General features: G+C 65.1%; 47 protein-coding genes and 4 pseudogenes (1 of these 51 cut by a window edge). 29 read left to right on the top strand and 22 right to left on the bottom strand.

Annotated features, from left to right (window positions below):
* Positions 1-133 (top strand): annotated as a pseudogene (locus AR540_RS24695) (IS5/IS1182 family transposase); the annotation flags it as partial.
* Between the two features lie 198 nt (positions 134-331).
* Here AR540_RS24695 and AR540_RS08605 read toward each other — a convergent pair.
* Positions 332-1,456, bottom strand: a complete 1,125-nt coding sequence (locus tag AR540_RS08605; RefSeq protein WP_059227868.1) for an MFS transporter — start codon at positions 1,454-1,456, stop codon at positions 332-334.
* Positions 1,457-1,645: 189 nt separating this feature from the next.
* Here AR540_RS08605 and AR540_RS08600 point away from each other — a divergent pair, with 189 nt between their 5' ends.
* Together AR540_RS08600 and AR540_RS08595 are read left to right on the top strand one after the other, a co-directional pair.
* Positions 1,646-2,074 carry a DUF2231 domain-containing protein gene (locus AR540_RS08600; RefSeq protein ID WP_059227866.1) on the top strand — a complete coding sequence of 143 codons (429 nt, stop codon included), beginning with the start codon at positions 1,646-1,648 and terminating at the stop codon, positions 2,072-2,074.
* Entirely contained in the window at positions 2,071-3,366 is a 1,296-nt protein-coding gene (locus AR540_RS08595) for a PQQ-dependent sugar dehydrogenase (protein ID WP_059227864.1), read from the top strand. Before AR540_RS08600 ends, AR540_RS08595 begins: the two co-directional genes overlap by 4 nt.
* Positions 3,367-3,553: 187 nt before the next feature.
* Here the strand turns inward: AR540_RS08595 and AR540_RS08590 are convergent, their stop codons facing one another.
* From AR540_RS08590 to AR540_RS08570, 5 genes are all read right to left on the bottom strand, one after another.
* The gene (locus tag AR540_RS08590; protein WP_059227862.1) at positions 3,554-3,862 is read right to left on the bottom strand and encodes a cytochrome o ubiquinol oxidase subunit IV; all 309 of its coding nucleotides are present in this window, start codon (positions 3,860-3,862) and stop codon (positions 3,554-3,556) included.
* Entirely contained in the window at positions 3,859-4,488 is a 630-nt protein-coding gene (locus AR540_RS08585; protein WP_059227861.1) for a cytochrome c oxidase subunit 3, read from the bottom strand. The genes AR540_RS08590 and AR540_RS08585 overlap by 4 nt, the downstream gene beginning before the upstream one ends.
* Positions 4,485-6,548 carry a cbb3-type cytochrome c oxidase subunit I gene (locus tag AR540_RS08580; RefSeq protein ID WP_065242513.1) on the bottom strand — a complete coding sequence of 688 codons (2,064 nt, stop codon included), beginning with the start codon at positions 6,546-6,548 and terminating at the stop codon, positions 4,485-4,487. The genes AR540_RS08585 and AR540_RS08580 overlap by 4 nt, the downstream gene beginning before the upstream one ends.
* On the bottom strand, positions 6,541-7,482 hold the full coding sequence (locus AR540_RS08575; RefSeq protein ID WP_059227859.1) for a hypothetical protein: 942 nt from the start codon (positions 7,480-7,482) through the stop codon (positions 6,541-6,543). Before AR540_RS08575 ends, AR540_RS08580 begins: the two co-directional genes overlap by 8 nt.
* Positions 7,483-7,601: 119 nt before the next feature.
* Positions 7,602-8,501: a LysR family transcriptional regulator gene (locus AR540_RS08570; RefSeq protein WP_059227857.1), complete on the bottom strand. Its 900-nt coding sequence runs from the start codon at positions 8,499-8,501 to the stop codon at positions 7,602-7,604.
* A 145-nt stretch (positions 8,502-8,646) separates the two neighbouring features.
* Between AR540_RS08570 and AR540_RS08565 the strand changes: the two genes are divergently transcribed.
* From AR540_RS08565 to AR540_RS08550, 4 genes are all read left to right on the top strand, one after another.
* Positions 8,647-9,726 carry a 4-oxalomesaconate tautomerase gene (locus AR540_RS08565; RefSeq protein WP_082706940.1) on the top strand — a complete coding sequence of 360 codons (1,080 nt, stop codon included), beginning with the start codon at positions 8,647-8,649 and terminating at the stop codon, positions 9,724-9,726.
* Positions 9,727-9,912: 186 nt separating this feature from the next.
* Complete coding sequence (dctA, locus tag AR540_RS08560; RefSeq protein ID WP_059227852.1) at positions 9,913-11,226, top strand: C4-dicarboxylate transporter DctA; 1,314 nt, start codon at positions 9,913-9,915, stop codon at positions 11,224-11,226.
* Positions 11,227-11,358: 132 nt separating this feature from the next.
* A complete protein-coding gene (locus AR540_RS08555) occupies positions 11,359-12,672 on the top strand; it encodes a CitMHS family transporter (RefSeq protein ID WP_059227850.1) in 1,314 nt (437 codons plus the stop codon).
* Positions 12,673-12,747: 75 nt separating this feature from the next.
* Positions 12,748-14,001, top strand: coding sequence for an OprD family porin (locus AR540_RS08550; RefSeq protein ID WP_059227848.1), 1,254 nt, complete (start codon positions 12,748-12,750; stop codon positions 13,999-14,001).
* A gap of 43 nt (positions 14,002-14,044) precedes the next feature.
* Here AR540_RS08550 and AR540_RS08545 read toward each other — a convergent pair whose 3' ends face one another.
* Positions 14,045-14,830, bottom strand: a complete 786-nt coding sequence (locus tag AR540_RS08545) for a substrate-binding domain-containing protein (protein ID WP_082706939.1) — start codon at positions 14,828-14,830, stop codon at positions 14,045-14,047.
* 151 nt (positions 14,831-14,981) lie between these two features.
* On the opposite strand from AR540_RS08545, the gene AR540_RS08540 reads away from it, so the two are divergent.
* From AR540_RS08540 to AR540_RS08530, 3 genes are all read left to right on the top strand, one after another.
* Positions 14,982-15,659 carry a response regulator transcription factor gene (locus AR540_RS08540; protein ID WP_059227846.1) on the top strand — a complete coding sequence of 226 codons (678 nt, stop codon included), beginning with the start codon at positions 14,982-14,984 and terminating at the stop codon, positions 15,657-15,659.
* Positions 15,637-17,022 carry a sensor histidine kinase gene (locus tag AR540_RS08535; RefSeq protein ID WP_059227844.1) on the top strand — a complete coding sequence of 462 codons (1,386 nt, stop codon included), beginning with the start codon at positions 15,637-15,639 and terminating at the stop codon, positions 17,020-17,022. The genes AR540_RS08540 and AR540_RS08535 overlap by 23 nt, the downstream gene beginning before the upstream one ends.
* Before the next feature lie 101 nt (positions 17,023-17,123).
* Positions 17,124-18,293, top strand: coding sequence for a D-alanyl-D-alanine carboxypeptidase family protein (locus AR540_RS08530; protein ID WP_059227842.1), 1,170 nt, complete (start codon positions 17,124-17,126; stop codon positions 18,291-18,293).
* A gap of 205 nt (positions 18,294-18,498) precedes the next feature.
* Here AR540_RS08530 and AR540_RS08525 read toward each other — a convergent pair whose 3' ends face one another.
* Positions 18,499-18,867, bottom strand: a complete 369-nt coding sequence (locus tag AR540_RS08525; RefSeq protein WP_160328336.1) for a malic enzyme-like NAD(P)-binding protein — start codon at positions 18,865-18,867, stop codon at positions 18,499-18,501.
* Between the two features lie 1,080 nt (positions 18,868-19,947).
* On the opposite strand from AR540_RS08525, the gene AR540_RS08515 reads away from it, so the two are divergent.
* The 5 genes and pseudogenes from AR540_RS08515 to AR540_RS25290 all read left to right on the top strand — a co-directional run bounded on the left by AR540_RS08515 (position 19,948) and on the right by AR540_RS25290 (position 23,668).
* The gene (locus AR540_RS08515; RefSeq protein ID WP_059227837.1) at positions 19,948-20,910 is read left to right on the top strand and encodes a helix-turn-helix transcriptional regulator; all 963 of its coding nucleotides are present in this window, start codon (positions 19,948-19,950) and stop codon (positions 20,908-20,910) included.
* A 556-nt stretch (positions 20,911-21,466) separates the two neighbouring features.
* Positions 21,467-21,688, top strand: a complete 222-nt coding sequence (locus AR540_RS25295; RefSeq protein WP_160328335.1) for a hypothetical protein — start codon at positions 21,467-21,469, stop codon at positions 21,686-21,688.
* Between the two features lie 219 nt (positions 21,689-21,907).
* A pseudogene (locus tag AR540_RS26435) lies at positions 21,908-22,678 on the top strand (PAS domain-containing protein); the annotation flags it as partial.
* 75 nt (positions 22,679-22,753) lie between these two features.
* Positions 22,754-23,272: a methyl-accepting chemotaxis protein gene (locus AR540_RS26430; RefSeq protein WP_442963774.1), complete on the top strand. Its 519-nt coding sequence runs from the start codon at positions 22,754-22,756 to the stop codon at positions 23,270-23,272.
* Between the two features lie 168 nt (positions 23,273-23,440).
* Positions 23,441-23,668, top strand: a complete 228-nt coding sequence (locus AR540_RS25290; RefSeq protein WP_153014190.1) for a hypothetical protein — start codon at positions 23,441-23,443, stop codon at positions 23,666-23,668.
* Between the two features lie 677 nt (positions 23,669-24,345).
* On the opposite strand, the pseudogene AR540_RS25285 reads toward AR540_RS25290, so the two are convergent.
* Positions 24,346-24,489: pseudogene (locus AR540_RS25285) on the bottom strand (IS5/IS1182 family transposase); the annotation flags it as partial.
* Here AR540_RS25285 and AR540_RS26010 point away from each other — a divergent pair.
* Positions 24,483-24,587: pseudogene (locus AR540_RS26010) on the top strand (IS110 family transposase); the annotation flags it as partial. The pseudogenes AR540_RS25285 and AR540_RS26010 overlap by 7 nt on opposite strands.
* A gap of 248 nt (positions 24,588-24,835) precedes the next feature.
* Here AR540_RS26010 and AR540_RS08495 read toward each other — a convergent pair.
* Both AR540_RS08495 and AR540_RS08490 read right to left on the bottom strand, forming a co-directional pair.
* Positions 24,836-25,240 (bottom strand): hypothetical protein, encoded by a 405-nt coding sequence (locus AR540_RS08495; protein ID WP_059227829.1) that lies wholly within the window; start codon positions 25,238-25,240, stop codon positions 24,836-24,838.
* Between the two features lie 34 nt (positions 25,241-25,274).
* The gene (locus tag AR540_RS08490; protein WP_059227827.1) at positions 25,275-26,288 is read right to left on the bottom strand and encodes a 1-aminocyclopropane-1-carboxylate deaminase; all 1,014 of its coding nucleotides are present in this window, start codon (positions 26,286-26,288) and stop codon (positions 25,275-25,277) included.
* Between the two features lie 159 nt (positions 26,289-26,447).
* On the opposite strand from AR540_RS08490, the gene AR540_RS08485 reads away from it, so the two are divergent.
* Together AR540_RS08485 and AR540_RS25275 are read left to right on the top strand one after the other, a co-directional pair.
* Positions 26,448-26,918 (top strand): Lrp/AsnC family transcriptional regulator, encoded by a 471-nt coding sequence (locus tag AR540_RS08485; protein ID WP_059227825.1) that lies wholly within the window; start codon positions 26,448-26,450, stop codon positions 26,916-26,918.
* A gap of 429 nt (positions 26,919-27,347) precedes the next feature.
* Positions 27,348-28,175 (top strand): hypothetical protein, encoded by an 828-nt coding sequence (locus AR540_RS25275; RefSeq protein ID WP_153014189.1) that lies wholly within the window; start codon positions 27,348-27,350, stop codon positions 28,173-28,175.
* 421 nt (positions 28,176-28,596) lie between these two features.
* Here AR540_RS25275 and AR540_RS08480 read toward each other — a convergent pair whose 3' ends face one another.
* The 7 genes from AR540_RS08480 to AR540_RS08450 are packed head-to-tail and all read right to left on the bottom strand — an operon-like array spanning position 28,597 to position 36,526.
* Entirely contained in the window at positions 28,597-29,751 is a 1,155-nt protein-coding gene (locus AR540_RS08480) for a M20 family metallopeptidase (protein ID WP_059227823.1), read from the bottom strand.
* Positions 29,751-31,145, bottom strand: a complete 1,395-nt coding sequence (locus tag AR540_RS08475; RefSeq protein ID WP_059227821.1) for a M20 family metallopeptidase — start codon at positions 31,143-31,145, stop codon at positions 29,751-29,753. Before AR540_RS08475 ends, AR540_RS08480 begins: the two co-directional genes overlap by 1 nt.
* A gap of 14 nt (positions 31,146-31,159) precedes the next feature.
* On the bottom strand, positions 31,160-32,122 hold the full coding sequence (locus tag AR540_RS08470; RefSeq protein WP_059227819.1) for an ABC transporter ATP-binding protein: 963 nt from the start codon (positions 32,120-32,122) through the stop codon (positions 31,160-31,162).
* Complete coding sequence (locus AR540_RS08465) at positions 32,119-33,114, bottom strand: ABC transporter ATP-binding protein (RefSeq protein WP_059227818.1); 996 nt, start codon at positions 33,112-33,114, stop codon at positions 32,119-32,121. The genes AR540_RS08470 and AR540_RS08465 overlap by 4 nt, the downstream gene beginning before the upstream one ends.
* A 13-nt stretch (positions 33,115-33,127) precedes the next feature.
* Complete coding sequence (locus tag AR540_RS08460) at positions 33,128-34,030, bottom strand: ABC transporter permease (protein WP_059227816.1); 903 nt, start codon at positions 34,028-34,030, stop codon at positions 33,128-33,130.
* Positions 34,031-34,038: 8 nt separating this feature from the next.
* A complete protein-coding gene (locus tag AR540_RS08455) occupies positions 34,039-34,956 on the bottom strand; it encodes an ABC transporter permease (RefSeq protein ID WP_059227813.1) in 918 nt (305 codons plus the stop codon).
* Between the two features lie 49 nt (positions 34,957-35,005).
* Positions 35,006-36,526, bottom strand: coding sequence for an ABC transporter substrate-binding protein (locus tag AR540_RS08450; RefSeq protein ID WP_059227810.1), 1,521 nt, complete (start codon positions 36,524-36,526; stop codon positions 35,006-35,008).
* Positions 36,527-36,697: 171 nt separating this feature from the next.
* Here AR540_RS08450 and AR540_RS08445 point away from each other — a divergent pair, with 171 nt between their 5' ends.
* Entirely contained in the window at positions 36,698-37,621 is a 924-nt protein-coding gene (locus AR540_RS08445; protein ID WP_059227809.1) for a LysR family transcriptional regulator, read from the top strand.
* Here the strand turns inward: AR540_RS08445 and AR540_RS08440 are convergent.
* The 3 genes from AR540_RS08440 to AR540_RS08430 all read right to left on the bottom strand — a co-directional run bounded on the left by AR540_RS08440 (position 37,618) and on the right by AR540_RS08430 (position 40,214).
* Positions 37,618-38,142, bottom strand: coding sequence for a chromate transporter (locus tag AR540_RS08440; protein WP_059227807.1), 525 nt, complete (start codon positions 38,140-38,142; stop codon positions 37,618-37,620). The two genes, AR540_RS08445 and AR540_RS08440, sit on opposite strands and share 4 nt — an antisense overlap.
* Complete coding sequence (locus AR540_RS08435; RefSeq protein WP_059227805.1) at positions 38,139-38,690, bottom strand: chromate transporter; 552 nt, start codon at positions 38,688-38,690, stop codon at positions 38,139-38,141. The genes AR540_RS08440 and AR540_RS08435 overlap by 4 nt, the downstream gene beginning before the upstream one ends.
* A gap of 156 nt (positions 38,691-38,846) precedes the next feature.
* Positions 38,847-40,214, bottom strand: a complete 1,368-nt coding sequence (locus AR540_RS08430; protein ID WP_059227803.1) for a GntT/GntP/DsdX family permease — start codon at positions 40,212-40,214, stop codon at positions 38,847-38,849.
* A 196-nt stretch (positions 40,215-40,410) separates the two neighbouring features.
* On the opposite strand from AR540_RS08430, the gene AR540_RS08425 reads away from it, so the two are divergent.
* From AR540_RS08425 to hutG, 7 genes are all read left to right on the top strand, one after another.
* On the top strand, positions 40,411-41,043 hold the full coding sequence (locus AR540_RS08425; RefSeq protein WP_059227801.1) for a cyclodeaminase/cyclohydrolase family protein: 633 nt from the start codon (positions 40,411-40,413) through the stop codon (positions 41,041-41,043).
* 7 nt (positions 41,044-41,050) lie between these two features.
* Positions 41,051-42,328 (top strand): DUF2254 domain-containing protein, encoded by a 1,278-nt coding sequence (locus tag AR540_RS08420; protein ID WP_059227799.1) that lies wholly within the window; start codon positions 41,051-41,053, stop codon positions 42,326-42,328.
* 92 nt (positions 42,329-42,420) lie between these two features.
* Positions 42,421-44,127 (top strand): amidase, encoded by a 1,707-nt coding sequence (locus AR540_RS08415; RefSeq protein ID WP_059227798.1) that lies wholly within the window; start codon positions 42,421-42,423, stop codon positions 44,125-44,127.
* Between the two features lie 330 nt (positions 44,128-44,457).
* Entirely contained in the window at positions 44,458-46,140 is a 1,683-nt protein-coding gene (gene hutU / locus AR540_RS08410; protein WP_059227796.1) for a urocanate hydratase, read from the top strand.
* A 111-nt stretch (positions 46,141-46,251) separates the two neighbouring features.
* Positions 46,252-47,658: a purine-cytosine permease family protein gene (locus AR540_RS08405; RefSeq protein WP_059227794.1), complete on the top strand. Its 1,407-nt coding sequence runs from the start codon at positions 46,252-46,254 to the stop codon at positions 47,656-47,658.
* The gene (hutI, locus tag AR540_RS08400; protein WP_059227792.1) at positions 47,655-48,860 is read left to right on the top strand and encodes an imidazolonepropionase; all 1,206 of its coding nucleotides are present in this window, start codon (positions 47,655-47,657) and stop codon (positions 48,858-48,860) included. The genes AR540_RS08405 and hutI overlap by 4 nt, the downstream gene beginning before the upstream one ends.
* Positions 48,853-49,656 carry an N-formylglutamate deformylase gene (gene hutG, locus AR540_RS08395; protein ID WP_059227790.1) on the top strand — a complete coding sequence of 268 codons (804 nt, stop codon included), beginning with the start codon at positions 48,853-48,855 and terminating at the stop codon, positions 49,654-49,656. Before hutI ends, hutG begins: the two co-directional genes overlap by 8 nt.
* Positions 49,657-49,695: 39 nt before the next feature.
* Here the strand turns inward: hutG and AR540_RS08390 are convergent, their stop codons facing one another.
* Positions 49,696-51,054 carry a formimidoylglutamate deiminase gene (locus AR540_RS08390; protein WP_059227789.1) on the bottom strand — a complete coding sequence of 453 codons (1,359 nt, stop codon included), beginning with the start codon at positions 51,052-51,054 and terminating at the stop codon, positions 49,696-49,698.
* Positions 51,055-51,339: 285 nt separating this feature from the next.
* Here AR540_RS08390 and hutC point away from each other — a divergent pair, with 285 nt between their 5' ends.
* From hutC to AR540_RS08375, 3 genes are all read left to right on the top strand, one after another.
* On the top strand, positions 51,340-52,080 hold the full coding sequence (gene hutC / locus AR540_RS08385) for a histidine utilization repressor (protein ID WP_059227786.1): 741 nt from the start codon (positions 51,340-51,342) through the stop codon (positions 52,078-52,080).
* A 38-nt stretch (positions 52,081-52,118) separates the two neighbouring features.
* A complete protein-coding gene (locus AR540_RS08380; protein ID WP_059227783.1) occupies positions 52,119-52,667 on the top strand; it encodes a HutD/Ves family protein in 549 nt (182 codons plus the stop codon).
* A 282-nt stretch (positions 52,668-52,949) separates the two neighbouring features.
* Positions 52,950-53,350: the beginning of a transporter substrate-binding domain-containing protein gene (locus AR540_RS08375; RefSeq protein ID WP_082706952.1), read on the top strand. Its footprint extends 439 nt past the window's final position; only the first 401 of its 840 coding nucleotides appear in the window; it begins with the start codon at positions 52,950-52,952; the stop codon falls past the right edge of the window.

Genomic DNA, 53,350 nt, shown 5'->3' with positions numbered 1-53,350 from the left:
GATGTTCGGCTGGCTGAAGGAGAGTCGCAGGATCGGCACTCGCTACGACAAGCTGGCAAAAAGTTTCGCGGCGATGGTCACGCTCGCTTGCACGCTGCGCTGTCTGCGCCAGTATTTTTCGTACAGAGCCTAGGTTCTGTACGACAAGTCGCCGAGCGACGGTTAGGCGAGGCGAAAAAGGCTGAGGAAGCGGATCGGACCCGCGCTCGGGTTTACGAGTGGTAAATGAGCATTCCGACCGGGCTGGCGACCCAGGCCTTTTTCAACGAAGCATCACCGAGGGCAGGCATTTTTCGTACAGACCCTAGTCCGGAACGCGCGGCGCTGGTATCTACGCCGGCGTCCGCGCGATCTGCCGACAGGCCAGGGCACTGGCCAGGATGGCGAGACCGGCGAGCGGATAGACCCAGGCGGGTGACAGCAGCGGCAGCAGGACACCGGCCAGCAACGGACCGAGGCCCGCTCCCACGTCGCGCCAGACGGCATTGGCGGCCAGCGCCTGCACCCGTGCCTGGCCAGGATGACGCGCCGCTACGAGGGTCACCACCAGCGGCAGCTGCAGTGCCCGCAGGATCAGCACGCTGCCGCCCCCTAGCACCAACCAGTGCCAGCCGAAGGCGCTCAGTGCCAGGGCCGTGAGAGCAGAAAAGGCCACCAGCATGGCCGCCGCACCGTAGCGCTCGGCGGCCCAGCCACCCAGGGGACTCAGGCTCATCTCCGAGGCGTAGCGCAGGGCCATCAGCAGCCCGGCGATCAGCACCGCGTTGCCACCGAGGGCGGCCTGGGCGAAGACCGAGAGACCGAAGATGAACAGGCCATCCAGGGCAACGCCCTCGATGAAGGACCAGATGGCGATACGGTCGGGCCATCGGAAACGCCGACCCGTGCTGGCGAGTCGATGGGGCTGCGTCGGCAGCCGGCTGGCCACCAGCAGGCCCATCAGGCAGAAGCCGGCGAGCAGGAGGAAGATCAACCGCGGACCGAAGTGCAGGGTGATCCAGGCGCCTAGGGGCAGCGCCAGCATGGGGCCGATGGCGATCAGGGCGCGAGAGGTACCCGAGCGGCGTGCGGCGCCGCCTGGCTCGGCGGTGGCCAGTACCTGGGTGGAGAGGTTGAGCACCGCGAAGCACAGGCCCCAGGCCAGCCGCAGCAGGATCAGCCACCAGAAGCCCGAGAGTGTCGCGTTGCCCAGGGCGCACAGCGCTGCCACCCCGGCGGCGAGCATGAGGCTGTGGCGGTCGCCGAAGCGGGCATAGCCCTGTACCACGTAGCGGTAGCCGAAGATGCGCACCAGGCGATTGGCGGCGAGCAGTATGCCGGCTTCGGTCAGGCCGATGCCGAAGGCCTCGGCATTCATCGGCAGGATGAGATAGAGCAGGACGTCGCTGGGCAAGCAGAGCGCGAGAACGATCGCCGCCCGCCGGGAGTCGCGGTCGACGGGATGGATGCTGACCATGGGCAAGCTGTCTTGTAATAAAACTGACTTTTATCACGAATGGCCCGACCGCCAGCCAGTCTTTTGCAAGAGGTGTCCGCCAGGCGAAACGGCTGAACTAACCCGGCGCGTGGGCAATCCCTTTCAGTGCGTCCTTCTCGCCGCGCTGGCTGTATGGCCCGCGGCGCCCGTCATGAAAAGGAGTCGTCCGTGACCGTAGCTGCTCATCGTTCCTATCCCGTTCGGCCCGGCCCGCTGCATGCGCTGTTGCTGGCCGGTTCCATCCCGCTGTTCATCGGTGCGCTGATCAGCGACATCGCCTACTACCAGACCTACCAGATCCAGTGGGCCAACTTCGCCGCCTGGCTGATCGCCGGGGCGCTGTTGCTCTCCGGCCTGGCGTTGCTGTTCGCCCTGGGCAATCTGTTCGGCGCGCGTTTCCGCGGTCGCCGGCCGGCGGCCTATTTTCTCCTGCTGCTGCTGGCCTGGGTGCTGGGGCTGGTCAACGCCTTCGAACACGCCAAGGATGCCTGGGCGGTAATGCCTGCTGGGCTGATCCTCTCGGTAGTGGTCTCGGTGCTGAGCCTGGTGGCTGCCTGGATCGGTCTGTCCAACCTGCGTTCGGAGGTAGTCCGATGAGCACTCCAAGAGCCTTGAGCATCCTCGGTCTGGCCGTGCTGCTGGCCGCCTGCGGCAACGAGGGTGGCGCCGACACCCAGGCCCGCGGCCCCGATCCCAAGCTGCCCGAACCCCAGCGCGGCCTCTTGCCGAGCATGAAAATCGCCGAACCGGCCCCCTGGGGCGATCGCACGCCCACCGTGCCCCAGGGCTACACCATCACCGCCATCGCTACCGACCTGCGCATTCCGCGGCAGATGCTGGTGCTGCCCAATGGCGACATCCTGGTGGCCGAGGGCCGTGGTGGGAACGCGCCCAAGCTGAAGCCCAAGGACGTCATCGCCGGCTACATCAAGGCCCAGGGCAACACCCAGGTGAAGGGCGGCAATCGCCTGACCCTGCTGCGCGACGCCGACGGCGACGGCAAATACGAACTCAAGACGGTGTTCGCCGAGAATCTCAACGCGCCCTATGGCCTGGCCTTCGCCAATGGCCGCATCTACGTGGCCAACCAGGATGCCCTGGTGAGTTTCCCCTACCAGGATGGTCAGACCCAGGCCAGCGCCGCGCCCGACAAGCTGGTGGACCTGCCGGCGGCGATCAACCACCACTGGACCAAGGCGCTCACCGTCAGCCCCGATGGCCGTTATCTGTACGTGGGCATCGGCTCCAACAGCAACGTCGGCGAGCGCGGCATGGAGGTGGAGGTGGATCGCGCGGTGATCTGGCAGATCGATGCCCAGAGCGGCGCCCACAAGACCTACGCCACCGGGGTGCGCAACCCCACGGCCCTGGCCATGCAGCCCGGTAGCGGCCAGCTGTGGGCGGTGGCCAACGAGCGCGACGAAATCGGCCCGGACCTGGTGCCGGATTACCTGACCTCCATCCGCGAAGGGGGCTTCTACGGCTGGCCCTACAGCTACTGGGGGCAGAACGTCGATACCCGCGCCCAGCCGCAGGACCCGGCCAAGGTGGCCGCGGCCATCAAGCCCGACTACAGCCTGGGCTCCCATGTCGCTGCCCTGGGCGTGGCCTTTTCCACCGCGGCGGTGGGCGGGCAATTCACCGATGGGGTCTTCGTCGGTGAACACGGCAGCTGGAACCGCGACAAGCCGGTAGGCTACCGGGTGGTCTTCGTGCCCTTCCAGCAGGGACGTCCGGCCGGCGAGCCCATCGACTTCGCCACCGGATTCTTCGGCGACGATGGCAAGACCCGCGGCCGACCGGTCGGGGTGGCGGTGGATCAGCGCGGCGGCGTCATCATCGCCGACGACCTGGCCAATACCGTCTGGCGGGTGACGCGCACCCAGTAAGAACCTTTTCACGATCTGCTGCGCGTCGGCCAAACGGCGTTGAAAATGCCTTCGGAATGCTCATTTACCACTCGTAAACTCCGCTTCCTCAGGCATTTTCGCCTTGTTTGTCTCTAGCTCGCGAGATCGTGAACAGGTTCTAAGGTGCAAAGAGATCGGCTTGCCGCGCACCTGGGCGGCAAGCCGATCAATGCATGCGGTGCTGCAGATCACCCAGCACCACCAGGCTGCCCACCACCATCAGCACCAGGATCAGGCTGGTGAACAGCAGCAGATAGAGGTCGTGGCGGTGCGAGCGGCCCAGGCTGACGTGCAGGAAGCAGCGCAGGTGTACCAGGATCTGCAGCAGGCCCAGGCCGAAGACGATGGCCAGGGTCGTCCCCCGTGGCCAGGTCGGGAAAAGCACCAGGCCGATGGGGACCAGGCTCAGCGTCACGGCCAATCCCAGGCCGATCACATAGCTCGTCAGCTCCCGACGATAGTCATCCCGCTTCATGGCAGCAGCCCCTGCAGGTAGACCACCGAGAGGATGGCCACCCAGACGATATCGAGAAAATGCCAGAACAGGCCCAGGCGCATCAGCCGGGTCTTCACCGACGTATCCAGGCCGAACACCTTGAGCTGCACCAGCATCACCACCAGCCACAGACAGCCACTGGCGACGTGGACGCCGTGCATGCACACCAGGGCGAAGAAGGCCGAGAGAAAGGCGCTGCGCTGGGGCAGGGCGCCCTGGTCCGCCATGCCGAGGAAGTCGTGCAGTTCCAGGCCGAGAAAGACCAGGCCCAGGGCCAGGGTCACCAGCAGCCAGATCACCAGGGGCCGCAGGCGACCCTCGTGGTACTTCATCGCCAGTGACGCCAGGCCGTAGGTGAAGCTGCTGGCCAGCAGCGCCAGGGTCTGCAGGGTCACGCTACCGATCTCGAAGACGTCCCGGGCGACCGGTCCCCCGGCAGTGGCGTGCTGCAGCGTCGCGTAGATCGCGAACAGCAGCGCGAACACCAGGGCGTCACTCATCAGGAAGATCCAGAAGCCGAACAGCGAGTACTCGGCCTCGGCGTGGGTGGCGTGGTCGGTGGCGCCGACGTTGAGGCCGGCGTGGTTCATATCGCGCGGACTCATGGCCCCAGCTCCGCCAGGCCGCGATTGCTCGGCCCGGTTTCCTCGTCACGGTTGACCGCCCGCGTCGCGGCGACCTCATCCAGCCAGGCCTCGTGTTCGCGCCGGATGTCCGCCGCCGAGATCAGTCGCTCGGTATCGCGCTGGAAACTGCGGGCGATCACTGCGCCCCAGGCTACCAGCAGGCCCAGTACCGCCATCCAGCCGATATGCCAGACCAGGCCGAAGGCGCAGGCGAAGCCCGCCGCGCCGACGATGGCCGGGACGGCACTGTTCTTCGGCAGGACGATGTCGGCATAGGTGCGCGGCCGGTCGTAGGCCAGGCCGTGTTCCTTGAGCCAGGTGAAGGGATCGCGGTCGTTGATCGGCAGCGGCACGGCGAAGTTGTACTCCGGCGGCGGCGCGGCGACCGCCCATTCCAGAGTGCGGCCGTTCCAGGGGTCGCCCGCCGGTACCCGCGCACCGTCGCGGCGGCGGATGCTCACCACCAGCTGGATCACCAGGCTGGCCGTGGCGGCCAGCAGCACCATAGCGCCGAGTTCGGCGACCCACAGCAGCGGGGCGAAATCGGGGTTGTGGATGGCCTGGCTGCGCCGCGGCAGGCCGGAGACACCCAGCACGTACAACGGCATGAAGGCGAGGATGAAGCCCAGGCCGAAATTCAGGGCAGCGATGCGGCCCCAGCGCTCGTCGAGGCGAAAGCCGAAGGCCTTGGGAAACCAGAAGTGATAGCCCGCCAGCATGCCGAACAGCATTCCGGGGATCAGCATGTTGTGGAAGTGGGCGACCAGGTAGACGGTGTTGTGCACCTGGTAGTCCACCGGCGGCGTGGCCAGGGTGATGCCGGTGAGGCCGCCGATGACGAACAGCATGATGAACATCACCGCATAGATCAGCGGCGTGGTCAGGCGGATGCGGCCGCGGAACATGGTCGCCATCCAGTCGTAGATCTTCACCCCGGTGGGGATGCCGATGAGCATGGTGGCGATGCCGAAGGCGGCATTGATCTTCGGGCTCTGGCCCATGGTGAAGAAGTGGTGCAGCCAGACGGTAAAGGACAGCACGGCGATCACCAGGGTGGCCCAGACCAGCGAGTGATAGCCATAGAGCCGCTTGGTGGAGAAGGTGGCGAAGACCTCGGAGAACACCCCGAAGGCCGGCAGGATCAGGATGTACACCTCCGGGTGGCCGAACAGCCAGAAGAGGTTGATGTAGTTCATCAGGTTGCCGCCCTGGGTATTGGTGAAGAAATGGAAGTCCAGGTAGCGGTCCAGGGCCAGCAGCAGGGTGGCCACGGTCAGCGGCGGCATGGCGAAGATCATCAGGATGCTGGTGCACAGCGCTGTCCAGCTGAACAGCGACATCTGGAACAGGCGCATCCCCGGCGCTCTTTCCTTGTAGAGGGTGACCGCGAAGTTGAGGCCGGTGAGGGTGCTGCCCAGGGAGCTCAGGGTCAGCGCCCAGATCCAGTAGTCCGGGCCGACGCCGGGCTGGTATTGGACGCCGGTATAGGGCGGGTAGCCGCTCCAGCCACCGGTGGAAAAACGCCCCAGCACCAGCGAGACCATCACCAGGGCGGCACCGGCCACGGTCAGCCAGAGGCTGATGGCGTTGAGCAGCGGAAAGCGCACGTCGCGAGCGCCGATCTGCAGCGGCATGACGAAGTTGATCAGCCCGGTGAGAAAGGGCATGGCGACGAAGAACACCATGATGGTGCCGTGGGTGCTGAACAGCTGGCCGAAGTGCTCCGGTGGCAGATAGCCCGGCGCATCGATGGCCAGGGCCTGCTGGGTGCGCATCATCACGCCTTCCACTACGCCGCGGCTGAACATGACCAGGGCCAGCACCACATACAGGATGCCGATGCGCTTGTGGTCCAGGCTGGTGAACCATTCCCGCCAGAGATAGCGCCACTTGCCGAGCCAGGTGATCGCCCCGGCGGCGGCGAGGGCGCCGAGGATCACCACGCTGGCGCCGCAGGTGGCGATCAGGCTGTAGAAGGGCAGGGCGTCATAACCCAGGCGGCCGAACAGGAACTGCCAGAGGGCCGAGGATTCAGTCATGGGTGGCTCTCTGGAAGGTGTCGCAGGCGGGTACCGGATGCTGGCGATAGCGGGCCAGCACCCAGGCGAAGAGGGCGGGTTGGGTCAGGCGCAACCGGGCGGCCTGCTCCAGGGTGCCGGGGCGCGCCAGCACCTGGTAATGGGCGCAGTCCAGGGCTTCGCGGGCCTGAGTGCCGTTCTCGGTCCAGGCCTGGAAGTCCTTCGCATCCAGCACCCGGATCGGGAAATGCTGGTCCTGGAAGCCCTCGCCGCTGTACTGGGCGTTGCGGCCCTCGAATTGGCCGGGCGCCGGAATCTGCAGATAGCGCTGGGTCTGCATGCCGGCCATGGCGTAGATCTGGCCGCCCAGGCGCGGCAACAGCAGGGATTGCATCACCGTATCGCTGGTGAGCCTGAGCTGTACCGGCCGCCCCGCCGGCAAGACCAGCTCATTGACCGTGGCGATGCGCTGGTCGGGATAGAGAAACAGCCACTTCCAGTCCAGGCCGATCACCTGGACCTCCAGCGGCGCCACGTTGGGCGTTGGCGAGCGATAGGGATCGAGGCTGTGGGTGCGGGTCCAGACCAGTACCGCCAGGACCGCGACGATCAGCGCCGGCACGCCCCAGGCGAAGAGGTCCAGCAGCCAGGAGAATTCCCTGCGCGGCCGGTAGGCGGCGCGGTCATTGCCGTGGCGATAGCGCCAGACGATCAGCGGGGTGAGCAGGATTACCGGCAGGACCACCACCAGCGCCAGGCCGACGATCCACAGCAGCAGGTCGCGTTCGCCACTGGCGGCGAGACCGGCCGGGGCGAGAAAGCCGTGCTGCAGCGGCGAACATCCGCTGAGCGAAGCGGCCAGCAGCAGGCCAGCGATGGACCCGGCCGCCAGTCGGTGCCTCGAGGTACTCCCCGGACAGGAAGAAGAACGACGCGACTTTCGCGCAAAGGACATAAGCGGACCCGACCGTAACCAGTTGTTGCAGCCAACAGACCGCCCGACCGGGCGCGACGTTCACTGGATACTGGCGCTTGGCCGCCCCGGCGCAAGCCGTGCCGGGGCGCAGGCCCGGGCTAGGGCCGTTCGGTCTGCCACTGGCCGAGCAGGATGGCGACGAATTTTTCCGCGGCGGGCGACAGCGAGGCGCCACGGCGCGAGACCAGGCCGAGGGTCCGCGTCACTTCCGGATCGCTGAGGGGCACGCTGACCAGGGTCGGGTGGTCGGCATCCGGCATGGCCAGGCTGGGCATGGCCGAGACGCCGAGGCCGGCTTCCACCATGCCCAGGGAGGTGGACAGGTGCTGCACCTCATAGAACCACTTGGGGCGGATGCCCCGTGCGGAGAGGGCATGGTCGAGCAGCACCCGGTTACCGCTCAGGCGCCCCACGCCGATCAGGCGGTGCTCGACCAGCTCGGCCCAACTGATCGACGGGCGTCCGGCCAGTTCGTGGTCACGCCGACAGGCCAGTACGAATTGCTCCTGCACCAGAGGCACGAATTCGATGTCCGGGTGCTGGCCGCTGAGCATGTTGATGCCGAAGTCGGCCTCGCCGCGCAACACGGCTTCCAGGCCGTCGTTGGCACTGAGGTCCAGCAGCCGGATGCGGATCTTGGGGTATTGCTCGTTGTACTGGCGGATCACCGAGGGCAGGAAGTAGAAGGCCGCGGTGGGAATGCAGGCCAGGGTGACCTGGCCGGTCTGGCGCTCGGCCAGTTCGCGGATGCTGAGGATGGAATCCTCGAAATCGTCCAGCAGCCGGCGCGCCTTGGGCAGGAAATCGCGCCCGACGCTGGTGAGGCCGACGCGACGAGTGGTGCGTTCGAGCAGGGGCGTGCCCAGGCCGTCTTCCAGCTTCTTGATGCGCCGACTCAAGGCCGGCTGCGACAGGTGCAGAGCATCGGCCGCCTCATGGAAGCTGCCCAGTTCGGCGATTTTCACGAAAGATCGAATGTCTTGCAGCTCGTAGTCCATGAACGCCCTGTCCCGGAAACCCAGTTTATTGATTATCCAAGTGGAATAATAGCGCTGATATTTGCATTGGATAGATTTATCTCTGGCTGCCAATCTTGCTCCTAGAACATCAATAACCGCTATTGATCAACAAGAGTCAGAAGTCATGCAACGTATTCCCTGCGTTCTCATGCGAGGCGGCACCTCCAAGGGCCCCTTCTTTCACGCCAGCGACCTGCCCAGTGATCCCGTCCAGCGCGACGAGATGCTGATCGATCTCATGGGTGCCGGCCACGAGCTGGAAATCGACGGCATCGGTGGCGGCAGTCCCCAGACCAGCAAGGTCGCCATCATCAGCCCGTCCAGTCATCCCGATGCCGACGTCGACTATCTCTTCGTCCAGGTGATGGTCGCCGAGCGGCGCGTCGATACCGCACCCAACTGCGGCAACATGCTCTGCGCCGTGGGTCCCTTCGCCGTGGAGCAGGGGCTGGTCGCCGCCAGAGACGGCAAGACCCTGGTGCGCATCCGTAACCTCAACACCGACAGCTTCGTCGATTCCCTGGTGCACACGCCCGGCGGCGTGGTGCGCTATGAGGGCGACACCGCCATCGACGGCGTGCCCGGCACCGCCGCGCCGGTGCAGCTGACCTTTCTCGACGCCGTGGGCAGCAAGACCGGCAAGCTGTTTCCCACCGGCCGGGCCACCGATGTCTTCGACGGCGTGCCAGTGACCTGCATCGACATGGCCATGCCGATGATGATCGTCGACGCCCGCCACCTGGGCGTGACCGGCAGCGAGCGGCCGGCCGAGCTGGACGCCAACGCGACGTTGCTGGCGCGGCTCGAAGCCCTGCGTCTGCAGGCGGGTCGGGCCATGGGCCTGGGCGATGTCAGCGGCAAGGTGATCCCCAAGCCGGTGCTGATCTCCCCGCCGCAGCAGGGTGGCACCCTACAGGTGCGCTACTTCATGCCGCACAGCTGTCACCGGGCGCTGGCCATCACCGGCTCCATCGGCCTGGCCACCGCCTGCGTCACCCCGGAGACCGTGGTGATGGCGTTGCTCGGCGAGTCGGCGCGTGATCTGACCAATGTCCGTCTGGAGCATCCCAGCGGTGGTATCGACGTGGTGCTGTCGCGCGGCGGCGCGGACGGCACTACCATCCAGGCCTCGGTCGTCCGGACCGCGCGCCGACTGTTCGCCGGCCACGTGTACGCGCCCATCGCACGAAGGCTCGCCGGCTGACGCAAGAGCCTGTTCAAGATCTGCTGCGCGTCGGCCAAACCGCGTTGAAAATGGCCTGGGTCGCCAGCCCGGTCCGCTTCCTCAGCCATTTTCGCCTTGTTTGGCTCTAGCTCGCGAGATTGTGAACAGGCTCCAAGACCCCACCCACCAGCGCATCCACACAACTTCAATAAAGGGTGATGCCTCATGAAACTCGCCAAATCGCTGTACTTCCAGATCCTCTGCGCCGTGGTCCTCGGGGTGCTGGTCGGTCACTTCTGGGCGCAACAGGCCGTTGCGCTCAAGCCCCTGGGTGACGCCTTCATCAAGCTGATCAAGATGATGATCGCCCCAGTGGTGTTCTGCACCATCGTCACCGGCATCGCCGGCATGACCGACAAGAGCACCCTGGGTCGCCTGATGGGCAAGACCCTGCTGCTGTTCCTGGTGCTGACCGTCATCAGCCTGTTCATCGGCCTCGGCGCCGTGTATCTGTTCCAGCCGGGCGTGGGCATGAACATCGACCCGGCGACCCTCAGCACCGCCGGCATCGCCCAGTACACGGCATCGGCGGCCAAGCTCAGCGTGGTCGACTTCTTCATGCACATCATCCCGGACACCTTCATGGGGGCGTTCAACAAGGGTGAGGTGCTGCCGGTGCTGTTCATCGCCGTGCTCTGCGGTTTCGCGCTGTCCGCCATGGGCGAGCGTGGCCGACCGGTGCTGGAGGTGCTGGAGTCGGCATCGCAGATGGTCTTTCGCATCTTCGGCTACCTGATGCGCTTCGCGCCGGTGGGCGCCTTCGGCGCCCTGGCCTTCACCGTGGGCCAGTACGGCATCACCTCGCTGGGCTCCCTGGCCAAGCTGATCGCCACCCTCTACATCGCCTGCGCCTTCTTCGTCTTCGTGGTACTGGGCGCGCTGTGCCGCTCGCGTGGCTTCAGCCTGTGGAAGCTGTTGCGCTACTTCCGCGAGGAATTCCTGGTGGTACTGGGCACCTCGTCCACCGAGCCGGTGCTGCCGCGCATGCTGCAGAAGCTCGAAGGCCTGGGCTGCAAGAAGGGCGTGGTCGGCCTGGTGCTGCCCACCGGCTACTCCTTCAACCTGGACGGCACCGCCATCTACCTGTCGCTGGCCGCGGTGTTCATCGCCCAGGCCTGTAACATCGACCTCACCGTCGGCCAGACCCTGACCATGCTGGCGATCATGCTGCTGTCCTCCAAGGGCGCGGCCGGGGTCACCGGCAGCGGCTTCGTCGCCCTGGCCTCGACCCTCACCGTGATCCACGACATCCCGCTGGCGGGGCTGGCACTGCTGATCGGCATCGACCGCTTCATGTCCGAAGCCCGCGCCCTCACCAGCCTGGCCAGCAACGCCGTGGCCACCGTGGTGATCTCCCTGGCCGAAGACGCCTGCGACCGCGAGAAACTGATGCGCGCCCTGGAAACCGGCAAGGCCCAACCCCTGGCCGTGACCGAAGCGCCCGAGTGGCCCGCGCCGGAAGCCCGTCCCCACGCCTGATCGCTATTCGCTAACGAGTTGCACCGCTGTAGCCCCACCTCCGCGCCGTCAGCTGGCCGGGGGGCGGGGTCGGCTGCGCCGCGTGCAGCCGCTCTTCCGATAAGAACACAACAAGAATCAAGGGATACGCTCATGCTCGCACTCCTCGGTTTGATCATGGTGGTGACCTTCACCTACCTGATCATGAGTAAACGTCTGTCGCCCATCGTGGCGCTCACCGTGGTGCCCATCGTCTTCGCCCTCATCGGTGGCTTCGCCCCGACCACGGGCAAGATGATGCTCGACGGCCTGAAGATGGTGGCCCCCTCGGCGGCGCTGCTGCTGTTCGCCATCCTCTTCTTCGGCCTGATGATCGACGCCGGGCTGTTCGATCCCCTGATCCGCAAGATCCTCAAGAGAGTCAACGGCGATCCGGTGAAGATCGCCATCGGCACCGCGCTGCTGTCGCTGCTGGTGGCCCTGGACGGCGACGGCACCACCACCTACATGATCACCTGCGCGGCCATGCTGCCGTTGTACAGGCGCATCGGCATGGACCCCATGGTGCTGGCGACCGTCTCCATGCTCTCGCTGAGCATCATGAGCGGCATGAGTCCCTGGGGCGGCCCGGCCACCCGCGCCATCGCGGCGCTGGGGCTGGATGCCACCGCCTACTTCATCCCCATGCTGCCCACGGTGATCGGCGGCGCGGCCTGGGTGGTGTTCACCGCCTTCCTGCTGGGCCGCCGTGAACGCGCGCGCATCGGCAATGTCGCCCTGGAAAGCGGCGGGGCTGCGGGCGGCAAGTGCTACATCGAGGAGATCCTCGGCGATTCGCCGACCAAGCGGCCGCGCCTGGCCTACGTCAACCTGGTGCTGGTGATCGCGGTGATGACCGCCCTGGTCATGGGCGTGATGCACGCGGCCATCCTGTTCATGATCGGCTTCGTGCTGGCGCTGATGATCAACTATCCGCAGCTGGAGCTGCAGAAGGAGCGCATCCTGGCGCATTCCGGCAATGCCATGACCGTGGTGCTGCTGGTGTTCGCCGCCGGCATCTTCGCCGGCATCTTCTCCGGCACCAAGATGGTCGATGCCCTGGCCCAGACCCTGGTCGACTGGATTCCGCCGGCCTGGGGCCACTGGTTCCCGCTGGTGGTGGCCATTACCAGCATGCCGCTGACCTTCGTGCTGTCCAACGATGCCTACTACTTCGGCGTGGTGCCCATCCTGGCCAACGCCGCCGCGGCCTACGGCATCGATCCGGTGGAGATCGCCCGCGCCTCGGTGCTGGGGCAGCCGGTGCACCTGATGAGCCCGCTGGTGGCGTCCACCCTGTTGCTGGTGGGCATGGTCGACCGCGACATCGGCGACTTCCAGAAGGCCACCGTCAAATGGGCGGTGCTGACTTCCCTGGTCATCACCGCGCTCGCGCTGCTCACCGGCGCCATCTCCTTCTTCGTCTGATCGCCCGGGGAGCCGGTCCGCGCCTGCGTGCCGGCTCCCCAGCGCCCTCGCTTCGCCAACAACAAGAGAACGCCAATGTCCCAACTTCTCAAGAGGGGCGCGGGTTGTGCCGCCCTGTGCGCCTGCGTGCCCTTCGCCGATGCCGCCGGCTTCCTCGAAGACAGCAAGCTCAAGCTGCAACTGCGCAACGTCTACTTCAACGAGAACTTCCGCGATGAACAGGGCCTGAGTGCCCGCGCTGCCGCCACGGCCAAGAGCGAGCGCACCGAATGGGCCCAGGGCTTGCTGCTGGATTACCGCTCGGGCTTCACCCAGGGCACCGTCGGTTTTGGCCTGGACGCCATCGGCCTGCTCGGGCTGCGCCTGGACTCCGGGCGTGGGCGCAGCGGCACCGGCCTCTTGCCGGTGCACAGCGATGGGCGCGCGGCGGCGGAGGCCAGTTCCTTCGGCGCCACCGCCAAGGCGCGGCTGGGCAAGACGGTGGTCAAGCACGGCACCTTGCTGCCCAAGACCCCGGTGCTGGTCTACAACGACGCCCGGCTGCTGCCCCAGACCTACCAGGGTACCCAGCTGACCAGCGACGACATCGCCGGCCTGACCCTGACCCTGGCCCACCTGGACAAATTCAAGCTGCGCGATTCCACCGACAGCAACGGCCTCTTCGCCGATGGCTACAACGGGGGACAGTCAGGCGATTTCAGCTATGCCGGGGCCGACTACCGGGTCGGCAAGACCCTGCGCCTGAGCTACTTCCATGGCGAGCTGGACAACTTCTACCGCCAGGACTTCGCCGGTATCCAGCACGACCTGCCGCTGGCGGGGGGTGTGCTGACCAGCGACCTGCGGTATTTCAAGAGTCGCGACAGCGGCGCGGCCTACGCGGGCAAGATCGATAACGCCATGCTCAGCGGCCAGCTGACCTACGCCCACAGCGGCCACACCCTTGGCGCGGGGCTGCAGAAGCTGAGTGGCGACGCCGGCCTGCCATACATCAGCGGCGCCACCGTCTATTCCTTCAGCAACGTCGGCATCGGCAAGTTCATCGAGGAAGACGAGAAGAGCTGGCTGCTCAGCTATGCCTACGACTTCAAGTCCGTTGGCTTGCCCGGGCTGACCTTCATGACGCGCTACATCAGCGGCGACAACGGCCGCTCCGGCAATGCAGGCCTGCACGAGTGGGAGCGCGACGTGGAGCTGGCCTACGTGGTGCCCAAGGGAGCGCTCAAGGGCTTTGGCGTCAAGCTGCGCAACTACGTCTATCGCGCGGACTTCGCTCGGGGCCGGGACAGCAATCGCCTGTACCTGACCTACGACCTGGCGCTCTGGTAGCCAGGGGGGAGGGGGAGTCGCCGCATGGGCGACTCCCCGGGGCTCACTGGGCGGGGATGGGCTTGAGACCACTGTCCTCGATGGCCTTGGCGGCGTCCTTCGAGGCCAGGTACTTGAGCAGGGCACGGGCGGCATCGGGGTGCGGGCTCTTGCTGACCACGGCGCCGGAGTAGAGGGTCATCTTCTGTGCCTGGTCGGGGATCAGGCCGACGATGTCGATGCCTTGCACGGGCTTGAGTTCGCTCAGCTGCTGGAAGCCCAGCTGGGCTTCGCCACGGGCCACCACCTCGCCCACCGGTACGGCGGGGATCATGCGCGCCTTGGCCTTGAAGGCCTCGCCCAGCTGCAGGCGCGGAAAGAGGATGTGTGACAGGTAGACGCCGCTGGCGCTGTCGGAATAGGCCACCGACTGGGCGTTTTCGAGGGTCTTCTTGAAGGCGTCCATGGTCGAGATGTCCGGCTTGGGCGCACCCTTGCGCACCGCCAGGGCGATGAACGACTGGCCGAGGTCGACGCGGCTGTCCTTCACCGCCTGGCCATCGGCGATCAGCTTGTCCAGCGCCGAACCCACCATCAGCACCACGTCGGCCGGCTCGTTGCGCGCCAGGCGATTGGGGATGGCCTGGGGCGTATCGCCCATGGACGGCGCGGCAGCGATCTCCAGTTTCACCCCGGTGGCCTTCTCGTAGGCTGGAGCCACCTCGCGGATGGCGCCCATGATGCCGCCCGAGCTCAGGATGGTGAGGGTGGTGGGCTGCGCGGCGAGCAGCGGGGTGGTGGAGGCCAGCAGCAGGGCGCCCAGGGCGAGGGAGGGTAGACGTCGGAACATGGCAAGGACTCTCGATGGAAAAGACCGACGATAGACCTCGCGCGCCTGTTTGGCGCGTGAGTCCGGATGAAAAAAAATTTAGTTTACCGGCCCTGGGGTTTTCCCTAGGGTGTGCGGTCCGCTGAACCGGGGACGACATCGAGAGGCAACCATGACCCAGGCTTTGGTCATCGAGGACGATGAGGTGACCGCCCAGTCCATCGCCAGCGCCTTGCGCGCGCAGGACTACCAGGTGCGCTGGGAAAGCACCGGACGCGACGGCCTGGCCGCCGCCATCGCCGGCGGCCACGACATCATCACCCTCGACCGCATGTTGCCGGACTTCGACGGCCTGACCATCGTCAGTACCCTGCGCGGCCTCGGCATCGCCACGCCGGTGCTGATGGTCAGCGCCCTGTCCGACGTCGACGAGCGGGTCCGCGGCCTGAGGTGCGGCGGCGACGACTACCTGACCAAGCCGTTTTCCCTGGTGGAAATGGTGGCGCGCCTGGAGGCCCTGCTGCGGCGGCCGGCGGTCCAGTCCGCCAGCCACCAGCTCAAGGTGGGCGAGCTGACCCTGGATCTGATCGACAACACCCTGACCCGCGGCGGGGAAGCCATCGCCCTGCTGCCCACCGAGTTCAAGATCCTCACCTACCTGATGCGCAACGCCGGGCAACTGGTGACCCGCACCATGCTCTTCGAGCAGGTCTGGGGTTATCACTTCGACCCCGGCACCAACATCATCGATGTCCACATGGGCCGCCTGAGACGCAAGATCGAACCGGCCGGACGGCCGCTGGTGCACACGGTACGGGGAGCGGGTTATGTCCTCGTCGTCCCGGACTAAAGCCCCGGCCAGGCGCTGGCGCTCCGGCAGCAGCCGCCTGCTGGCCCTCTCCGCGCTGTTCTTCGCCGCCTGGGGCGCGGTGTTCACCGGGGTGCTCTATTGGCAGATCTCCGGCTACCTGGGCGCGGTGGCGGAACGTACCCTGCTGCAGCGGGCGCACTACTATCGCAAGGTGGCCGACGCCGACCTGCTGGCGGAACTGCAGGCCAGCGAGAGCTATTCCATTCCGGGCATCGACGCCTACGGCCTGTTCGAGGCCGACGGCCGCTACCTCGCCGGCAATCTGGTGAAGCTCTTGCGCAGCCTGCCCGACGATGGCCGGGTGCACTATCTGCAGCGCGGTCTGAAGACCGCCGACGCCCTGGACGAAACCCGCAGCAGCCATGCCTTCCTGCAACGCCGCCCGGACGGTCGCATCCTGGTGCTGGCCCGCGACGGCGGCTCCATTTCGGCGGTGGGCGGCATCATCGGGCAGGCGTTGTTCTGGGGCCTGTCGCTGACCCTGATCCCGGGCCTGATCGGCTGGCACCTGCTGCGTCGGCGACCCTTGCGGCGGGTGGAGCGGCTGCAGAGCAGCCTGGAACTCATCGTCGCCGGCCACCTGGAAGAGCGGCTGCCGTTGTCACCGCGCCACGACGAACTGGACATGCTGGCCGATGCGGTCAACACCACCCTGGCCCAGTTGGAGCGCTCGATGCACGAGGTGAAGGGCGTGTGCGACGGCATCGCCCATGACCTGCGCACCCCGTTGACGCGGCTGCGCGCGCGACTGCATCAGCTCCAGCAGTTGCCCTTGGCCGAGCCCCAGGCCGAGAGGCTGGGCGAGGCGCTGGCCGAGACCGAGGCCATCATGTCGCGCTTCCAGGGGCTGCTGCGCATCTCCGAGCTGGAGGACACCCGGCGGCGCATCGCCTTCGCCCCGCTGGAGCTGGCCGCGCTGTTGCGCCAGGCCCATGAGTTCTATGAGCCGATGGCCCAGGAAAAGGCCCAGACCCTGACCCTGGAACTGGCCGCTGACCTGCCGGCGGTGCAGGGCGACGCGGAGTTGCTGTTCGAGGCGCTGGTCAACCTGCTGGACAACGCGGTCAAGTTCGCCCCGGTGGGTGGCCGGGTGCGGCTGGTCGCCTACGCCGCCGGGGCCGGACTGCGCATCGAGGTCATCGACGACGGCCCCGGCATCCCCGAAGCCGAGCGCGAGAGCGTGCTGCGCAGGCTCTATCGCGGCGATGCCAGTCGCCAGCAGCCCGGCTACGGCCTGGGGCTGTCGCTGGTCGCCGCCATCGTGCGCTTGCATGGCTTTAGCCTGAGCATCGAAGCCGCCGAGCCGACCGGCGCGCGGGTAGTGATCGCCAGCGCTGGCTGAGGCGCCGGCTCCCTAAATTTTTCTTCATTTTCCTTCATTTGCGCCTGGGGCAGGGCTTTCCTAGGGTGGCGGGCCTTACCGTTGAACTGGATGCGCCGCTCGTGAAACACCCCTTCCTCCGCCTGGGCCTTGCCGCCCTCTGCCTCGCCTGGCTCGGCCAGGCGGACGCCGTGCCCACCGCCGATGCCCTGATTCCCTCGCCACCCCAGCTCTCGGCCAAGGCCTGGGTGCTGCTGGATGCCACCACCGGCCAGGTGATCGCCGAGGAGGATTCCCACGAGCACCTGCCGCCGGCCAGCCTGACCAAGCTGATGACCGTCTATGTGGCGACCCGCGACATCCAGGCCGGGCGGCTCAAGGTGGACGACCAGGTCACCGTCAGCGAGCACGCCTGGCGCACCGAGGGTTCGCGGATGTTCCTCGATCCGCGCAGCCAGGTCTCGATCCACGACCTCCTGCAGGGCATCGTCATCGATTCGGGCAACGATGCCAGCGTGGCCCTGGCCGAGCACATCGCCGGCAGCGAGGAGAGCTTCGCCAGCCTGATGAACGCCACCGCCCAGCGCCTCGGCCTGCACGACAGCCATTTCATGAATCCCACCGGGCTGCCCGATCCCGAGCACTTTTCCTCGCCCTACGACATGGCGTTGCTGGCTCGCGCCATCATCCAGGACGAGTCGGCCTACTACGAGCTCTATGCCAAGAAGTACTTCACCTGGAACGGCATCCGCCAGCCCAACCGCAACCTGCTGCTCTGGCGTGACCACACCGTGGATGGTCTCAAGACCGGCCACACCGAGGCGGCGGGCTATTGCATGGTGACCTCGGCGCAGCGCGATGGGCGCCGGCTGATCACTGCGGTGTTCGGTTCCACCTCGCTGAACAACAGGGCCGCCGATACGCAGAAACTGCTCACCTACGGCTTCCGCTTCTTCGACAACCAGACCTTCGACAAGGCCGGTGTCGCCCTGGGTACCCCGACGGTGTGGGAAGGCGCACGCGCGACCCTGCCGGTGGGGGTGAGCCAGGACGTGGTGCTGACCCGCCCCAAGGGCCAGCACCAACCAGAGCAGCGCCTGGTGCTGGACGAACCCCTGGTGGCGCCCATCGCCCAGGGGGACGTGGTCGGGCGCCTGGAGCTGGTGGATGGCGAGCGTATCCTGCAGACCCGCCCGCTGGTGGCCCTGGCGGCGGTGGAGCAGGGCGGCTGGTGGTCGCGCTGGCCGCAGCACCTCTATCGCCTGGTGCTGCACTGGTTGGGGCGGATCTAGTAAAGGCATTCAGCTGAGCGAGCCAGTCAGCGAGATGAAACGCCTCGCTGACATTCATTAGCGGCCTGTCTCTAGGTGCCTGCCTTTCGGTGAATAGGCCACCTACGGTACTGACGCGATAAGTACGGCAGGACGCTGCTACATCACCGCCTGAACCATGTCCTGGGCGGGCTTGGCTTTGTGAGCGAAGACCTGCTGCATGGATTCAGATTGTCTCTCTCTCGTTCTGAACAAGTCCATTGACGTCCAAGAGCGAGACGCGAGCCCGTGCCTCCTGACGATCTACCCGCTCTTGAATCATGGCCTCCACCAGCCTGTTGGCGACGCCTACCCCGGCTGAGCCCACACCCGCAAAGAAATGGCGCTGATCGATCAGCCGCTCTCCTTTGATTTGCAACGCGGTCAAGAGGCCGGCGAGCACGGCGCTGGCCGTGCCCTGAATATCGTCGTTATAGACCAGACACTGGTCTTGGTAGCGATCGAGGAAGTGAGTTGCATCTCGCCGCTTCCAGTCAGACGATACGCAGATGACGCCTACCTCGCGCTCGGGCCAATTACGCAGGCTGTTGGCCAAACGTCCCTCCATGTGCTTCGTGGTACAGGGTGCCATAAGTGAGACAGGTATCGGCAATGGTGGGATCTTAGGCAATGGGATGAAACGCTCCGGGTCGGACATCAGTGTCGCGTAGAGGAGCCTTTGGTTCGTGTTCGCAGAGCGACTGCAGATAAACGAGGCGCTCTGGATCATTGGGTTTGGCATCGAGGTGGCCATACAGGCTCCAGTTGTCGTTCTAGTGAGTCGACGCAGCTCGGTAGCAGGCCTTCCAGATGATGGGTTGGCGCTCCTTTTCGGAGAAGGCGGTACCTCTGTTCAATGCGGTCTGACTAGGCATCAATAATGCCGCTTTGACCTTGTTCGTTACGCAATCTTCTCAGGAAGTCAGATCGTGAACAGGTGTTTAGCGCCTTGATCGCAGGCGTGAGTCTTCACGGCAAGAGCGTTAGTGCAGTGGCAGCATACCGGCTTCAAGCGGAGGAACGGTTTCATCGGTTTGGTTAGGCGTTGTACAAAATTTTCACATCAAAACGCTTAGAATTTTTGCTTATGATTGGCCTGATGGGTAGGCAATAAAACCTAGGGTTCGATGTTGAAGAACGCTCGTATTTCTGCGGTGTAAATGGCACGCTGAACAGGGCAGGCCAAAGTGCTTATTTCCTTGGGGCAAGAGAAGTACTGATCGCTCAATCGATTTGAGACCGTTATCAGAAGCACCTCTTCGGTTAGGCGCGGCACAACCAGGCACATCAGGGGGCGTAACTCCTTAATCAGAGCGTCAACGATGTGATGGTAGTCTGTCTTTCGGGTATTCATTCGTACTGATCTCCGGCAAACAGGTGGAGAAGAAAACGCAATAACGTTTGGGTAGCGCTTTCAAGTGGCCAGCCAGCACCCTCAGACAGAGGTGCTGGCAGAGATTCCTAGGTCAGCGTAAAAGAAAACGAATGATTTCGTTTTGCTGAATAAGGGCTTCGCTTTATGAATTTTGAATAGTGACTGCGACAGGTCCGGCCGTTGAGCGGGACACCTCAGGGTTCTTGCCAGAGGCAAGAGGAACTGACTCTGTTTCATATCCGATGTGAGGATGCTTTAGAAATGGATTCGAGGATTTCTACGGTAACGATTAAAAACGAAGAGGAACTCCAGGCGCACTACACTAGATGCGGACTCGCTCCGGACATCATCTTGCCAAAGGCAAGGTCGATCGAGTATCGGAAGACCATCTATCTTATCAATGACCTGTTCTTGTGCTCGACCCAGAGTCCAAGTGGTTGGGGTTTTCGGAAACAGCAGGAGACCAATGTTTACTTTCTGTCTTTCACCACCGAAGGAATGTCGGAATGGCGGATGCAGGACGCCGATGCGGTGCGATGCGCAAGGCAGCTATGCGTAGTTGATAGCAGTCGCTTGATTACCGGCCACTTTCAACCGGATACGATGACCGAGACCATAATGGTTCCGGGGGACCTTTTGCATGGCGAAATGGGCGTGTTACAGGGTTTTCCTTGCCAACAACGCCTGGATTTTTCACCGATGATCATCGTGGGTTCCGATGCGTGGTATGGAATCGCAAGCGTGGCCCAAGCCTTGCGGGCCAATATCGGTCAATCCGAATTCACTTCTCCGATCGCCATAGCCCATTTGCGCCAGGCTCTGCTTAGCATCGTTCTCGAACGAGTTCCTCATAATTATACCGAAAGGTTACGTAAAAAAAGATTGGAAGTGCTTCCCGGGGCGATGCGCCGCGCGTTGGATTTTATGGTGTCGGAAGCCGATACGCCCATTGGGCTGACTGAAATCGCTTTGGCTGCCGGTACCAGTGGCCGGAACCTTCAGCTTTTGTTCAAGGCCTACCGTGGCATGACTCCACTTGCGGTACTTCGAGATATCCGACTCCAACGCTGCCATGATGCCCTGCTTGGATCCGACGAATCGGATTCAGTCACAGAGATAGCCTTGCGCTGGGGATTTACCAATCGCTATTTATTCATGCGTTACTACGGGAATAGATTTGGTGAATCGCCACAGGAAACCCTTCTTAGACGACGCAAGTATTGAACAGGCAGGGTACTCTCAGCTTAAAAGGATGGTAGTGATGCCTTGATAAAGGCGTTGTTCTTCCTTTCTTTTTTGGTAAGGGATTTTATTGTCCTGACGTGGGTTATCAAAAGAGGTGCAGGCAGTTCATGATGGCTCAGGCCGGAAAGCGGGTAAAAAATGATAGGCTGCTAATTATCTTCAAAAAAAACGAAACCTTTGGAAAAAAAGCGCAACGCTCGTTATCAAGGGACCACTTGTCGGATGACAGGCCAGGCGTCAGGTGCTAATTTTTCTTGACGCTTGGTAGCTACCTTGCAGCTCTTCGTGTTTAAGAGGTCTGGCAGCTTGAAAGGCTTGCGATGAGGAGAGCTGGAAATCTAGACGGGTGGCTAAGTTCATTCCTGCCATTTGATCAGTGGTCCGTGATGCTTGGTCCTCGCCGAGGTTTCGCCGTTATATTTTATCGTTGTCGTTATCAGGCCGTGAATAATATTGTCCCGATGTCAAAGAATGGGTTCTATGACAGATAGTCTGTTCTTCAGCGGCTACGTGCGAACATGGCAGTAAAAAGAAGATGATGAATAATGATGAAGAGTCGGTGAGGAACGCCCTGCTTGATCTGCATAGGGGGTTGCTGAATCAGCAAGATAAACTGCAGCAAATAAATTGTACCGATGAAAGCTTTTGTGAGCTTATTCTTGCAATCCAGCTCTTGCTTGATAAGAGTGCAGAACTCGTGGCGGAAACCGCAACGGTATATCTTCCCCTGTCTTGCTATAAAGGCCATCGCTACTAGGTAGTCCCTGGGCCAGTAGTAGGCTGATTCAGCCTCTGGCGCCTTAGCGCGCAGGGAGCGCTTGTCTCAGCTAAAGTTCTCAATCAGTCGGCAGGCGAGTCATTTCCACGGGCAAGGCATTCGTGCTAGGGGCCTGCCATGGCCTGAGATTGGCGCGTGACGATTTCAATACGGTTCAAACTTTAACTGCCACAGCGTGCCTGATTACGTTACGAGAGGATGGCCATGTTCAATGCGCATTATAAGAAAACGATCGCTCGGCTCGAAGCCGAGGCGAGCGCTAACCGAAGTCTGATCCAAACTCTCGAGCGCTCAATGGCAGTCATTGAATTTGATATCGCTGGCACGATACTCCGCGTCAATGAGAATTTTCTCAAGCTGACGGGTTACCGTGCCGAGACCCTGGTTGGCGAGCACGAGCGGTGTCTATGCCCAGGCGTAGTGGCTCAAGATCGCGACTATGGGGAATTCTGGGCGCGCTTGGGACGCGGTGAGTTCGTGTCCGGCACTTTTCAGCGACTCGATGCCCAGGGCCGAAGCCTTTGGCTGGAGGCGAGCTATAATCCGGTTTGCAATACTGGCGGCGAGATCGTCAAGGTGGTGGCATACGCACTTGATATTACCCGACAAGTCGAGCGCGACCGCGAAGCCCAAAGCAAACTCCAGGCGTTGGATCATGCTCTTGCACGTATCGAATTCGATTTGGAAGGGCACATTCTGACCGCGAACAATAACTTTCTGAAAACAATGAAATATAGCCTTGGCGAGATCCAAGGCCAGCACCATCGACTTTTCTGCGAACCTGGCTGGATCGACAGCGATGAATACGATCATTTCTGGCAGCGACTCAACTCGGGCGAATTCTTCCAGGGCCAGTTCAAGCGTGTTGGAAAAAATGGCCAGGTGGTTTGGCTGGAAGCGAGCTACAACCCTGTCAACGATGTGACTGGTCGTCCGTACAAAGTAGTCAAGTATGCCAGTGATGTCAGTGAGCAAGTTGAAAAGCACGATAGCGATGGGCGTAGTGCTTCACGGGCGTACCACATTTCTGCGGAAACTGAAAAGGTGGCCGAGCACGGCACTCAGATCATTCAAGCGGCCGCGACTGAAATGCGCGACATTGCGGAGAGTGTCAGCGTTTCCGCCCAGGAAATCGCTCGGCTCGGACAACGCTCAGAGCAGATCACCATCATCGTTAAGACCATCCGCGGAATCGCCGATCAGACTAATTTGCTGGCGCTCAACGCGGCCATCGAGGCAGCCAGAGCTGGTGAACAAGGCCGCGGTTTTGCCGTTGTCGCCGACGAAGTTCGCCAGTTGGCGGCTCGTACCAGCTCGGCCACGGCAGAAATTGCCGAGATGATTGGCAAGATCCTCAACGAAACCCGGCTCGCTATCATCAGCATGGAGAATACCCGGGGCCGTGCGCTAAAAGGCGTGGAGCTGGCGGATCAGGCCGGTGCGGTGATCGTGCAGATTCGCGACGGGGCCAGCGATGCTTTACGAGCCGTGAGCAGGTTCGCCAGTAAAATGGATGAGTCGGAAGCCGTTCAACCGTTAGCCGCGAGCTGGCGCAAGCCATGATCTCGGAGCCTGGATATAGTCGAACTGTATGTTTGCCTGCTCCGAGTCGTCGCCACTTTCAATCAAGGAGAGTTGCCTAGAGGAATACCTTTCTATGGGTTAAGTTTGCCGCCTGAAATCTCAAATCCCGCGTAAGCTTGATTGGAAAGAAAGGACATATACCAACAAATGGAAGAAGCTATTGATATTCTGATAACCGCATTTCCCGCCTATTCTTGCCTTGCCGTACCACGCCGTTCCTTTAATTCGCTGAGCTTTATCTTGGTGAATGGGGCAAATGGAGCATACATCAGTCGCTCTATTCCGCTTGGCGAGCTCAACTGCAAAGTCGCCCTGGCTCGCATCATCAAAGATTTATATTCGGATCTCTCACGCCACTGGATGGTATATGGCTGACTTCCCTGCCCAAGAGGCCAATAGACGACAGGGCACTGTGCCAGCCGGAGCCCAGGGCTCCTAGGGCAAAAGCCGTATCCCGTTGTGAAGCGACTGGCGTCATGAAATACGGACTAACTTATACGTCCGATGGATGGGCCTATGGAAGGACTTTCAAGAGTTCCATTTTTTCCTGCCAAGGTGCCAATTTCGCCGTCGAATCTTGATGGATGTCATGGGATGTCAAGTTATGAAGGGGTTACGGAGATTCGAGGTCGCCTACCGAAAGCGTCTTGACAGCGCGGATTTTGAGGCTGAGTAATGGATGCAGCGGAAGCGGTCAGGCGAATCAAGGTTGCTAATGTGCAACCCCGGTCAACACCGTGCCTCCATGGCCTATGCAGGGAAAAACGCGGCTTTCTTGATTGCGAGCGAAGCTCCGCTGCCGGTCTTTGAAACAGGGCAATTGGTTTCGATGGAAACAGATTGTTATTCACTGGCTTTCTAGTGTGGTGTTTCAGACGTTGCCTACACCATTTTGGCGGCGCTTTTTCGGCCGCAGCGGCGGACCGTCTGGGCGGTGTTGCCACTCCTCGCCGTAGCCCTGCCAGGACTCGTCGCGGCGCCTGGTCCAGTCGGAACCCCGAACCGCCCAAGAATCACTCGTCAATTCTTGCCCGAACTTCTGAAACACCACACTAGGCTCTGTACGAAAAATACTGGCGCAGACAGCGCAGCGTGCAAGCGAGCGTGACCATCGCCGCGAAACTTTTTGCCAGCTTGTCGTAGCGAGTGCCGATCCTGCGACTCTCCTTCAGCCAGCCGAACATCGCGTGGAAAACCCGCCAAGGTAGCCCTGATCGCCTGCCTACGCGTCTTGCTGATTCGGCTCAATGCCATGCTCAGGGACGGTACTCCTTGGCGATCTGAGCCCGCTTGAGAAGACAGTTGCTCCTACAGGAGGTGATGCTTTTGTAGGAGCGGCCCATGGCCGCGATAGGACAGTCGCGTCAGCCGTAGCGTGGAAAACGGCGCAGCCTTTTCCACCGGGAACGTCGTTGCAAGGAGCGCCCTCACCCCAACCCTCTCCCGAGGGAGAGGGGGCTATCCGAGCAGGACTTCATCTCCATTGGTCCCGACAGGCTCGCATGCGGTCCTTACCTCCATTCGTAGCAGCGGTCACAACCGCTACAGCGGCAGCACGGCCAGCAGGCGCTCGCGTCTCAGCGCTTGCAGACGAGCGATCAGCTCGCTCGGCGGCGTGCCCGCGCCCGCGGCGAAATGCAGCAGCCGCTGACCGGCGACCGAGCCGAGCCATTCCAGCTCGTGGGTGCCATCCGGCTCGACCACCAGCAGCAGGCAGTCACTACCCAGCCGGCCCAGCAGGCTCGCGGCCCGGCTGTGCGGCCCGCGCGTGGTCCAGTCCTCGTGCAGGGCGGCGACGTCCTCCAGCGGCAGCACCGGGAGTTCGCTGCAGCTGGGCAGGCCGGCGCGCAGGTCAGCCGTGACGGCAGCGTCGAGGCCGCCGTGCAGGATGACCAGCGCCACGGCCGGTCGGAGGTCGTCTATCGCTGCCCAGGGTTGAATCGACATGCTGGACCTCCTCGTGACCGGACGTGACCCGGGCTCAGGCGAAGGCGTTGTGGTAGGCGTTGAGCGCTGGTGCACCGCCGAGGTGGACGTAGAGCACGCGGCTGCCCTTGGCGATCTCGCCGCTGCGGGCCATGGCGATCAGGCCGGCCATGGATTTTCCCTCGTAGACCGGATCGGTGAGCATGCCTTCCATCTGCGCCGTGTAGCGGATGGCCTCGACGGTGGGGCCGTCCGGCAAGCCGTAGTCCGGACCGCAGAAGCGCGGCTCGATGATGACATCCTCGTCACGAATTTCCCGCTTCAGGCCGATCATCTCGGCGGTGTTGCGGGCGATCTTGGTGACGGCGGCGCGGGTCATCTCGGCATTGGCGGCGGTGTCCATGCCGATCAGCCGGCGCTCGCGGTCCTGGGCGCGGAAGCCCACCACCATGCCGCCCTGGGTGGAGCCGGTGCAGGTGGCGGTGACCACGGTGTCGAAGAAGATGCCCTGGTCGCGTTCCTGGGCCGCCAGCTCATCGGCGAAATGAGCATAGCCCAGGCCACCCAGCGGATGGTCCGAAGCCCCGGCCGGAATGGCGTAGGGCTTGCCGCCCTCGCGGCGCACCTCGTCCAGGGCCCGCTCCCAGGTGGCCTTCACCGCGGTGGAATAGCCTTCACCTTCGAGCAACGTCTGGGCGCCCATCAGGCGGGACAGCAGGATGTTGCCGACCTTGTCGTACACCGGGTCTTCCCACTTGGTCCATTCCTCCTGGACCAGCCGGCACTTGAGGCCCAGTACCGCAGCGACCGCCGCGACCTGGCGCGTGTGGTTGGACTGGATGTTACCGATGGAGACCAGGGTGTCGCAGCCCTGCGCCAGGGCATCGGCGGCCAGCCACTCCAGCTTGCGCACCTTGTTGCCACCATAGGCGAGACCGGACGAGACATCATCGCGCTTGGCCCAGAGTTCGATGCCGAGATCCTTCGACATACGCTCGAGCCTGTGCAGGGGGGACGGGAAATAACCGAGCTTGACGCGGGGAAAGCGCTTTTCGAGATCCAGGGACATGGCGGCGACTCCAGTGATGAAAGAACGCCGTCCATGCTAGGCAAAGTCATGGAAAAGGTGCTTTCGAATAGGCGGTACGAAACCTGCTTTGCTTTTCAGAATAATGACCTGGTCACCAGGACATTCAGAAAATACCCGCCACTTGAGGAGAATCTTTCGATGAGCGAAACCCCGGAGCTCACCCCCGTCGAACGCAAGATCCTGAGGGCGCTGCAGCAGGATGGACGCCTGAGCAATGCCGAGCTGGCGCGCCAGGTGTCCCTGAGCCCGAGCGCCTGCTGGAACCACACCCGCAAGCTGTTCGACAGCGGCGTCATCACTGGCGTCAGGGCCCAGGTGGACCCCAAGGCCGTGCAGCGGGAGACCGCGGTACTGGTGGGTGTGGTGCTGGACAGATCCACTCCGGAATCCTTCCAGGCCTTCGAGGCGGCGGCCCGGGCCCTGCCCCCGGTGCTCGAGTGCTACCTGGTGGCCGGTGACGTCGACTACTTCATCAAGCTCAGGGTCAAGGACATCGCGGCCTTCAATCGCCTGCACAGCGAGCGGCTGATCGCCCTGCCCGGGGTCCGCCAGGTGCGCACCTTTTTCGTGCTGAACGAGATCAAGACAGATGGGTTGTTGCCCATCTAGTACGGGGCGGCAGGGCACCGTAGGAGGGATTTTGCTCCAAGGGCTCGCGAGTCAAATGCTCTTTTCTTAATGGACTGATTCCTTATTCAATCCATGTGCTATGCGGACTGAATTTTTTGCCTATTGAAGGCCAGATGCTTAGGAAAAAAGAACTAAATCCTTATATAAGGGAGCCAACCCAAACCTCCAGCTTACTCGCGCAATGTTATCTAAAAACGGCAAGAGCGGTCGTTACTGCTTTCGACACTTGACATGAAAAAATGTCAGAGCAATCTATTGCTTGAGTCGGCCGTTTGGGGCCGTGCAACGGAGGGCATTGAGATGAAAACGTGTAAGTGGGCTTTCATAGCAGCAGGAGCACTGGCCGGTTGCGGCTCATTACCGACAGTTGAGTATAAGAAGCTAGATGGGTGGGATCCAGAAGGACGGATGCGCTACGCCTTGCCCAAGTCAATCATCGTAATTGATTATCCGAAAGACAAAAACGGGGAGCGCATAAGCTCAGGTGAGTCGGGAATAGAGCTGACCGCCGTTCCTGCAGAATCGAAGACGTTTCTCGCAGTCGCAGCCGATGATCCCTGGGGGCTCAAAACCACACTGCAATGGACTAAAATTTCCAATACTGAGCTTCTTGCAAGCGTAGGGACTGAGGTGGTGGATAATCGAAAAATTGTCATCTCAGCAATTGGGGCCGCCGCGGTGGATGGGCTAAGCATTGTGAAAAGCCCCTTCTGGGGTGCCACTCTTGAGGGCAACGTGCTTGGAGCCATCTCGGCTGATCCGGTAGCTACACCGCCACAGGAACCCTATCCAGTAGCCTTCGATCCGTATGATTTTCCTAGGGTAAAGATCAACCAGGAGTTTGTGCTCAAATCTGGAAAATCCTCCATAACTCTAGTTGTCAATTTTCTTGAAGACGCCCCGCCAGGGGCAGCGCTCTTCAGAGACAAAGAATCGCAAGGAGAGCTCAACCAGATGCGCCACGTATTGCTCACTTCTGCCTGCCGGACCATCAATGTAGAAATTCGAAGCGGGAAGTTTAGAGGGAAATCGTTCACTACAAAAGTTGCAGACCCTAATTACGTTCAAACCATTCCGCTACCGAAGAAGGGCACCATAAGTTTTCACTCAGTATGCGGTGCCAACCTAGCGGCAACCGCTACCACGGACACGACAGGCATTGAATTGGTTGCTGCCACTGTTGCGCAATCGAAGTCGCTGCTTGAGGCTTGGAGCAAAACGAAAATTAATAAATAAAGTCAGCGCAAGCCGGCCTTCAGTTACATATCATCCTAACTTCACTCTTCAACCTGCTTAATATTTTTTGATAGTTAATAATCTACTGGCGTTGATTACGCTGTAGGGGATTAACCCTTTCGGATGGACCTCTATGACATCGTTGGTCACAAGCGGCCTTGAGTTGGTTCAGTGTGTAGTAGCGACTGTGTCCGACCATACACGCCTCGGTAATTCTGTAGACATTGAGCGCCAGATGAACAGCGGAGCTAGAGGGTGACGTCTTCAATTTAAATAGGATCTCGTACCGGTCGTCCACCGTATCAAACTCCTGCATCGTTGCGCGAGGCTTCGCGTCAGCGTTGAAGAAGCGGTCATCGCTCGCGTCCTATGCTCCAGCTGCGGCGCCACCGAGGCGTCTCCTTGGCATTGATCTCAAAGATCAGGCCCTTGCAGCCAGCGCCAGGATGGTCGCCACTAGCGCCTGGGTGCGCGGGACCAGGGTGTCGAGCACCAGGAATTCGGCATCTGTATGCACCTTGCCGCCCACCGGGCCCAGGCCGCAGAGGGTGAGTACGCCAAGGCTGGCGGTGAAACCGGAATCGGCGCAGCCGCCGGTGAATTCGCCGTCCACGGTGAAACCCAGCGCCTGCGCCTCGCGCTGGTAGAGCGCCAGCAGGTCGCGGCTGAGGTGCTCTTCCATCGGCAGGAACAGGCTGGTGGGCACGACGCTGGCGTGGGTCCCCGGTAGATCTTGCTCGGCGACGATGGCCGTGATGCGCGCCTGCAACTCGGGCCAGTCGGCCAGGGCCACGAAGCGCACGTCCAGCCGCGCGGTGGCGCTGGGGGCGACGGTGTTGCTGGAGGTGCCCCCCTCGATGAGACCGACGTTGGTGGTGATGCCGCGCTCGTAGTCGGTCAGGGCATGCAGCTTGACGATCTTGAGCGCCAGGGCCTGGATGGCGCTGGCACCTTCGGCGTGGTTGACCCCGGCGTGGGCGGCGCGACCGCTGACGGTGATGGTCAGACTGGCGCCGCCCTTGCGCGCCTTGACCACATTGCCGCTGATCCGACCCGGTTCGCAATTGAGCACCGCCCGTGCCTGGCGTGCCGCTGCTTCCAAGTGCGGGCGCGCGGTGCCGGAACCGATTTCCTCGTCGCCGGTGTAGAGCACCCGTACCGGAAAGGGCAATTGCCCGGCGCGCTTCAGGGCACGCAGCGCGAAGCAGCTCGCCACCAGGCCACCCTTCATGTCGGCGACGCCGGGTCCGAAGGCCATCTTCTCGTCGCGGGTGAAGCCGCGAGCGGCCACGGTACCCGGGGGGAAGACGGTATCGCGGTGGCCGAGCAGCAGCACGCCGGTGCCCTCTGCCGGGCCGACCTGGGCGGCGAGCACGTCGCCGAAGTCGGCCACCGGCGTCCGGGCGACCTCGATGTCGTCCTCGGCCAGGGACGCGGCCAGCACCGCGCCGACGGCATCCACGCCGACCTTGTCATAGCTGTTGGAGTCGGTATCGACCAGGCGTTGCAGGAGGCTGAGCATCGGCTCGTGCTGGGTGGCGAGCCAGTCCAGGGCGGCGGTCTTGGCGGAGGTCATCAGTTGCGGCTCCAACGATCGCCCAGGTCCCAGAACAGCCCGGCCATGAGCTGCAGTCCCTGACGGGCGACCGGGGCCAGCAGGTGCTCGTTGGGCGCGTGCTGGGAGCAGGCGGGATAGGAATGGGGTACCCACAGGGTGGGCAGGCCAAGGATGTCGGCAAAGATGTCGTTGGGCAAGCCGCCGCCGAAATTGGGCAGCAGCGCGGGCTTCGCACCCAGGGTGCGGGTCAGGGAGGTCATGGCCCAGTCCACCCAGGGATTCTCCGGGTCCAGCCGCGAGGCGTGGAGGATCTCGTCCTTGGCGCGGGTGACGCGCACCGCGGCGAAGCCCTGCTCGGCGAGATGCGCCTCGATCAGCGGGATGAAGGTGCGGCAATCGCAACCGGCGACGAAGCGGATCTGGCAATGGGCGCGGGCGCTGGGAGGAATGGCATTGACCGGCGCCTCGGGATTGCCGGTGGTGAAGGCCAGCAACTCGAAGGTATTCCAGCCATAGACGCGCTCGGCCGGCGTCAGCCCCGGTTCGCCCCAGCCCGGATCGATTTGCGGATCACCCGGCGCGCCGCCGACCTCGATGTCGGCCAGGGCGCGGCGTACCGGCGCGGGCAGTTCGGCGGGCTTGAGCCCCGGCACGCGGATCTGTCCGCGGGCGTCCACCAGGCTGGCCAGGGCATGGGCGAGGATGATGCCCGGGTTGGCCAGCAGGCCGCCCCAGTTGCCGGAATGATGGCCGCCCTCGCGCAGGTCCAGGTGCAGGTCGAAATTGAAGGTGCCACGTGCACCGAGGAACAGCGTCGGGCGCTGCGCCGATACGCGGGGGCCATCGGAGGCGATGAAGAGGTCGGCGGCCAGCGCCTGGCGCTGCTCCTGGCAGAAGGCGCGCAGCCCCACCGAGCCGATCTCCTCCCCCATCTCCAGCAGCAGCTTGACGTTGTAGCCGAGGCGCCCGCCGCGGGCGGCGATGACCTGTTCCAGTGCCGCCAGGTTGATCAGATGCTGGCCCTTGTTGTCGGCGGTCCCACGGCCGTACCAGCGCTCGCCCTCCTCCACCAGGGTCCAGGGCGCCAGGCCCGTGCGCCAGCGTCCGCCGTCGCCGCGCACCACGTCGCCATGACCGTAGCTGAGCAGGGTCGGCAAGGCCGGGTCTTCGATGCGCTCGGCGATCAGCAGCGGCCCCTTGCCGGGCACCGGGTTGTCCAGCCGCCGGCTGGTGAAGCCGAGACTGGCCGCATAGGGGGCGATGAACTCATCCAGGTAGCGCTGCAGCTCCGCCTGGCGCTCGGGCGCCTGACTTTCGGTGGGATGGGCCACGGCCGTGGCGAGTCGGGCACGGAAGGCGCCGCTGTCGAAGTGCGCGGCGGCGAGCTCGAGGGCATGGGTACGGCTGGTCATGGCGGACTCCGAGGTCAGGCGGGTTCGGGCAGGTGGCAGCGCTTGCTGCCGCCGGGGATGGTTTCGCGCTCCGGATAGCGTTCGGCGCAGGGGCCGAAGCAGCGCGGGCAGCGGGGATGGAAGGCGCAGCCGCTGGGCGGCGAGATGGGATTGGGAAAGCTGCCGCCGAGGCCCAGGGCGGGAAGCCCCAGCGCCGGATCGGGGGTGAGCACCGCATCCAATAGCGCCCGGGTATAGGGATGCGCCGGCTGGGCGAACAGCGCCGCCCGCTCGCGTTCCTCGACGATCTTGCCCAGGTACATCACCGCCACCCGGTCGGCCAGGTGCTCCACCACCGCCAGGTTGTGGCTGATGAGCAGATAGGTCAGGCCGAATTCACGCTTGAGCTCCAGCAGCAGGTTGAGGATCTGCGCCTGCACCGAGACGTCCAGCGCCGAAGTGGGTTCGTCGCAGATCAGCACGTCCGGGCGCATCACCAGGGCACGGGCGATGGCCACCCGCTGGCGCTGGCCGCCACTGAGCTGGCCGGGATAGCTGTCGGCGGCGCGGCGCGGCAAGCCCACCACATCGAGCATCTCGGCGACCCGCCGTTGCTGCTCGGCGGGCGTGCCCAGGCCATGCACCTGGAGCGGCAGGCCGACGATCTGGCGCACCGTCTTGCGCGGATTGAGCGACGAGTAAGGGTCCTGGAAGATCGGTTGGATATGCCGGGCCATGCGCTTGCGATCCACCCCGCGCAGGTGCTCGCCACCGACCAGGATGTCACCGCTGGTGGGCGCCAGCAGCCCCAGCAGCAGCTTGGCCAGGGTGCTCTTGCCGCAGCCCGACTCGCCCACCAAGCCGAGGGTTTCGCCGCGATAGAGGCGCAGGGAGATGCCGTCCACCGCCTTGAGGGTGGCCGGCGGCCGGAACAGGCCGCGGCCCAGGGTGAACTCCCGGCGGATGTCGCACAGCTCCAGGGCGATCTCGCGGCTCATCGCACACCTCCGACCAGCCGCAGGGGTTCGCTACGTACGGCGAAATGGCAGCGCACCAGGTGCGCCTCCTCCTCCACCAGCGGCACGCTGTCGGCACAGGCGGCCACCGCCTGGGGGCAGCGATTGCGGAAGGCGCAGCCGTGCTGCTCGCCGACCAGGCTCGGTACCAGGCCGGGAATGGCGCCCAGCGGCTGCCCGGGCCGGGTCCGACCGGGTACCGGGATGCTCGCCAGCAGGCCGCGGGTGTAGGGATGCCGGGGCTCGGCGAAAAGCTCGGCGGCGGGTGCCTGCTCGACGATCTGGCCGGCGTACATCACCGCCACCCGGTCGGCGATGCGCGCCACCAGGCCCAGGTCGTGGGTGATGAAGACAATGGCCGTGCCGAATTCGCGCTGCAGGTCGCGCAGCAGGTGCAGGATCTGCGCCTGGATGGTGACGTCCAGCGCGGTGGTGGGTTCGTCGGCGATGATGAGGTCCGGCTCGCAGAGCAGCGCCATGGCGATGACCACCCGCTGACGCAGGCCGCCGCTGAGCTGGTGGGGGTACTGCCGCAGGCGCTCGGTGGCGTTGCTGATGCCGACCTTTTCCAGCATGGCCTCGGCCCGCGCCCAGGCGGTCTTGCGGTCCAGCTTGCGGTGGCGGCGCAGCACCTCGGCGAGCTGGTCGCCGATGCTGTAGGCCGGATTGAGGGCGGTCATGGGCTCCTGGAAGATCATCGCCAGGCGATTGCCACGCAGGTCGCGCATCCCCTTCTCGCCCACGGCCAGCAGATCGTGCTCGCCCAGGCTGAGCCGCGCCGCCTGGCGCCGGGCCCGGTGTGGCAGCAGGTCCATCAGCGCCAGGGAAGTGAGCGACTTGCCGCAACCGGATTCGCCCACCAGGCAGAGCATCTCGCCCCGCTCCACCTGCAGGTCCAGGCCGCGCACGGCGTGCAGGGTGTCGTCCCCCAGGGGGATGTCGATGCGCAGGTCTCTTACGTCGAGCAGTGCCATGTCAGACCTCCAGTCAGTTGCGGCCGTCGGGCGCGGCCAGGTCGCGGATGCCGTCGCCGACCAGGTTGATGGCCAGCACCAGCAGCATCAGGGCAACGCCGGGAATGGCGATCACCCAGGGCGAAAAGAACATGTAGGGCTTGCCTTCGGCGATCATCAGCCCCCAGGACGGCAGCGGCGGCTGCACCCCTACGCCGAGGAAGGACAGGGTCGCTTCCAGCAGGATGGCGTGGGCCATCTCCAGGGTGATCACCACGATCAGCGCCCCCAGCACGTTGGGCAGGATCTCGCCGACGACGACTCGCCAGGTGGAGCAGCCCAGGGCCTGGGCCGCGGCGACGTATTCGGCATCGCGGATCTGCTGCACCGCGGCGCGCACCACCACGGCGAAACGATCCCACAGCAGGCAACCGAGCAGGATCACCACCACCTGTAGCGAACCGCCCACCAGGGAGGCGGCGGCCAGGGCCACCATCACTACCGGCAGCGCCAGGCGGGTGGTCACCAGGTAGCTCACCAGGGCATCGACCTTGCCGCCGTAGTAGCCGGCCAGTACCCCGAGCAGGGTGCCGATGGCGCCGGAGATGAGCGCCGCGGCCAGGCCGATGAACAGCGAGATACGGGCGCCATAGAGCAAGCGGGACAGGTAGTCGCGGCCGAGCTTGTCGGTACCCAGTGGATGGGCCCAGGTACCCTTGTCCATCCACACTGGCGGCTTCATCCGCTGCATCACGTCCTGGGCGTAGGGATCGTGGGGCGCCAGCAGCGGCGCGGCCAGGGCGGCCAGTACGATGAGCGCGAGCAGCACGGTGCCCAGGGCGAAGCCGCGGTGGCCGAACCAGCGGCGCAGCTGGCGTGCGAAGGTCGGGCGCGGCGGCAGGTAGTCGTCGAGCACGAAGGGATTGGCAACGGTCATGGAGCCTCCTAGCGCACGCGAATGCGCGGATCGAGCAAGGCGTTGAGCAGATCGGCCAGCAGCGTCAGCACGATGTAGATCAACGCGATCAAGAGGACGATGGCCTGGACCACCGGGAAGTCGTTGCGGGCGATGGCATCCCAGGCCAGCTGGCCGATGCCCTGCAGGGAGAACACCGCCTCGATCACCACCGAGCCACCCAGCATGAAGCCGAACTCCACCGCGGCCAGGGCCACCACCGGGATCAGCGCATTGCGCAGGGCATGCTTGAACAGCACCCGCGCCGGGCTCAGGCCCTTGGCCCGGGCGGTGCGGATGTAGTCGGCGCCGAGCACGTCGAGCATGCCGGCGCGGGTCAGGCGCATCAGCGAAGGGGTGGCGTAGTAGCCCAGGGCGACCGCCGGCAGGATGAAGTGCTGCCAGGTGGTGTTGCCGGATACCGGTAGCCACTTCAGGGTCACCGAAAAGATGACGATCAGCACCAGGGCGAACCAGAAGCTGGGCATGGCCTGGCCGAAGGTCGCCAGGGTCAGCGCCAGCCGGTCGATCCAGGTGTCGCGCTTGACCGCGGCCAGCACCCCCAGGGGGATGGCGATGAGCAGGGCCACCGCCAGGGCGATGGCGCCCAGGGTCAGGGTGATGGGCAGCCGGGTGGCGATGAGGTCGCGCACCGATTCCTGGAAGAAGAACGACTGCCCGAGGTCCAGGCGCAGCAACTGCCCGACCCACTCGACGTATTGCGTCGCCAGGGGCTTGTCGAGTCCATGTTGATGGCGCACCACCTCGATCTGTTCGGCGGTGGCTTCCGGTCCGGCGATGGCGGTGGCCAGGTCGCCGGACAGGTGCAGCAGGAAGAAGCTGATCAGGGAAACGGTGAAGGCCACGGCCAGGGCGATACCCAGGCGGCGCAGAAGATAGGCGGACATGTTCGGCTCCTCGACTTAAGACGCCCCTAGCGAGGGGCGCCGGGACGGGTCAGTTCCAGTGCGCCAGGGCGAAGCGGGGCAGCTCGTCCGGATAGGGCTGAAAGGCCAGGTCCGAGGTGAAGGCGTAGTTGATGGAGTAGTTGAACACCGGCGCCCAGTAGGCCTGCTCGACGATCCGCTGCAGCGCCTTGCGGTAGTTCTCCTTGCGCACCTCCGGGTCCATGGCGGTATCGGCCACCTTGAGCCAGTCGATCACCTGCGGGTCCTTCGCCACGTCGTCGGCATTGCCCTTGAAGTAGACACCGGTGGCCGCCGAGGCATCGGCGATGGAGAAGGAACCCCAGGCGAGGAAGGCCATGGGCACCTTGCCGGCGCGCTGCTGGTCACGCAGGGCGGCATATTTCAGGTAGCGCAGCTTGGCGTCGATGCCCACTGCACGCAGGTCGCCGATGATGGCCTCGACCACGTCGCGATCGCGGTAGGCGAAGATCTCGGTGCTGAAGCCGTCGGGATAGCCGGCGGCCTTGAGCAGCGCCTTGGCCTTGGCCGGGTCGTAGGCATAGCCCGGCACCGCCTTGGCATCGCAACCGAACTGGCCGGGATAGCAGGCCACCTGCAATGGCTGGCTGCCGCCACCCATGAGCTGGCTGGCGATGGCCTGGCGGTTGATAGCGTAGTTGACCGCCTGGCGCACCTGCACCTTGGCGAAGGGCGAGTCCGGCGAGGAAGCGCCCTGGGCGTCCATGCTGAGGAAGCCGATGCGCATGCTGGCGCCGCTTTCCACGGTCAGATTGGGTGCGGCCTTGAGCTGTTCGGCCTGGTCCGGCGCCACGCGCCAGATCCAGTCGACGCCGCCGGTCATGAGTTCGGCCAGGCGCGTCTCGGCATCGGGGATGACGCGGAATTCGATGTGGCCGATGCGCGGCTGTCCCTGGGGGCTGTCCTTGAAGTAGTTGGGATTGCGCTCCAGCTTGACCCCCTGCCCGCTGGTGACCGAGACGATGCGATAGGGACCGGTACCCACCGGCTTCTGTGCGAAGCCCGCCAGGCCCACCTGCTGGAAGTACTTGGCGGGATAGATGGGCAAGGGATTGGCGAGGTATTCCAGGGCCGCGGGAAAGGGCTGCTTGAGGTGCAGGCGCACCCTGTAGTCATCCAGTTTCTCGGCGCTCTTGATCCAGTTGACGTTCTGCTGGGTGACCACCTTGCCCTCGGGCGAGGCGACGTAGTTGAAGGTGAAGACCACGTCGTCGGCGGTGAAGGGATCGCCGTTGTGGAAGGTCACGCCCTTGCGCAGATCGAAGTCAAGGGTCAGGGGATCGACCTGCTGCCAGTGGGTGGCCAGCATCGGCCGGTACTCGCCGGTCTGGGGGTCGCGGTAGATCAGGGTGTCCCAGGCCAAGTGGGCGAGGATGACGCCTTCACGGGCATCGTTGTGATAGGGGCTGACGTTCTCGGGTTCGGTGTCGGAGGCGTAGACCAGGGTGTCGTTGGCCTTGCCGGCGAAGGCCTGGCCCTGGGCCAGGAAGAGGGAAAACGCGATGCCACAAGCGAAACCTTTGAGTCCCATGCCGTCTGTCTCCGGGGCGGTGGTCGGTCAAAGGCAGGTCCGCGAAGCGCGGGAAAAGGATGACTATTGCTACCTGTTATTGGTCTCTTGACCCGACTCTAGGTCTTGCCATCCCATGCCACAAGCAGAATATTTAGATGCAAGCCATGCCTTTTCGGCAAAGGAGACGCCATGCATTTGCACGGGATTCAGTCCACCGCCCTGCGCTATTTCCTCGAGGTGGTGCGCTGCGGTTCCATCAGCGAAGCCTCCCAGCGCCTCAACGTCGCGGCCAGCGCCGTGAGCCGGCAGATCGCCAAGCTGGAGCGTGAGCTGGAGACGCCGCTGCTGGAGCGCCGGGCTCGTGGCGTGGTGCCCAGCGCCGCCGGCGAACGCCTGGCCGTGCATGCGCGCAAGGCGCAGCTGGCCAGCGAGCAACTGGCCGCCGAGCTGCGCGGCCTGGCCGACCTGCATCGTGGCCAGGTGCGCCTGGCGACCACCGAGGGCTTCTCGCTGGACTTCCTGCCCGAGGTCATCGCCGTCTTTCGCCAGGGCTATGCCGGCATCCACTTTTCCCTGGAGGTCTGCTCCCCGGCGGTAGCGACCCGCCGCGTCCAGGAAGGCGAGGCCGACCTGGGCCTGACCTTCAGTCTCAGGCCCGAGCCGGACATTCGCGTCGAGGCCATCCTCAGTGGTGCCATCGAGGCGGTGATGCACCCTGCCCATCCCCTGGCCAGCCGCAGCGGCCTGCGCCTGGCCGATCTCCAGGGTCATCCCCTGGCGGTATCCATGCCGGACACCACGGTCCGCCAGCTGTTCGACATCTGCTGCGGCGTCCAGGGCCTTTCCTTCGAGCCGGTACTGGTGAGCAACAACATGCAGGCGCTCTATCGCTTCGCGGCGCTGGGTGGCGGCGTTACCCTGTCCAGCGAACTCAGCCTGCGCAGTCGCCTGCACCAGGGCCAACTGGTGGCCCTGCCGCTGCTGGACGAGGGCATGGCGGCGCGGCGCATCGAATTGCAGAGCATGGCGGGTCGCGAATTGCCGCCGGCGGTGGAAGTCTTCCGCGATGCGCTGGTGGCGGCCCTGGCGCCGCCGTGCGCCGAACCGGACTAGGGCCCGAACAGCACCCCGAGCAGGGTACCCCCCGCCAACAGCCACAGCGGATGCCGGCGGGTGAACAGCGAGCCCAGCGCCGCGGCGATCAGCACCAGCACCCAGAGCGGCGCCGTGGCCACGCTGCTGCCCACCAGCCAGGCGCTGGCCGCCACCAGGCCCACGGTGACGGGCACCAGGCCGGCCTGCAGATGGCGCCGCCAGGGGCGGTCGGCGAAGCGCTGCCAGAGGTGCAGCACGCCAAGGGTCAGCAGCGAGGACGGCACGAACTTGGCCAGGGAGGTGACCAGCAGTCCGGGCCAGCCGGCCACGTGCCAGCCAATCAGCGGCACGATCATCAGATTGGGACCGGGCGCCGCCTGGGCCAGGGCGAAGAGTGCGGCGAAGTCGGCGGCGCTCATCCAGCCGTGCACCGTCACCACCTGGCGCTGCATCTCCGGGAGCACCGAATTGCCACCGCCGAAGGCCAGCAGCGACAGCTGGGTGAAGATCAGCGCCAGGGTCAGCAGGGTCGCGCTCATAGGCCCTGCCGATAGCTGAACAGCACGCTGATGGGCGTGAGCACCAGCATGGTCCAGAGCAGCGGCAGCTTGAGCAGTGCCAGGGCAACGAAGGCCAGCGCGGCGACGCCCAGGGCCAGCCAGCGCCCACGCAATGGCTGCAGCAGCTTGACCGCCATGGCCACCAGCAGGCCGGCCGCCGCGGCGGCGAGACCGGCGAAGGCGCGGCCCACCACCGGATGATCGTGAAAGCGGTCGTACAGTACGCCCAGCCCTACCACCACCAGCGTCGGGCCGATCAGCAGGCCGGCCGCGGCGGCCAGGGCTCCCCGCCAGCCGGCGAATCTCATGCCCACCGCTACCGACAGGTTGATGATGTTGCCGCCGGGCAGGAACTGGCAGAGGCCGAGCAGCTCGGTGAATTCCGCCGCCGACAGCCAGCGGCGCTTCTCCACCAGGTAGCGGCGCGCCAGCGGCAATACCCCGCCGAAGGCCGTGATGCCCAGGCCGAAGAAGCCCAGGAACAGATCGCGGCGGCGGGGACGGATAGTGGCGGGGGGAGCGTCCATCGGCGGTCCTCGATTAGAAGCTGTTCACGATCTCGCGAGCTAGAGCCAAACAAGGCGAAAAGGCCTGAGGAAGCAGAGTTTACGAGTGGTAAATGAGCATTCCGAAGGCCTTTTCAACGCAGTTTGGCCGACGCGCAGCAGCTCGTGAACAGCTTCTTAGAGCCAGAGCGACAACAATAGCGTACCCGCAAGACCGGTGACGGACACCAGCGTCTGCAGCACCGACCAGACCCACAGGGTCTGCTTGAGCTCCAGGCCGAAGTACTCGCGCACCATCCAGAAGCCGGCGTCGTTGACGTGGCAGAAGAACACCGAGCCGGCGCCGATGGCCAGGGCGATCAGCGAGGCCTGGGGGCCGGCGAGCCCAGCCACCACCGGTGCCAGGATGCCCGCCGTGGTGGTGGTCGCCACCGTCGCCGAACCCGTCGCCTGGCGCAGCGCCACGGCGATCAGCCAGGCCAGCAGGATGTAGGGCAGATGGGCGCCCTCCGCCACCTTGGCCACGGTCTGGCTGACCCCGGCATCCAGCAGCGTCTGCTTGAGTCCACCACCGGCGCCGATGGTGAGCAGCAGCGCGGCGATGGGCGCCAGGCTCTTGCGCAGCACCCCGCCGACCCGCTCGCGCGGCATGCCGCTGGCCCAGCCGAGCAGCACCGTGGCCGCCAGCACGGCAAGGCCCAGGGCGATCAGCGGTTCGCCGAGGAATTTTAGGCCTTCCGCCAAGCCGCTGCGCGGGTCGAGCGCCACCTTGGCGAAGGTACTGCCGAGCATCAGCAGCACCGGCAGCAGGATCACCAGCAGAGACAGGCCGAAGCTCGGCTGACGCGCGCCGTGGTCTCGGGCGCTGAACAATTCGCCCAACTCCGCCGGTGGCTGGATCACCAGGCGTCTGGACAGCCAGCCGCCATACAGCGGTCCGGCGAGGATCACCGCCGGGATGGCGATCACCAGCCCCAGCAACATGGTCAGGCCGAGATCCGCGTGCAGCGCCCCCACCGCGATCAATGGCCCGGGATGCGGTGGCAGCAGCGCATGCAGGGTAGTCATGCCCGCCAGTGCCGGGATGGCGATACGCAGCAACGGCTGACCCGAACGCTGGGCCATGACGAAGATGATGGGCACCATCAGTACCAGCCCGACCTCGAAGAACAACGGCAGGCCGATCACCATGGCCACCAGCGCCATCACCCAGGGCAGGCTGCGCCCCTTGCCCAGACCCAGCAGGGTACTGGCGATGCGGTCGGCGGCGCCGGACTCCGCCATCAGCGCGCCGAGCATGGAGCCCAGGGCGATGATGATGCCCGCCTCGCCAAGGATGCCGCCCGCGCCCTTGCTGAACGCCTTGGCCACCGCCTCGGCCGGCAGGCCAGCGCCCAGGCCGGCGATGAAGGTCCCTATGAGAATGGACAGGAAGGGTGGCAGACGGGTGACACCGATCAGCACCACGATGGCCAGGATGGCGGCCAGACAACAGAAGATCAGCCGAGTGTCATGAGCGACCCAGGCGAGAACGGCGGGCTCCACAGCGAATTCCTTGTAACTTATTGTTTCAGGCACACCTTAACCGAAAGCTCCGCAGAGGTACGACAGGAATCGAAGTAAAGCCTCGGTAAACCCTTTCGCTTAGTGCACTTAGCGTGCGAACCTCGGCCGTTTCGTACGATCAAATAGCCGTCGGTCGTGACCGAATCCCCTTCCCTTTTGCTTGCAGGCGGTTGGCATGAACGAAACCTCTACTCTCTGGCAGCAGACCCTCGCCCAATTCCGCGATGGCACCGGCTCCATCCTGCCGACCCCGGGCAGCGGCGCCGCGGCCACGGTGGCGGCGTCCCTGGGCGTCGCCCTGATCCTCAAGGGCCTCAAGCTCAGCCAGCAGCGGCAACCGGTGACCCGGCATGGCGAGCTGATCGCGGTGGGCGAACGCCTGCAGGAGGCCCTGGCCACCTGCGCCGATGCCGACGTCCAGGCGTTCGCCAACTACCTGGAAGCCGATCGTCAGGCCAGTGGCGCCACCGAAGAGGGTGAGCGGCGCCAGCAGGCGCTCAACCTGGCGGCCGCCAACGCCGTGCAGATCCCCATCGCCACCGCCCAGCTGTGCCTGGAGGCACTGGACCTCGCCGTCACCGCCACGCCGCTCACCGTCGAGCCGCTGCGCAGCGATACCCTGGCCGGCGGCCGCCTGCTGCACGGTGCCCTGGGCGCCGTGCTGACCACCGTCGATGCCGACCGCAATGGCCTGAAATCCGGCGACGCCCGGGAGGCCGCCCGGCAGATGCGCGACAAGCTCCAGCAACAGGCCGACCAGCGTCTCGCCCAACTGCGCGCCACCCCCGTGCCTCAGGCCATGGGCTGACCAGCCGGTGCTGACCCGCCTGGGCTGGGTGTTGCGCGGGCTGCAGCGCCGCCTCTGGTTCCGCGCGACCCTGTTCTCGGTCGTCGGCGTGGCGACCGCCCTCCTCGCCCTGCTGCTGCGCGATCACATTCCGGCGACGCTACCGGCCAAGGTCGGCGCCGATGCCGTCGACAAGATCCTCACCATCATCGCCAGCAGCATGCTGGCGGTGACCACCTTCTCCCTGAGCACCATGGTCTCGGCCTACAACGCCGCGGCCAGCGGCGTGACGCCGCGGGCCTATCCGCTGCTGCTGGAAGACAGCACCACCCAGAACGCCCTGGCCACCTTTCTCGGCTCCTTCCTGTTCAGCCTGGTCGGCATCATCGCCCTGAGCACCGGCCTCTATGGCGACAACGGCCGGGTGGTGCTCTTCGCCGTCACCCTGGTGGTGATCCTGCTGATCGTCTTCACCCTGCTGCGCTGGATCGACCACCTCTCGCGTCTCGGTCAGCTCGATGCCACCAGCGACAGCATCGAAGCCGCTGCCCAGCGCAGCCTGGAGCGTTGGCTGGCCGATCCCCACCTAGGCGGCAGCGCCATTCCCCTGGACGAGCCGCCGCCCGGCCGCCCGCTGCTGGCCACGCGCACCGGCTATCTGCAACGAGTGGACATGGCGCTGCTGGCCGAGCTTTGCGGCGAACGGGGCCGTCTGCGCCTGGCGGTGCTACCCGGCGCCTTCGTCGACCCGGCGCAGCCGTTGCTGTGGGTCGCGGGCCTGCCGCCCGAACAGGACGACCGCCTGCGCAGTGCCTTCACCCTGGACGTCCGCCGCCTGCACGACCAGGACCCGCGCTTCGGCCTCACGGTGCTGGGCGAGATCGCCACCGGCGCCCTGGTGCCCTCGCGTAGTGACGCGGGCACCGCCATCGCCATCCTCGGCCGCGCGCAGCGGTTGCTGACCCTGCTCACCGAAGCGCGCGAGGCGGTCGAACCCCGCTATCCGCGGATCGAGGTACCGGCGCTGGAACTGGACGACCTCTTCGACGACTTCTTCCTGCCGGTGGGCCGCGACGCCGCGCCCCTGGTGGAGGTGGGCATGCGCCTGCAGAAGGCCCTGGCCCGCCTGGCGGTGCAAGGCGATGGACGGATCAAGCGCGAGTGCCTGCGCCACTCCCGGCTGGCACTGGCCCGCGCCGAGAGTGCCCTCGGCCAGGCCGAAGACCGCGCCCTGCTCCAGCCACTCGCGGCGGACGTCGAGCGCCTCTGCGCGCCGAGCCGTGCCGGCGTCGCACCGGTGACCTGATCCGTCGCTCCCGGCCACCGCGGTCCCCGTGCCCCTGCCGGCCGAGCCGGCTATCATGACGCGCTAGATGAATTCTCCTACGGCGACTGACCATGATCGAAGTAACCGAACGCTCCATTGCCGAGTTGCGCGCCGCCCTGGAATCCGGCCAGGTCACCGCGGTGCAACTGGTCCAGGCCTACCTGGCCCGGATCGACGCCTATGACGCCCCCGGCACCGCCACCGCCCTCAACGCCGTGGTGGTGCGCAATCCCGACGCCCTGGCCGAAGCCGCCGAGTCCGATCGTCGCCGCGCCCGTGGCGAGACCCTGGGTCCGCTGGACGGCATTCCCTACACCGCCAAGGACAGCTACCTGGTCAAGGGCCTCACCGCCGCCTCCGGCAGCCCGGCCTTCAAGGACCTGGTGGCCCAGCGCGACGCCTTCACCATCGAACGCCTGCGCGCCGCCGGCGCCATCTGCCTGGGCAAGACCAACATGCCGCCCATGGCCAACGGCGGCATGCAGCGGGGTGTCTACGGCCGCGCCGAGAGCCCCTACAACGCCGACTACCTCACCGCTCCCTTCGCCTCCGGCTCCTCCAATGGCGCCGGCACCGCGACCGCCGCCAGCTTCGCCGCCTTCGGCCTGGCCGAGGAAACCTGGTCCAGCGGTCGTGGGCCGGCCTCCAACAACGGACTCTGCGCCTATACCCCGTCGCGGGGGGTCATCTCGGTGCGCGGCAACTGGCCGCTGACGCCGACCATGGACGTGGTGGTGCCCTATGCGCGGACCATGGCCGACCTGCTGGAAGTGCTCGACGTGGTGGTGGCGGACGACCCCGACACCTCCGGCGACCTCTGGCGCCTGCAACCCTGGGTGCCGCTGCCGCTGGCGTCGGCGGTACGCCCGGCGTCCTACCAGGCCCTGGTCGCCGGTCCCAATGCGCTGGCCGGCAAGCGCCTCGGCGTGCCGCGCATGTTCATCAACCAGGACCCGGACGCAGGGACCAGCGAGAATCCCGGCATCGGCGGCCCCACCGGCCAGCGCATCCAGACCCGCGCCTCGGTCATCGCCCTCTGGGAACAGGCGCGCGCCGCGCTGGAAGCCGCCGGCGCCACGGTGATCGAGGTGGACTTCCCGCTGGTCTCCAACTGCGAAGGCGACCGCCCCGGCGCGCCCACGGTGTTCAACCGCGGCATCGTCTCCAAGGAATTCCTCCACGACGAACTCTGGGACCTGTCCGCCTGGGGCTTCGATGCCTTTCTGCGCGATAACGGCGATCCCAAGCTGAATCGCCTGGTCGACGTCGAGGGCGAGCTGATCTTCCCCCACGAACCCGGCACCCTGCCCAATCGCGAGGGCGACCTGGCGGCCGGCATGGCCGAATACGTGCGCATGGCCGAACGCGGCCTCAAGTCCTGGGAGCAGATCGCCACCCTCCCCGACGGCCTGCGCGGCCTGGAGCTCACCCGCAAGCTCGACCTGGAAGACTGGCTGCAGGCCCTGGGCCTGGATGCCGTGCTCTTTCCCACCGTGGCCGACGTGGCGCCCGCCGATGCCGACATCAACCCCGCCTCCGCCGACATCGCCTGGAGCAACGGCGTCTGGGTGGCCAACGGCAACCTGGCCATCCGCCACCTCGGCGTACCCACCGTCACCGTGCCCATGGGCCTGATGGCCGACATCGGCATGCCGGTGGGCCTGACCTTCGCCGGCCGCGCCTATGACGACTCCAACCTGTTGCGCCTGGCGGCAGCCTTCGAGGCGACCGGATCGAGGCGGATGGTGCCGCCGCGGACGCCTGGGTTGATGGGCTGAGCAGTCTCTAGGCGCCCCGCGTCTCGACCTTTGCCCCATCCGGCAGGCCCGCGGTTCCGCCGGGCTGTCTGCCCCGTATCGACGTCCGCACCGCCCTACCTGTCCCTCCCGAACGAATCCCAAGCGTCGCTCGTGGCTACCCTGTCATGGCCCCAGGGCAGGACGCTCGCGGGCTGCATCGGGGCCAGCCGCGTCCAGCATCCATCCTGCACCCTGCAGGATGATCCGGGCCTGCCCATGGCGATCCCCTCCTGCCCTATTGCCTGGTTGGCTTTTTTACCTATACTTGTATATACATGCTCTATCATCCAAACTCTCGCAGGACCCGCCATGACCGACGCCACCCGCCATCGCTCCGTGACCATCCGCGCCCCCCGCGGCACCCAGCTCAACACCCGTAGCTGGCTCACCGAAGCGCCCCTGCGCATGCTGATGAACAACCTGGATCCCGAGGTCGCGGAAAATCCCGAGGAGTTGGTCGTCTACGGGGGCATTGGCCGGGCAGCACGCAACTGGGAGTGCTATGACGCCATCGTCGCCAGCCTGAAGACGCTGGGCGATGACGAGACGCTGCTGGTGCAGTCGGGTAAGCCGGTCGGGGTGTTCAAGACCCACAGCAACGCGCCGCGCGTGCTGATCGCCAACTCCAACCTGGTGCCGCACTGGGCCAGTTGGGAGCACTTCAACGAGCTGGATGCCAAGGGCCTGGCCATGTACGGCCAGATGACCGCTGGCAGCTGGATCTACATCGGCAGCCAGGGCATCGTCCAGGGCACCTACGAGACCTTCGTCGAGGCTGGGCGCCAGCACTACGCGGGTAACCTCAAGGGTCGCTGGGTGCTGACCGCCGGCCTGGGCGGCATGGGCGGGGCCCAGCCCCTGGCCGCGACCCTGGCCGGTGCCTGTTCGCTGAACATCGAATGCCAGCAGAGCCGGATCGATTTCCGCCTCAAGACCCGCTACGTCGACGAGCAGGCCAAGGATCTGGACGATGCCCTGGCCCGCCTCGACCGCTACACCCGCGAAGGCCGCGCCATCTCCATCGCCCTGCAGGGCAACGCCGCGGAAATTCTTCCCGAGCTGGTCCGGCGCGGCGTCCGCCCGGACATGGTCACCGACCAGACCAGCGCCCACGACCCGCTCAATGGCTATCTACCGGCCGGCTGGACCTGGGACGCCTATCGCGCACGCGCCCTCACCGAGCCGGCCGCGGTGGTCAAGGCGGCCAAGGCCTCCATGGCGCAGCACGTGCGCGCCATGCTCGACTTCCAGCGCCAGGGCGTGCCCACCTTCGACTATGGCAACAACATCCGCCAGATGGCCAAGGAGGAAGGCGTGAGCGACGCCTTCGCCTTCCCCGGCTTCGTCCCGGCCTACATCCGCCCGCTGTTCTGCCGGGGCATCGGACCGTTCCGCTGGGCGGCGCTGTCCGGTGAAGCCGAGGACATCTATCGCACCGATGCCAAGGTCAAGGAGCTCATCCCCGATGACGCCCACTTGCACAACTGGCTGGACATGGCTCGCGAGCGTATCGCCTTCCAAGGCCTGCCGGCGCGCATCTGCTGGGTCGGCCTGGGCCAGCGTGCCAAACTGGGGCTGGCCTTCAACGAGATGGTGCGTAGCGGTGAACTCAAGGCGCCCATCGTCATCGGCCGCGACCACCTGGACTCCGGCTCGGTGGCCAGCCCCAACCGCGAGACCGAGGCGATGCGCGATGGCTCCGACGCCGTCTCCGACTGGCCGCTGCTCAACGCCCTGCTCAACACCGCCAGCGGCGCCACCTGGGTGTCCCTGCATCATGGTGGCGGCGTGGGCATGGGCTTCTCGCAGCACTCGGGCATGGTCATCGTCTGCGATGGCTCCGATGAGGCGGCCGAACGCATTGCCCGGGTGCTGACCAATGACCCGGCCACCGGAGTGATGCGTCACGCCGACGCCGGCTACGAGATCGCCATCGAGTGCGCGCACGAGCAGGGCTTGAACCTGCCGATGATCACCAAGCATCAGGCGTAATGAGTCGCGCGGTGGCGGCCGTGCTGCCGCCACCGGCGCGTTTCCGCGTTCCTGCCTCCCCGGCTGTCCGCGATGGGCACTGGCAGAGGCCCCTCACCGCGCAGGTCCAGCATGTCAGAGTCCGCTTCCTCGCCGTCGCTGATCGAACGGCGCTCCATCGACTACATTCCGCCCCATGAACGCCATGGCCGACTGTACAGCCAGTTCACCCTCTGGCTAGGGGCCAATCTACAGATCACCGCCATCGTCACCGGCGCCCTCGCCGTGGTGCTGGGCGGCGATGTCTTCTGGTCGCTCTGGGGGCTGTTGCTCGGCCAGTTGCTCGGCGGCGCGGTGATGGCACTGCACGCCGCCCAGGGTCCGCGGCTGGGGTTGCCGCAGATGATCTCCAGTCGCGTGCAGTTCGGCGTCCAGGGCGCGGCCGTGCCCCTGGTGCTGGTCTGCCTGATGTACCTGGGCTTCACCGCGACCGGCACGGTGCTCTCGGGCCAGGCACTCGGCCAGTTGTTCAAGGTCAGCGACAGCCTGGGCATCCTGATCTTCGCCGCGGTCATCGTGTTGGTCACGGTGCTAGGCTATCGCGCCATTCACCTGCTGGGCCGGCTGGCCAGCGTGCTGGGGGTGATCGCCTTCTGCTACCTCTTCAACCGGGTGCTCAGCGTCGGCGACGTACCGGCGCTGTTGCAGAATCGGCATTTCAGCTGGAGCGGTTTCCTGCTCGCCGTCTCGCTGGCCGCCTCCTGGCAGATCGCCTATGGCCCCTATGTGGCCGACTACTCGCGCTACCTGCCGGCCCGGACCTCCGCTATCAAGACCTTTCTCGCCGTGGGTGCCGGCTCGGTGCTGGGTGCCCAGACGGCCATGGTACTGGGAGTCTTCGCCGCGGCCATGGCCAATGGCAAGTTCGTCGGTCACGAGGTCGCCTTCATCGTCGGCCTGGGCGGCAGCGGCGCCATGGCGGCGTTGCTCTACTTCAGCATCGCCTTCGGCAAGGTGACCATCTCCACCCTGAACTCCTATGGCAGCTTCATGTGCATCGCCACCCTGATCAGTGGCTTCCGTGGCGAACTCAGGGTCAGCCCGCGGCAGCGGCTGCTGTTCGTCCTGGTCATCGTCGGGACGGCCACGCTGATCGCGCTGCTCGGCCAGGGCGCGTTCTTGCTGGCGTTCAAGTCCTTCATCCTGTTCCTGCTGACGTTCTTCACGCCCTGGAGCGCGATCAACCTGGTCGACTACTACTGCATCACCCGTGAGCGCTACGACCTGGCAGCCCTCGCCGACCCGGATGGCCGCTACGGCCGCTGGAACCGTACCGGCCTGACCGTCTACGTCATCGGCGTGCTGATCCAGCTGCCCTTCCTGTCGACCAAGCTCTATACCGGTCCGCTGGTCGAGCCCCTGGGTGGGGTCGACATCTCCTGGGTCATCGGCCTGCTGGTCCCGGCCCTGCTCTACTGGCTGCTGGCCCGCCGTCACGCGGTCGCATCGGCCTCCCCCATGCGCGAGGACACGCCATGAAGCTCTGGTACAACTGCCAGGCCGCCACCCTGGTCGATGGGGTCTATGCCGCCCTGGAAAACGCCGCCCTGCTGGTCGATGGCGAGCGGCTGCACTGGGTCGGCCCGCTGGACGAACTGCCGTCGGTAGCGATCGGTGAACGCCATGACCTGGCGGGCGCCTGGGTCACGCCCGGCTTGATCGATTGCCACACCCACCTGGTCTTCGGCGGCGATCGCAGTGGTGAATTCGAGCAGCGTCTGCAGGGGGTCAGCTATGCCGAGATCGCCGCCGCCGGAGGCGGCATCGCCAGCAGCGTCCGCGCCACCCGCGCCGCCAGCGAGGACGAATTGCTGGCCAGCGCCTTGCGCCGGGCTCGCCCCTTGCTAGCGGAAGGCGTCACCGTCTTGGAAGTGAAATCCGGCTACGGTCTGGACCTGGCGAGCGAACGCAAGATGCTGCGGGTGGCACGCAGGCTGGGCGAGGAATTGCCGGTCACGGTGCGCACCACCTGCCTGGCGGCCCATGCCCTGCCCCCGGAGTTCGCCGGCCGTGCCGATGACTACATCACCGCCCTCTGCGACGACTGGCTCCCGCGACTGGCCGCCGAGGGCCTGGTGGATGCGGTGGACGCCTTCTGCGAACACCTGGCCTTTTCTCCGGCCCAGGTCGAGCGCGTCTTCCAGGCCGCCACCCGGCTCGGCCTGCCGGTCAAGCTGCACGCCGAGCAGCTGTCGGTACAGCACGGCGCGGCGCTCGCGGCCCGCTACGGCGCGCTGTCGGCCGACCACCTCGAGTACCTGGTCGAGGAAGACGTGATGGCCATGGCCGCCGCCGGTACCGTCGCGGTCCTGCTACCGGGTGCCTTCCTCACCCTGCGCGAGACGCAGTTGCCACCGGTGGCCGCCCTGCGCGCCCATGGCGTGCCCATCGCCCTGGCCAGCGACGCCAATCCGGGTACCTCGCCAGTGCTGTCGTTGCGGCTGATGCTCAACCTGGGCTGCACCCTGTTCGGCCTCACCCCGGAAGAAGCCCTGGCCGGCGTCACCCTCAACGCCGCCCGGGCGCTCGGCCTCGCGGAAAGCTACGGCAGTCTGGAGGCAGGCAAGTACGCCGACTTCATCGCCTGGGACATCGCCCGCCCCGCCGAGCTGGCCTACTGGCTCGGTGGCCAACTCGACACCCGCATCATCCGCCACGGCAAGGAGCTCACCCGTGTCTGACACCCTGACGTTCACCCGCGGCCAGGTGCCGCTGCTGATCAGCATGCCGCATCCCGGCACCCGCCTCACCCGCGCCGTCGAGCAGGGCCTGGTGCCCGCTGGCCATGCCCTCGCCGACACCGACTGGCACATTCCCCGGCTCTATGCCATGGCCGAGGAACTGGGCGCCAGCCGCCTGGAAGCGCTCTACTCGCGCTACGTCGTCGACCTCAACCGACCCGACGATGACGTACCCCTCTACAGCAGCGCCACCACCGGGCTCTTTCCCAACGTGCTCTTCGACGGCAGCCCCCTGTTCCTCGATGGCCAGGCGCCGGACGCCAAGACGCGCCAGCAGGCACTGGAGGAAATCTGGCGGCCCTATCACCAGACCCTAGTGATGGAGTTACAGCGGCTGAGGGAGACCTTCGGTTATGCGCTGCTGTGGGATGCCCATTCCATCTGTTCGCGCGTACCGCGGTTGTTCGACGGCCAACTGCCGGATCTCAACTTCGGTACCTTCGACGGTGCCAGCTGTGATCCAGCACTGACCAGCCGCCTGCAGGCGGTCGCCAGTGGCCAGCAGCGCCTGACCCACGTCTTCAACGGGCGCTTCAAGGGCGGCTTCATCACGCGACACTACGGCGCCCCCGACCAGCACATCCATGCGGTACAGCTTGAGCTGGCGCAATGCACCTACATGGACGAGGCGCCGCCCTTCGACTATCGCGAAGACCGCGCCGCGCCTACCCAGGACGTCCTGCGCCAGCTGCTCGAGGCGGCGCTGGCTTGGGGACGCGAGCGTTACGGCCGCTGATCCCAAGGGTCCCCGACGCGGTCGGGGACCTTCTTCCCGTCAAGCGAGCAGGGTTCGCAGCACCTGGGCGAAGGCCTCGGTACTGGCCGCCTCGTCAGGGTGCCGCCCCTCCTGCACGACCCAGCGCCCCCCGACCATCACATCCCGTACCTGGCGATCGCCGCCAGCGAACAGCCAGCGGTTGAGTACGGCCTCCGCAGGTGCGCTGGCGAGGTAGGGATCGGCGCCTTCCAGCACCACCCAGTCGGCACGCCGACCGGACTCCAGCGCGCCAATCTCCTGGCCCAGGGCCGCGGCGCCACCCTGCAATGCCTGCTCGAAGAGATGGTGGCCGACATTGGGCTGGCGCGCACCGACCAGGCGGTTGCGCTGCTGGTCGCGCAGGCGCTGGCCGTACTCCAGCCAACGCAGCTCCTCGACCGGGCTGACACTCACATGGCTGTCCGAGCCAATGCCGAAGCGCCCGCCCGCCGCGAGAAAATCCGTCGCCGGAAAGAGCCCGTCGCCCAGGTTGGCCTCGGTGGTCGGGCAAAGGCCGGCGATGGCCCGGCTCTGGGCCATCAGGGCGACTTCGTTGGGCAGGGCATGGGTGGCGTGGACCAGGCACCAGCGCTCATCCACCGCCACCTGGTCGTACAGCCACTCGAGGGGCCGGCGCCCGCTCCAGGCCAGGCAATCGTCCACCTCCTTCTGCTGCTCGGCGATATGGATGTGCACCGGCCAGCGGGCATCCGTCGCCGCCAGTACCGTGGCGAGTTGCTCGCCGCTGACGGCGCGTAACGAGTGAAAGCACAGGCCCAGGCGCTGCCGGTCATCCAGTACCGCCGCCAGGCGGGGCAGGAGCTTCAGGTAGCTGTCGGTGGTATGGAGGAAGCGCCGCTGGCCCGCGGTCGGTGCCTGGGCGCCGAAGCCGCTGTAGCTGTAGAGCACCGGTAGCAGGGTCAGGCCGATGCCCGCGCTGCGTGCCGCCTGGGCAATGCGCCCCCCCAGTTCGGCGGGATCGGCGTAAGGAATGCCTTGAGTGTCGTGGTGCACGTAGTGGAATTCGGCAACGGCGGTGTAGCCAGCCTTGAGCATCTCGATATACAGCTGCCGCGCCACCACCTGCACCTGCTCCGGCTCGAGCCGGCCCACCAGGCGATACATCAGGTCGCGCCAGGTCCAGAAGCTGTCCTGGGTGGCACCCGCCACCTCCGCCAGGCCGGCCATGGCGCGTTGGAAGGCATGGGAATGCAGATTGGGCATACCCGGCAGCAGCGGGCCCTGCAGTCGCTCGGCGCCCTCTGCCGTGGCTCGCGGCTGGACGCTCCGCAGATAGCCTCGCGCGTCCACCTCCAGGCGCACATCCGTCGCCCACCCCTCGGGTAACAGCGCCCTTTCCGCAAAAAAAGCCGGCATAATCGACCTCACACTAGCCATGTCTAACATGTATATACATATACAGACATAAATCACGACGGTAAACTGCTGGTGTGGCGCTTCAGGAGTTCGCGCAAGAATCGGCGAGTGATTTTTTGGCGGTTCGGCGCTCCGACTGGGCCAGGCGTCGCGACGAGTCATAGCGGAGCTATGCGAGGAGTGGCAACGCCGCACGGGCGGTCCGCCGTTGCCGCCGAAAAAGCGCCGCCAACATTGTGCAATTAACGTCTGAAACACCACACCAGTCTTTCCAAGGGGCCTTTCATGCCTTCATCGCCGAACCCTGCACCTTTGCCCAAGGCCGCTCCCGCACCTTTCTACGAGCAGGTCAAACAACTCATCCTGAGGCAAATCCATTCGGGCGCCTGGCCACCGCACCAGAAGATCCCGTCCGAAGCGGAATTGGTCGCACAACTGGGCTTCAGCCGCATGACCGTGCACCGGGCCCTGCGTGAACTCACCAGCGACGGCTTGTTGGTGCGGATGCAGGGGGTGGGCACCTTCGTCGCCGAACCCAAGGGCCAGGCCGCCCTCTTCGAGGTGCACAACATCGCCGACGAGATAGCCTCCCGCGGCCACCGGCACCGTCTCGAAGTCATCCGGATGCAGAGTGAAACGGCGAACGGCGAACGTTCCGTGGCGCTGGGCGTGCGCGAGGGCCAGCCGGTCTTCCATTCGCTGATCGTGCACTACGAAAACGACGTGCCGGTGCAAATAGAAGATCGCTACGTCAATCCGGCGGTAGCGCCCGAGTATCTCGACCAGGATTTCAGCAGCGAAACACCCTACGTCTACCTGAACCGCCTCGCGCCCTTGACCGAAGGCGAGCACGTGGTCGAAGCCGTGCTCCCCTCCGCCGAAGAGCAGAAGTTACTGCACATCCCCGCCACCGAGCCGTGCCTGCTGATTCGGCGGCGCACCTGGTCGGGACGCCGCGCCGTCACCAGCGCCAGGCTGCTGTATCCCGGCAGTCGCTATCGGCTGGAAGGGCATTTCGGCTCATGAGCAGGCTCGCTCTCCTTCCCGCGGCAGGGCACCGGCGCATGCCCTGGCGTAACGGCCTGGGCAGTACCCTCGAGATCGCGCGCGATACCGCCACCACGGCTACCGACTTCGGCTGGCGCGTGTCGCTGGCCGACGTGACGCAATCCGGAGCCTTTTCCCCTTTCGCCGGCATGACGCGGATCATCAGCGTGATCGAGGGTACGGGGATGCGGCTACACGTCGACGGCGAGATCACCGCGCCCCTGGGCTGCTGGCAGGCATTCGTTTTCTCCGGTGATGCCCAGGTCGAGTGCGAGCTGCTCGATGGCCCCATCCGTGACTTCAACCTGATCTATCGCGCTGATCGCTATGCAGCCGAACTCGACTGGGTAGCGATCGATGGCGCCTGGGAGCTGGATGATTCGCGAGCGCTGCTGCTGTTTTGCGCCGGGGGGTCGCTGGAAGTCCGTCATGAGGGTACCCGCCTGGGACTCGAGCCACTGGATGCCCTGCATGTCTCGCCAGGGCCATCGCCCACCAGGTTGACTATACAAGGCAAGGCTCAGCTTGGCGTGATCCGCCTGAACGCCCTGGCACTGCAACCTTGAAGCCCTGGGTTGTCCGCCGTGCGTTACCGAGCTGTTACCGAAAGTAGCCAGGAGAAGATCGGAGCCAGCGCCAGAGCGCCCTGGAATGGTGCGGAAAAAGAGAGGGCGCACCTTGATTGCGCTCGAGATGCTCTTCTATCGACCTCATCCCCCTTTCGAACCTGGACCAAAGCTGCAACGAACCAACTGGCCCTACATTTGCTTATGCTTGTACATACATGTGTCGGTAACCGAAGATCCAGAGCTTCATCCAGACAGCGCCAAGGAGCAGAGATGGGAAAGATGCGAGGTTTGAATATGCTGGCGGCAGGCATGGCCCTGGTACTGACCGGGGGGCTGGTACAGGCCAAGGAATGGACCAGCGTGAAGATCGCCACCGAGGGTGCCTATGAGCCCTGGAACCTCACGCTGCCAGGCGGCAAGCTCGGCGGCTTCGAGATTGATCTGATGGACAAGCTCTGCCCGCAGATGCAGCTCAAGTGCACCTACGTCGTGCAGAACTGGGACGGCATGATCGCCAGTCTCAACGCCGGCAAGGTCGATGTGCTCATGGACGCCATCGTGGTGACCGACGAACGCAAGCAGGCTGTGGCCTTCTCGATACCCTACGCCCGCACGCCGGCCAGCTTCGCCGCACTCAAGGCCGACCTGCTGCCCGGTGACACGGGTGCCAAGGACGTACG

It is taken from the genome of Pseudomonas sp. EpS/L25, assembly GCF_001512295.1.
Lineage (GTDB): Bacteria > Pseudomonadota > Gammaproteobacteria > Pseudomonadales > Pseudomonadaceae > Chryseomonas.
The sequence above is the reverse complement of the archived record's forward strand: the minus strand, read 5'-3'. Positions and strand labels throughout refer to the sequence as shown.

What these genes read in the sequence shown, in the direction of transcription:
- AR540_RS08605 (WP_059227868.1), bottom strand. Translation starts at nt 1,456, where the DNA reads ATGGTCAGCATCCATCCCGTCGACCGCGACTCCCGGCGGGCGGCGATC.
- AR540_RS08595 (WP_059227864.1), top strand. Translation starts at nt 2,071, where the DNA reads ATGAGCACTCCAAGAGCCTTGAGCATCCTCGGTCTGGCCGTGCTGCTG.
- AR540_RS08590 (WP_059227862.1), bottom strand. Translation starts at nt 3,862, where the DNA reads ATGAAGCGGGATGACTATCGTCGGGAGCTGACGAGCTATGTGATCGGC.
- AR540_RS08585 (WP_059227861.1), bottom strand. Translation starts at nt 4,488, where the DNA reads ATGAGTCCGCGCGATATGAACCACGCCGGCCTCAACGTCGGCGCCACC.
- AR540_RS08580 (WP_065242513.1), bottom strand. Translation starts at nt 6,548, where the DNA reads ATGACTGAATCCTCGGCCCTCTGGCAGTTCCTGTTCGGCCGCCTGGGT.
- AR540_RS08575 (WP_059227859.1), bottom strand. Translation starts at nt 7,482, where the DNA reads ATGTCCTTTGCGCGAAAGTCGCGTCGTTCTTCTTCCTGTCCGGGGAGT.
- AR540_RS08570 (WP_059227857.1), bottom strand. Translation starts at nt 8,501, where the DNA reads ATGGACTACGAGCTGCAAGACATTCGATCTTTCGTGAAAATCGCCGAA.
- AR540_RS08565 (WP_082706940.1), top strand. Translation starts at nt 8,647, where the DNA reads ATGCAACGTATTCCCTGCGTTCTCATGCGAGGCGGCACCTCCAAGGGC.
- dctA (WP_059227852.1), top strand. Translation starts at nt 9,913, where the DNA reads ATGAAACTCGCCAAATCGCTGTACTTCCAGATCCTCTGCGCCGTGGTC.
- AR540_RS08555 (WP_059227850.1), top strand. Translation starts at nt 11,359, where the DNA reads ATGCTCGCACTCCTCGGTTTGATCATGGTGGTGACCTTCACCTACCTG.
- AR540_RS08550 (WP_059227848.1), top strand. Translation starts at nt 12,748, where the DNA reads ATGTCCCAACTTCTCAAGAGGGGCGCGGGTTGTGCCGCCCTGTGCGCC.
- AR540_RS08545 (WP_082706939.1), bottom strand. Translation starts at nt 14,830, where the DNA reads ATGTTCCGACGTCTACCCTCCCTCGCCCTGGGCGCCCTGCTGCTGGCC.
- AR540_RS08540 (WP_059227846.1), top strand. Translation starts at nt 14,982, where the DNA reads ATGACCCAGGCTTTGGTCATCGAGGACGATGAGGTGACCGCCCAGTCC.
- AR540_RS08535 (WP_059227844.1), top strand. Translation starts at nt 15,637, where the DNA reads ATGTCCTCGTCGTCCCGGACTAAAGCCCCGGCCAGGCGCTGGCGCTCC.
- AR540_RS08515 (WP_059227837.1), top strand. Translation starts at nt 19,948, where the DNA reads ATGGATTCGAGGATTTCTACGGTAACGATTAAAAACGAAGAGGAACTC.
- AR540_RS25295 (WP_160328335.1), top strand. Translation starts at nt 21,467, where the DNA reads ATGATGAATAATGATGAAGAGTCGGTGAGGAACGCCCTGCTTGATCTG.
- AR540_RS25290 (WP_153014190.1), top strand. Translation starts at nt 23,441, where the DNA reads ATGGAAGAAGCTATTGATATTCTGATAACCGCATTTCCCGCCTATTCT.
- AR540_RS08495 (WP_059227829.1), bottom strand. Translation starts at nt 25,240, where the DNA reads ATGTCGATTCAACCCTGGGCAGCGATAGACGACCTCCGACCGGCCGTG.
- AR540_RS08490 (WP_059227827.1), bottom strand. Translation starts at nt 26,288, where the DNA reads ATGTCCCTGGATCTCGAAAAGCGCTTTCCCCGCGTCAAGCTCGGTTAT.
- AR540_RS08485 (WP_059227825.1), top strand. Translation starts at nt 26,448, where the DNA reads ATGAGCGAAACCCCGGAGCTCACCCCCGTCGAACGCAAGATCCTGAGG.
- AR540_RS25275 (WP_153014189.1), top strand. Translation starts at nt 27,348, where the DNA reads ATGCGCTACGCCTTGCCCAAGTCAATCATCGTAATTGATTATCCGAAA.
- AR540_RS08480 (WP_059227823.1), bottom strand. Translation starts at nt 29,751, where the DNA reads ATGACCTCCGCCAAGACCGCCGCCCTGGACTGGCTCGCCACCCAGCAC.
- AR540_RS08475 (WP_059227821.1), bottom strand. Translation starts at nt 31,145, where the DNA reads ATGACCAGCCGTACCCATGCCCTCGAGCTCGCCGCCGCGCACTTCGAC.
- AR540_RS08470 (WP_059227819.1), bottom strand. Translation starts at nt 32,122, where the DNA reads ATGAGCCGCGAGATCGCCCTGGAGCTGTGCGACATCCGCCGGGAGTTC.
- AR540_RS08465 (WP_059227818.1), bottom strand. Translation starts at nt 33,114, where the DNA reads ATGGCACTGCTCGACGTAAGAGACCTGCGCATCGACATCCCCCTGGGG.
- AR540_RS08460 (WP_059227816.1), bottom strand. Translation starts at nt 34,030, where the DNA reads ATGACCGTTGCCAATCCCTTCGTGCTCGACGACTACCTGCCGCCGCGC.
- AR540_RS08455 (WP_059227813.1), bottom strand. Translation starts at nt 34,956, where the DNA reads ATGTCCGCCTATCTTCTGCGCCGCCTGGGTATCGCCCTGGCCGTGGCC.
- AR540_RS08450 (WP_059227810.1), bottom strand. Translation starts at nt 36,526, where the DNA reads ATGGGACTCAAAGGTTTCGCTTGTGGCATCGCGTTTTCCCTCTTCCTG.
- AR540_RS08445 (WP_059227809.1), top strand. Translation starts at nt 36,698, where the DNA reads ATGCATTTGCACGGGATTCAGTCCACCGCCCTGCGCTATTTCCTCGAG.
- AR540_RS08440 (WP_059227807.1), bottom strand. Translation starts at nt 38,142, where the DNA reads ATGAGCGCGACCCTGCTGACCCTGGCGCTGATCTTCACCCAGCTGTCG.
- AR540_RS08435 (WP_059227805.1), bottom strand. Translation starts at nt 38,690, where the DNA reads ATGGACGCTCCCCCCGCCACTATCCGTCCCCGCCGCCGCGATCTGTTC.
- AR540_RS08425 (WP_059227801.1), top strand. Translation starts at nt 40,411, where the DNA reads ATGAACGAAACCTCTACTCTCTGGCAGCAGACCCTCGCCCAATTCCGC.
- AR540_RS08415 (WP_059227798.1), top strand. Translation starts at nt 42,421, where the DNA reads ATGATCGAAGTAACCGAACGCTCCATTGCCGAGTTGCGCGCCGCCCTG.
- hutU (WP_059227796.1), top strand. Translation starts at nt 44,458, where the DNA reads ATGACCGACGCCACCCGCCATCGCTCCGTGACCATCCGCGCCCCCCGC.
- AR540_RS08405 (WP_059227794.1), top strand. Translation starts at nt 46,252, where the DNA reads ATGTCAGAGTCCGCTTCCTCGCCGTCGCTGATCGAACGGCGCTCCATC.
- hutI (WP_059227792.1), top strand. Translation starts at nt 47,655, where the DNA reads ATGAAGCTCTGGTACAACTGCCAGGCCGCCACCCTGGTCGATGGGGTC.
- AR540_RS08390 (WP_059227789.1), bottom strand. Translation starts at nt 51,054, where the DNA reads ATGCCGGCTTTTTTTGCGGAAAGGGCGCTGTTACCCGAGGGGTGGGCG.
- hutC (WP_059227786.1), top strand. Translation starts at nt 51,340, where the DNA reads ATGCCTTCATCGCCGAACCCTGCACCTTTGCCCAAGGCCGCTCCCGCA.
- AR540_RS08380 (WP_059227783.1), top strand. Translation starts at nt 52,119, where the DNA reads ATGCCCTGGCGTAACGGCCTGGGCAGTACCCTCGAGATCGCGCGCGAT.